This window comes from Arthrobacter sp. N1, assembly GCF_048288285.1.
GTDB lineage: Bacteria > Actinomycetota > Actinomycetes > Actinomycetales > Micrococcaceae > Arthrobacter_D.
Window position 1 is genome coordinate 2,558,530 of sequence record NZ_CP102608.1, and the last position, 56,559, is coordinate 2,615,088.

Consider the following 56,559-nt stretch of genomic DNA (forward strand, 5'->3'; position numbering starts at 1 on the left):
GCGAGTCCCGGCGGCCGGCCGGTGGTCTGGGCCTTGCCACGGTCACCACGGACGGCGTGGTCCTCGACACCTGGTTCCCCGCACCCTGGCTGGGAGAGGCGCCCTCGGACGGAACCATCGGCGGAGCGGCAGGCGCGACCGGGTCCGGTCTCCGCGACACCCTCGAGGCACTGGCAAGGGCCGGCGTCGACACAGCCCGGGGAGTCTCCCAGCGCGTCGTCGAGATCACCATCGAGCTGGACGACGCACCGGCCGGCACCGAGGACGCCTACCTGCGGCTGCATCTTCTCTCGCACCGGCTGGTCCAGCCCAACACCGTGAACCTCGACGGTGTCTTCGGTCTCCTCGCCAATGTCGTCTGGACGAACCACGGCCCCGCCGCCGCCGAGGGCTTCGAGACGGTGCGGGCCGCCATGCGCGCCCGTGGACCCGTCGCCGTGTACGGGGTGGACAAGTTCCCCCGCATGGTGGACTACGTGGTGCCGGCCGGTGTGCGGATCGCCGACGCGGACCGCGTGCGCCTCGGCGCGCACCTCGCGGAGGGCACCACGGTCATGCACGAGGGGTTCGTGAACTTCAACGCCGGGACCCTCGGCCACTCCATGGTCGAGGGCCGGATCTCGGCCGGCGTCGTCGTCGGTGACGGTTCGGACATCGGCGGGGGTGCCTCGATCATGGGCACCCTCTCGGGCGGCGGCACGGAACGCATCACCATCGGCGAGCGCTGCCTGCTCGGCGCCGAGGCCGGAGTCGGCATCTCGCTCGGCGACGACTGCGTGGTCGAGGCCGGCCTCTACCTGACGGCCGGCACCAAGGTCACGCTGCAGGACGGGAGCGTCGTGAAGGCGAAGAACCTCTCCGGCGAGCCCGGCATCCTGTTCCGTCGCAATTCCACGACCGGAGCCGTGGAGGCGCAGCCGCGGACGGGTGAGGGCATCGCGCTCAACCCGGCACTGCATGCCAACTGACCCGTGACCCCCCGATCTCCGTCCGCAGCCGTCAGGCGGCGTCGACGGCGCGTCCGGACGGCGGCGATGCTCACGGTGCTCGGTGTCGTCGTCGTGGGCGGCGCCGGGCTGGCGGTGACCCAGCTGGACCGGAGTGAGGTCCTGGTCCGTGAGCGGTGCAGCGCCACGGTGGGCGCCGACACCTTCGAGCTCACTCCGACGCAGGCCGGGAATGCCGCCCTCATCTCGGGGATCGCGGTGCAGCGCGGGCTGCCCGCCCGCGCTGCGTCGATCGCGATCGCGACCGCCATCCAGGAGTCGGGCCTGGAGAACATCGACTACGGCGACGACGCCGGGCCGGATTCCCGGGGGCTGTTCCAGCAGCGTCCGTCCCAGGGGTGGGGTACCGAGGAGCAGATCATGAGGCCCGCCTACGCCACCGGCGCGTTCTACGACGCACTCGTGCAGGTCCCGGGCTACGAGGACCTGCCCATCACCGAGGCCGCGCAGACCGTGCAGCGCTCGGCCTTCCCGGAGGCCTACGCCGACCACGAGCCCGAGGGCCGCGCGTTCGCCTCGGCCCTGACGGGCAACTCACCCGCCGCACTGGACTGCACGCTCCGCGACCCGGCGACGACGGGTGATGTCCTCGCGGTCTCCGCCGCCGCTGACGAGGCCTTCGGGCCGCTGGGCGGCACCGCCGACGGCACCCTCCTGAGGCTGGACGTCTCCGGCGACCTCGGGTGGGCGGCCGCACAGTGGGCCGTCGCGAATGCCTCGACCCTCCACATCACCTCGGTCTCCCACTCGGGCCTGGAGTGGGACCGGGCCGAGGGCGGCTGGAGCACGGTCGGGACGGAGCCGGGGATCGTGACCATCACCGTCGCGGGCGCCACTCCCTGAGTCACGGGCAGGTCAGGCCAGCATCCTGATCACGGGCTCCACGTAACTGCGGAAGGACTGTTCGTCGTCGAACAGTTCCTGGCACATGAGGAGCTTGTCCGGTTCCACCCACCAGGCGCGGCGCACCCCCAGGGGCAGCTCGATCACCTGGAGCGTGAACCGCCGCGCCGCCCGGCCCAGTTCGAGTTCGCGCTCCTGGATCATGCGGGACAGCAGGTACTCGATGCTCTCGGCCCCGCGTGAGCCGGCGTGCAGGGCGTACTCCGCGCACCGCTCCTCGGCCCAGTCGGTCGCCGCCCCGACACGGGCCCGCAGGAGGGCCTTCAGCGCCTCCATGCCGTCGAGCGCCTCGAAGCGCGGCGGGACCGGGAGGACGGCGTCACTGATGCGGTGCGACAGGAGGCTGTGCCACCACGCCTCCCACTCGACACGCAGTGTGGCCGACCCCCCGAAGGGTTCCACCAGGCGCCGGAGGTCCACCGGGCGGACCGCAGGAGTGACCGGCGGCAGCGCCGGCCTCCCGAGCCCCCGGAAGTCCGCGCAGTCCCTCAGGTAGAGCGCCACGAGCAGCACCTCCGAGGTGTCCACGGTGAAGTACGTGCTGTAGCCGGGGTCGGGGTACGACATGGGCCTCCTTCGGACCGGTCATGCTGGTCCTACAGTAGCCTCCGGATCCACGACGCTCCAGAGGTGCAGGGACCGCCGGGGACGCCGTCATCCCGCGGGCCCGAGTGAGCGCCCGCCTAGGATGGGAGCATGAAGATCCTCGTTACCGGTGGCAGTGGCTACATCGGCTCGCACACCGTCCTGACCCTGCTCGAGAACGGCCACGACGTCGTCGTCGTCGACAACCTGCTGAACTCCACCGAGACCTCCCTGCAGCGAGTCGCCACCCTCGCCGGCCGTTCCCCGGTGTTCCACCACGCCGACCTCCTCGACGAGGCCCGGCTCCGCGCGATCTTCGCGGAGGAGCAGGTCGACGCCGTGATCCACTTCGCGGGACTGAAGGCGGTCGGCGAGTCGGTGGAGAAGCCGCTGTACTACTACCACAACAACGTGGGCGGGACGCTGAACCTCCTGCGCGTCATGGACGACGCCGGAGTGCGCACGCTCGTGTTCAGCTCCTCCGCCACGGTCTACGGGGCGTCCGAGGAAGTACCGCTCACGGAGAAGCTCCCGCTCGACGCCGTCAACCCCTACGGACGCACCAAGGAGCAGATCGAGGACATCCTCAGCGACCTCGGGGCGGCGGATGCCCGCTGGAACATCGCCCTGCTGCGCTACTTCAACCCGGTGGGCGCGCACTCCTCCGGCACGATCGGCGAGGACCCCACCGGCATCCCGAACAATCTCCTCCCGTTCGTGGCGCAGGTGGCCGTGGGGCGCCGCGAGAAGGTCCTGGTGTTCGGCAACGACTACCCGACGCCGGACGGCACGGGGGTCCGCGACTACATCCACGTCGTCGACCTCGCCGCCGGCCACCTCGCCGCGCTGGACTACCTCGTGGCCCACGGCGGCGTGCACACCTGGAACCTCGGCACCGGCAACGGGTCCTCGGTCCTCGAGGTCCTCGCCGCCTTCTCGGCAGCCGTGGGCCGCGAGATCCCGTACGAGTTCGCCCCCCGCCGCCCCGGGGACGCCGCCGTCAGCTACGCGGACCCCTCCTCGGCCCTCGCCGACCTCGGCTGGTCCGCCGCCCGCACGCTCGCCGAGATGTGCGAGGACCACTGGCGCTGGCAGCGGAACAACCCGCAAGGCTACGCGACCACGCACCAGAACGCCTGACGCCCCGGTACCACGACGACGGCCGCCCACCTCGCGAGGTGGGCGGCCGTCGTCGTACGGTCCGTACTGCGGTGCTAGTTGGCCGGGTAGTGGCGCTCGCCCTCACCCGTGTAGAGCTGGCGCGGACGGCCGATCTTCGTCTGCGGATCCTGCATCATCTCGCGCCACTGGGCGATCCACCCGGGCAGGCGGCCGATGGCGAACAGGACGGTGAACATCTTCTCCGGGAATCCCATGGCCTTGTAGATGAGGCCCGTGTAGAAGTCCACGTTCGGGTACAGCTTGCGCTCGATGAAGTAGTCGTCCGCCAGCGCCTTCTCCTCGAGCCTCATCGCGATGTCCAGCAGCTCGTCGTTCCCGCCGAGCTTGCTGAGGATGTCGTGCGCCGTGGCCTTGACGATCTTCGCGCGCGGATCGTAGTTCTTGTAGACGCGGTGCCCGAAGCCCATGAGCTTCACGCCGTCTTCCTTGTTCTTGACCTTCTCCATGAAGTCCTCGGGCTGCATGCCCTTGGCCTGGATGTCGCGCAGCATGTTGAGCACGGCCTCGTTGGCCCCGCCGTGCAGCGGGCCGAACAGGGCGTTGATCCCCGCAGAGACGGACGCGAACATGTTCGCGTTGGAGCTTCCGACGAGGCGGACGGTCGACGTCGAGCAGTTCTGCTCGTGGTCGGCGTGCAGGATGAGCAGCAGGTCCAGTGCCTTGACCATCATCGGATCGAGATCGTACGGCTCGGCGGGCAGGCCGAAGGAGAGCCGCAGGAAGTTCTCGACGAGGTTCATCGAGTTGTCCGGGTACAGCATCGGCTGTCCGATGGACTTCTTGTGGGCGTAGGCGGCGATGACGGGCAGCTTCGCCATCAGGCGGAACGTCGAGAGCTCCACCTGTTCGTCGTCGAACGGATCGAGGGAGTCCTGGTAGAACGTGGACAGCGCCGAGACGGCGGAGGACAGCACGGGCATCGGGTGCGCGTCGCGGGGAAAGCCGCCGAAGAAGCCCTTGAGCTCCTCGTGCAGCAGCGTGTGGCGGCGGATCCGGCCGTCGAACGCGCCGAGTTCCTCGGGCGTGGGCAGGTTGCCGTAGATGAGGAGGTAGGACACCTCGAGGAAGCTGGAGTTCTTCGCGAGCTCCTCGATCGGGTAGCCGCGGTACCGCAGGATCCCTGCGTCGCCGTCGATGTACGTGATCGCGGAGCTGGTGGCCGCGGTGTTCATGAAACCGGGGTCGAAGGTGACCTGGCCGGTCTGCTTGAGCAGCTTCGACACGTCGTAGCCGTTGTTGCCCTCGACAGCGGGCACCAGCGGCAGGCTGAGCTCTCCTCCGTCGTAGTGCAGGGAGGCAGCTTTCTGCTCTGTCATTGATTCTCCTTCAGGAGCTGGAGCGGGGGTGTCGCCACGATCATCGCTGCGCAGGAGGACACGCGTCGTTCCGGCGATCGCATATTCAGCTGAAACGCTACCGTCCGGCAGCCCTCCACCACTAATCCTGCTGGCCTTCGTTGTGGAACAGCAACGGCACGCGTCCTCAGCGGAGAGTGTCCGCCAGCCGGGCGGCGGCCGCATCGACCCGCTCGTCTGTGCCCGTCAGGGCGACCCTGACGAAGCCGTTCCCCGCGTCCCCGTAGAACACGCCGGGACCCGCGAGGATCCCGAGCCCGGCCAGCATGCCGATGGTGTCCCAGGTCCCCTGCCCGTTGGTCACCCAGAGATACAGGCCCGCCACCGAACCCGAGACGGTGAAGCCCGCGCGCTCCAGGGCGGGGACGAGCACCCCCCGACGACGGCGGTAGAGGTCCTTCTGCGCGGCGACGTGGGCATCGTCCGCCAGGGCTGTGCGCATGGCCTCCTGCACCGGATACGGCACGATCATGCCGGCGTGCTTGCGCGAGTTGACGAGGTTGGCGACGATCGCCGGGTCGCCGGCCGTGAAGGCGGCCCGATACCCGGCGACATTCGACTGCTTGCTCAGCGAGTACACCGCGAGGAGGTTCGCGTGCGAGCCGCCGGAGACCCGCGGGTCGAGCACGCTCGGGACCGGTTCCCCGCCGTCGGCGGGATCCCACGCACCCCAGCCCAGTTCGCCGTAGCACTCGTCCGAGGCGACGACGGCACCGAGCGCACGGGCGTCGTCGACGACCGTCTTCAGCGCTGGGACGTCCAGCACCTCTCCGGTCGGATTGCCGGGCGAGTTGATCCACACGAGCCGGACGCGTGCGCGGACGTCGTCGGGGAGCTCGTCGAGGGAGTCGGCCGCGACCGGGGTGGCGCCGGCGAGGTGGGCCCCGACGTCGTACGTGGGATAGGCGACCGTGGGACGCACCACGACGTCACCGGCCCGCAGGCCCAGCAGCAGGGGCAGCCACGCCACGAGCTCCTTGGAACCGACAGTTGGCAGGATGTCCTGCGGATCGAGGTCGGTCACTCCCCTGCGGCGCGCGAACCAGTCGCTGATGGCCTCACGGAGTGCCTGCGTCCCGTGGGTCGTCGGGTAGCCGTGAGCGTCCGCCGCCGAGGCCAGGGCGTCCTGGATGAGGCCGGGCGTGGGATCCACGGGGGTGCCGATCGACAGGTCGACGATGCCGTCGGGGTGCCGTGCGGCGATCTCCCGGTAGGGCGCCATGGCGTCCCACGGGTAGTCCGGCAGCTGTAGGCCGAACGGTCTCGGCTCCCCGGCCACCACCTAGGCGGGCTGGTTCTGGGGCGGGAGCGCCGCGATGATCGGGTGGTCGAACCCGGCGTTGCCGACCTTCGCCGCTCCGCCGGGCGACCCGAGCGCCGCACCGGCCGGAGCGGGCACGTCGAAGAACTCGACATTGGCCTTGTAGTACTCGGCCCACTGCTCGGGGGTGTCGTCCTCGTAGTAGATGGCCTCCACCGGGCACACGGGTTCACACGCACCGCAGTCCACGCACTCGTCGGGGTGGATGTAGAGCGACCGCTCGCCCTCATAGATGCAGTCGACAGGGCATTCCTCGATACAGGCCTTGTCCTTGACATCCACGCATGGCTGCGCGATTACGTAGGTCACTTCCCACGCCTTTCCTGGTGACTGGGGTCGGCTGACGCACCCTGGGGTACGGCTTCCAGCTTAACGCAAGGCCCCGCCCCGCCCGGACCGGATCCACGGAGATCGCTGGTCCACCCGCCGGCACGTCGGAGGTGCAGTGCGCCTACGCTTGACGCGTGCAGAACCCCGCCGACCTCCTCGCCTCGCTCCCCCTCAGCACGAGGGTGGTGGTGCGCCGCCGCGACGGGGACGGGTTCTCGGACTCCCTCGGGGACCTGGTGGCGCTCGATCCCGGCTCGTGCACGGTGCGGACGCGGCGGGGGGACGTCGTCGTCCCGCTCGCCGACATCACCGCCGCGCGGGCCGTGCCACCTCCGCCCCCTCGGCGGGCGCCGAGGCGCTGACCACGCGCCGACCGGGTGCTGGTGGGGTGTTGGTGGGGTGCTGGTCGGGCGCTGGCCGGAGGCGGTGTGGCGGCACGTCATCACCCGTCACAGTGATTGGGACCTATCAATCAATGACCCGGGTGCCCGTACAATCGGGGGATGACTGTCGACGAGGATCTCCAGGCCCGAGGGCGGGCACTCAGCTCACCGGTCAGGATCCGCATCCTGCGCCTGTGCCTCCACAAGGCGAGGACCAACAAGGAGATCGCAGAGATCCTGGAGCTGAATCCGGCAACGGCCCTCCATCATGTCCGGACCCTGCTGTCCACGGGCTTCCTCGCCGCGGACGACGCCAGAACGGGCAACCGCGGTGCGAAGGAGATCCCCTACCGCGCCACCGGCCTCTCCTGGAACAGCCGCATCCCCAATGCCGCGCCCGTCCTCGTCGAGACGTTCCTGCAGGAGATCGAGGGCCTGCAGCCCGCCGACATCGACGTCTGGCGGATGGGCATCAAGCTCAACGACTCCCACCGCGCCGAGATGATGGGACGCATCCGCGAGGTCTTCGAGGACTATGCGCGGCGCGAACCGGACCCAGACGGCACAGCCACGTCGATCATGCTCGCGCACCATCTGGACCGCACCGCGGACTGAGGATCGGACACCGTCCCGTCAGGTCCTCCGGCGCGCGGACCCGACCGGCCTCAGCACGATGCTCCCCACCACGACGGCGCCGAGCGTCACGACCAGCACACCGAAGAGCCACAGGTTGCCGGCCAGTGCCGTCCCAGGGGCCGACTCCGAGGCGCCGGTGAGAATCAGGGTCTTCGGGGACGTCGAGATCAGGGCCACGACGCCGTAGGCCACGGCCCCCGCGACGGCCGTCTGGATCACGGTGCGTGCCCACAGTCCGCTGAGCAGGAAGAGGCTCGCGGCGAGGACCAGGGCCCCGAGCGCGCCGATCGGGATCGCGGCGGAGCCGACGTACAGGAGCTGCCCGTGCAGCAGGGTACCGAAGACCGCCGCCACGACTCCCGCAGCCACACTCCCGAGGATCGACGGGATACGGCCGGGAGGAGCGCCGCTCGCGGCGTCGGACGCCTCCCGGGACGGTCCCGCGGGCGCGACGCCCGCGGTCGACCGACCGGGACCATCCCCGAACGGGAACGACGAACGCCGGCCCTCCCCTGCTGGGGAGGTGCCGGCGTCGTCAGGGACCATGGTGCGCGGGGACAGCCGTGATCAGGCGCGGGCGCGTGAACGCGATGCGCGCATGCGCTCGTTGGCGTCCAGGATGACCTTGCGGATCCGGATGGACTCCGGCGTGACCTCCACGCACTCGTCCTCGCGGGCGAACTCGAGCGACTCCTCCAGCGTGAGGTTCCGCGGCGGCGTCAGGTTCTCGAAGGTGTCCGAGGAAGCCGCACGCATGTTGGTGAGCTTCTTCTCCTTCGTGATGTTGACCTCCATGTCGTCGGCGCGTGAGTTCTCGCCGACGATCATGCCCTCGTACACCTCGGAGGTGGGCTGGACGAAGAAGGAGCCGCGCTCCTGCAGGTTGATCATCGCGAACGGGGTCACGACACCGGCGCGGTCGGCGATCATCGACCCGTTGGTGCGGTACTCGATGTCACCGGCCCATGGCTCGTAGCCCTCGGAGATGGACGCGGCGATACCGGCGCCGCGCGTGTCCGTGAGGAAGCGGGTGCGGAAGCCGATCAGGCCTCGTGCGGGCACGATGAACTCCATACGGACCCAGCCGGTACCGTGGTTCGCCATGTTGGTCATGCGTCCCTTGCGGGCGGCCATGAGCTGCGTGACGCCGCCGAGGTACTCCTCGGGGACGTCGATGGTCATGTGCTCCATCGGCTCGTGGATCTTGCCGTCGATGGTCCTGGTGACCACCTGCGGCTTGCCGACCGTGAGCTCGAAGCCTTCGCGGCGCATCTGCTCCACGAGGATGGCCAGCGCGAGCTCGCCGCGGCCCTGGACCTCCCAGGCGTCGGGGCGGGCGGTGGGGAGCACGCGGAGCGAGACGTTGCCGATGAGCTCCTTGTCGAGGCGGTCCTTGACCTGGCGCGCGGTGACCTTTGCACCCTTGACCTTGCCGGCCAGCGGCGAGGTGTTGATCCCGATGGTGACGGAGATCGCGGGGTCGTCGACCGTGATGAGCGGCAGCGGCTGGGGATTGTCGACGTCCGTCAGGGTCTCGCCGATGGTGATGCCCTCGATACCGGCGACGGCGACGATCTCGCCGGGTCCCGCGGAGTCGGTGGGGACACGGTCGAGGGCCTTCGTGGCGAGCAGCTCGGTGATCTTGACGGTCTTGAGCTCACCGTTCTGACGGGCCCAGGCGACCTGCTGGCCCTTACGGAGCGTGCCGTTGAAGATGCGGAGCAGAGCGAGGCGGCCGAGGAACGGCGAGGCGTCGAGGTTGGTGACGTGCGCCTGGAGGACACCGTCCGGGTTGTAGCGGGGCGCGGGGATGTGGTCGATGATCGTCTGGAACAGCGGTTCCAGGTTGTCGTTGGACGGCGCGCTGCCGTTCGCCGGCTGCTCGATCGACGCGGCACCCACGCGGGCCGCCGCGTAGACGACCGGCACGTTCAGGATGAGGTCGAGGTCCAGGTCGGGCACCTCGTCGGCGAGGTCGGAGGCGAGTCCGAGGAGCAGGTCCATCGACTCACTGACGACCTCCTCGATGCGGGAGTCCGGCCGGTCCGTCTTGTTGACCAGGAGGATGACGGGAAGCTTGGCCGCGAGGGCCTTGCGGAGCACGAAGCGCGTCTGGGGCAGCGGGCCCTCGGACGCATCGACGAGCAGGACGACGCCGTCGACCATGGACAGCCCGCGCTCCACCTCGCCGCCGAAGTCGGCGTGGCCCGGGGTGTCGATGACGTTGATGGTGATGGTCTCGCCCTTGGCCGCGGGGCCGTCGTAGAACACCGTGGTGTTCTTCGCGAGGATGGTGATGCCCTTCTCGCGCTCGAGGTCGCCCGAGTCCATGACGCGGTCGGCCACGTCGCCGTGGGCCGCGAACGAATTGGTCTGCTTCAGCATGGCGTCGACCAGGGTGGTTTTTCCGTGGTCAACGTGGGCCACGATGGCTACGTTGCGGAGATCGCTGCGGACAGCGGTGTTGCCTGTGGTTTCAGACATGCGTGATTACTCAATTCGGTATCTACTGCGGGGAAATTGACGGCGGCTGCACTGCACGCCCTCTTACCAGTCTAGGCGCTGGGGAAAAACAGACCTAATGCGGCCTGTCAACGGCTGTCCGGATCGGTACCGGCACAGAACGACGGCGGCCCTCCGGGTGGAGGACCGCCGTCGTCGTGGTGCTGCGGCCGGCTCGGGCCGCGCCGCGCGATGCGCGGTGGGACTAGGCGACCTCGGGCGGCAGCTCGAGGGCAGCACCCGGGATCGCTGCGAGGAGCGCCTGGGTGTACGCGGTCGTCGGGTTGTCGAACACCTGGTCGGTGGTGCCCTGCTCCACGAGCTTCCCCTTCTCCATCACGGCCACGTGGTCGGCGATCTGCCGGACCACGGCGAGGTCGTGCGTGATGAAGAGGTAGCTGAGCCCGAGCTCGGACTGCAGGTCGGCGAGCAGGTTCAGGATCTGCGCCTGCACGAGCACGTCGAGTGCCGAGACGGCCTCGTCGCAGATGACGACCTCCGGGTCGAGGGCCAGCGCACGCGCGATCGCCACGCGCTGGCGCTGCCCGCCCGAGAGCTCGTTCGGGAAGCGCTGCATCATCGCGGACGGCAGGGCCACCTGGTCGAGGAGCTCCCGGACCTTCTTCTCGCGCGTCTTCGCCGTACCGACACCGTGGACCCGCAGGGGCTCCTCGATGGTCCGGTAGATGTTGTACATCGGATCGAGCGAGCCGTAGGGGTCCTGGAAGATCGGCTGCACGCGGCGGCGGAAGTCGAACATCTCCTTGCGCCCGAGCGTCGTGATGTCCACGCCGTCGAACCGGATGCTGCCCGACGTCGCCCCCTCCAGGCCGAGGACCATCTTCGCGACGGTCGACTTCCCGGATCCGGACTCGCCGACGACGGCCGTGGTGGTGCCGCGGGCGATCGAGAAGGACACTTTGTCCACCGCGGTGAAGTCGGTCGACGTGCCCCAGCTGCCGCGGATCTTGAAGACCTTCGTCAGGTCCTCGACCTCGATCACCCGGTCGAGCGCGACGGTTGCCGTGACCGAGGGTGCCAGCAGGTCCTGCGTCCGGACACCGGCCTTCTTCGCCGACTCGATCCGGCGGGAGGCGATCGACGGCGCCGAGGCCACCAGCTTCTGCGTGTAGGGGTGGCGCGGGTTGGTGAGCAGCTCGAGCGCGGGCCCGGCCTCCACGACCTGACCCTTGTACATGACGATCACCTTGTGGGCGCGCTCGGCCGCGAGGCCGAGGTCATGGGTGATGAGCAGCACCGCGGTGCCGAGCTCCTCCGTCATGGTGTCGAGGTGGTCGAGGATCTGCCGCTGCACCGTCACGTCCAGGGCCGACGTCGGCTCGTCCGCGATGAGCAGGCGCGGCCTGCAGGAGAGCCCGATGGCGATCAGGGCGCGCTGGCGCATCCCGCCGGAGAACTCGTGCGGGTACTGGTTGGCGCGCGATGCGGCGTCGGGCAGGCCCGCCTCCGCGAGTACCTTCGCGACGTCCTGCGGCCCGCTCGGCAGGCCGTTGGCCTTCAGCGTCTCGCGCACCTGGAAGCCGATCTTCCAGACCGGATTGAGGTTGGACATCGGGTCCTGCGGCACCATGCCGATGGACGAACCCCGGAGCTCGACGATCCGCTTCTCCGAGGCGTGGGTGATGTCCTCGCCGTCGAAGATGATGCTGCCGTTGGACACGCGTCCGTTGGCGGGCAGGAGGCCGATCGCGGCCAGCGCCGTCGTCGACTTCCCGGACCCGGACTCCCCGACGATCGCGACGGTCTCGCCGGGCATGACGGTCAGGTGCGCGTTGCGCACCGCCGGTACGTCCCCGTTCGACGTCGAGAAGGTGATGGCCAGGTCCCGGAGCTCGAGGAGCGGCTGGGGCGTGGCGGTCTGGTGACCTGTGCTGTGGCTCATCGCTTGCGCGCCTTCGGGTCGAGAGCGTCACGCAGGGCGTCGCCCAGCATGATGAAGCTCAGAACGGTGATGGACAGGGCGAGGCCCGGCCAGAAGATGGCCATGGGGTTGCTCCGCAGCGAGGGCTTCGCCGAGAAGATGTCATTCCCCCAGGACATGACGTCCGGCGGGAGCCCGATCCCGAGGAAGGACAGCGTGGACTCCGCGACGATGAACGTCCCGAGCGAGATGGTCGCGATGACGATGACCGGTGCCAGGGCGTTCGGGATGACGTGCTTGACGAGGGCACCGAGCGGCGACACCCCGAGCGAGCGCGCCGCGGTCACGAAGTCGGCGTTGCGTACCTCGATCACGGCGGCCCTCGTGATGCGGGCGATCTGGGGCCAGCCGAACGTGACGAGGATGACGACGAGCGTCCAGACGTTGCGGTTCTGCTGGAAGACCGGCAGCTGCACGACGACGATCGCACCGAGGATGAGCGGGAGAGCGAAGAAGATGTCGCCGATGCGGGCGAGGATCGCGTCGACCCAGCCACCGAAGAAGCCGGCGAGGGCGCCGATGAGGCCACCGATCAGGACCACGCCGAGGGTGGCGAACAGCCCGACCGTGAGGGACGACTGCGTGCCGTAGACGACGCGGGAGAGGATGTCGCAGCCCTGGACCGTGAAGCCGAGCGGGTGTCCCGCGACGGGCCCGCCGTCGGAGTTCTCGAGCAGGCAGTTCTCGTTGGGCGGTTCGTTGGTGAAGACACCGGGGAAGAGTGCCACGAAGATGACGGCGAGGATCAGGACGGCGCTGATGATGAACAGCGGCTGCTTGCGCAGGCTGCGCCAGGCCTCCCCCCAGAGACTGCGGGGGGCGGCGTCGGACACCGTACTGTCCGTCGCGCGGACCGGCGTCTCGTCGACGTTCGCGACGAAGTGCTCGATCGGGTAGGCGGAGGTCTTGGTGCGGACCACGGGCGCCGGGCCCTGCGTGCCGGGTGAGGTGTGTGTTGGTTCAGGCATATCGAATCCTTGGGTCCAGCCACGCGTACAGGAGATCCACCAGCAGGTTCGCCAGGCAGAAGATGAGGATGAGGAACGTGACGATCGAGACGACCATCGGCCCGTCCCCGTTGAGCACGGCACGGTAGAGGGTGTTGCCGACGCCGTTGACGTTGAAGATGCCCTCGGTGACGATCGCGCCTCCCATGAGGGCGCCGAGGTCGGCGCCGAGGAAGGTCACCACCGGGATCAGCGAGTTGCGGAGGACATGGACGACGACGACGCGGCGGCGGCTGAGGCCCTTGGCCGTTGCCGTGCGCACGTAGTCCGCGTTGACGTTCTCGATGATGCTCGTGCGGGTGAGGCGGAGGACGTAGGCGAAGGACACGAGCCCGAGCACCACCGCCGGCAGGAGCAGCTCCGTGAAGGTGGCGTCGCCGCTCACGGTCGGATTGGTCCACTGCAGCTTCACGCCGATCAGGAACTGCATGAGGAAGCCGAGCACGAAGATGGGGACCGCGATCACGATCAGGGAGAGGACGAGGACGGAGGAGTCGAAGATCTTCCCCTTGCGGAGACCGGCGATGAGGCCGAAGACGATCCCGAACACGGCCTCGATGACGAGGGCCATGATGGCGAGCTTCGCAGTGGTCGGGAAGACCTCCGCGATGATGGTCGCGATCGGCCGGCCGGAGAAGTTCGTCCCGAGATCGAAGGTCAGGACGCCCTTGAGGTAGAGCAGGTACTGGATCCAGAACGGCTGGTCGAGGTTGTACTGCTCGCGCAGGCCGGCCACGACGGCGGGGGTGCAGCCGCGCTCGCCGCAGATCGCGGCGGTGGCGTCACCGGGGAGGCTGAAGACCAGGAAGTACACCAGCAGGGTGGCACCGAGGAAAACGGGGATCAGCTGGAGGAAACGTCGGACGATGTACCAGACCATCAGCGCCGACCTCCCGATGCCGACGGCGTCCGCACGGGACGCAGGTGGGGGTTGCTCATGAGGTGTTGGACCTTTTCGTTGGAGCACGGAAAAGGGGCCTGCCCGCAGGCGGGCAGGCCCCCTCGTCCGTTAGGGGTTACTTGCCGGTGATGGCGTAGTAGAGCGGAACACCGTTCCAGCCGAACTCGACGTTGTCCACGTTGCTGCTCCAGCCGCCCTGGGCGACCTGGTACCACAGCGGGATGGCCGGGAGATCCTCGAGGAGGTCCTCCTGCGCCGCGTTCATCGCCTCGTTGCCCTCTTCGACAGTGCTGGCGGCGAGACCGTCGGTCAGCTGCTGGTCGAACTCGGGGTTGCTGTAGCGGGCGTCGTTGGAGCCGGCACCCGTGGCGTAGATGGGCCCGAGGAAGTTGTACAGCGACGGGTAGTCGGCCTGCCAGCCGGCGCGCAGTGCACCGGTGAGGGTCTCCTCCGTGGCTTCGGTGCGCGCTTCCTTGAACGTCGCGTACGGCTTGCCCGCGACCTCGATGCCGAGGTTGTTCTTGATGTTGTTCACCACGGCCTCGACCCAGGTCTTGTGGTCGCCCTTGTCGGCGTTGTAGCCGATGGTCAGGGGCTGCGACTCGTCGTAGGGCGCGATCTTCTCGGCGTCCTCCCAGAGCTTCTTGGCCTGCTCGGGGTTGTACTCGAGGTTCTCGCTCCCCGGCAGTTCGTCGCTGTAGCCCTCGAGCACGGGGGCGGTGAAGTCCTTGGCGGGCTCGCGGCCACCGTTGAAGATGACCTCGGTGATCTCGTCGCGGTTGATCGACATCGACAGCGCCTGGCGGCGGAGCTTGCCGGCCTCACCCTCCCAGTTCGGGAGGTAGTACGGGATCGCAATCGTCTGGTTGCCCGCGTACGGCGACTCGATCGAGCGCTCGCCGAGGTCGTTCTTGAAGTTCTTGATGTCGCTCGTGGGGATCGTCTTCAGGACATCCAGGTTGTCCGAGATGAGGTCCTGGTACGCCGTCGTGTCGTTCTGGTAGATCTTGAACGTCACGCCGCCGTTCTGCGCTTCCTGCGGGCCCTCGTACTCGTCATTGGGGACGAGTTCGATCTGCTGGTTGTGCTGCCAGGCACCCTCGGCGGCGAACTTGTACGGGCCGTTGCCGATCGGGTTCTCGCCGAACGCCGCGGGGTCCTCGAGGGCGGCGGCGGGCAGCGGGAAGAACGCGCTGTAGCCGAGGCGCAGCGGCCAGTCGGACTCGGGCTGCGAGAGCTTGACGGTGAAGGTGCGGTCGTCGACGACGGTGAGCCCGCTCATGGTCTCCACGGTGGAGCCCTCGGCGCTGGCTTCCTCGTACCCTTCGATGCTCTCGAAGAAGTAGCTGGAGAGCTGCGCGTTCTTGGCGGCGGCTCCGTAGTTCCAGGCATCCACGAAGGAGCTCGCGGTGACGGGATCGCCGTTGGTGAAGGTCTTCCCCTCCTTGAGCGTGATCGTGTAGTTCTGGGCGTCCTCGGTCTCGATGGACTCGGCCATCTCGTTCTCCGGCTTACCGTCGGCGTCGTAGCTGACCAGCCCGGCGAAGATGAGGTCGAGGATGGCGCCGCCACCCACCTCGTTGGTGCTGGTGGGGATCAGCGGGTTCTGGGGCTCGGATCCGTCCACCACGATGACGGCATCGGTGGTGCCTTCGCTCGTGCCGGATTCATTGCTTCCGCCGCCGCATGCACTCAGCGACAGCGCGGCGATGGCCGCGACACTGAGCATCTTGGAAGTGCGCGTGAAACGCATTCCGCCTCCTAGGTATTGGGTTCTTCCGGCGCTGATGTGGCCGGTCTAGTGGCTCCGCAGAGAGCGAGAGCCAACTCACACCGAAAAATCATATGCCCGTTTCGTTGCTTCCCTGAACATCTGGGGAGGCTGGGCGCTGAACCGGGTCCCGACAGGAGGCGGCATCCGGGTCTTTCCGCAGGCCAGCGGTACCGGCGCGTGCTGGTCACGCTTGAATAACGACTGGCGGGATTCGGCCTCGAATACTGTACAGCGCCCTGTGGGACCACGGCGGCGACCGCCGGCCGGCCACCCCGGGCCCGGCACGCGAAAGCCCGCCCTGAGGCATCAGGACGGCCTTCCGCGAGCACCCGGCGATCCCCTGCTGGAGCGCGCGCTGTCAGTCGCTCGTCGCCATGAGTTTCGCCCGGAGTTCGCGGCGCTCCCGCTGCTTGGCCGGATCCGGCAGCGGTACGGCGGCCAGGAGGCGCTGGGTGTACGGATCCTGCGGTCTGCGCAGGATCTGGTCACGGCTGCCCTGCTCGACGATCCGCCCGCGCTTCATGACGCAGATGTAGTCGGCGAGGACGTCCACCACGGCGAGGTCGTGGGTGACGAACAGGCAGGCGAAACCGAGTTCGCGCTGCAGGTTCTGGAACAGTTCCAGCACCTTCGCCTGCACCGACACGTCCAGGGCCGACGTCGGCTCGTCCGCGACCATGAGCTTCGGCCGGAGCGAGAGCGCCCGGGCGATACCCACGCGCTGCTTCTGCCCTCCCGAGAGCTCGTGGGGGTACCGGTTCCGATAGGAGCGAGGGAGCTCCACCTGGTCCAGCAGCGTCTCGATGCGCTTCTGCAGGGCACCGCCCTTCGCCTCGCCGGCGAGGAACATGGGCTCGCCGATGCTCTCGCCGATGGGCAGCCGCGGGTTCAGGGACGACGACGGGTCCTGGAAGACCATGCCGACGTGCCGTCGCACGGCGCCCAGCTCCTTCGACGACGGACGGAAGCCCGAGATGTCGGTGCCCACGACCTTCAGGGAACCCGCTGCGACGGGCAGCAGTCCCACAGCCGCCCGCCCGATGGTCGTCTTGCCCGAGCCGGACTCGCCCACCAGTCCGATGACCTGTCCGGGATACACCGTGAGGTTCGCCCCCTCGACCGCCCGGAAGGCAGGCACGCGGCCCTGTTTCGGGTACTCGATGGCGACATCGACCAGTTCGAGCACGGGCTCGGCCGACGGCGCGGTGACCCGCACCTCGTCGTCGAGCTGCGCGAGGACCTCGTTCTCCCGCCGCTCGAGTTCGGCGTGGTCCACCGACTGGAGTTCGGTGTGCGTCGCCGCCGCCAGCGCCGCGGTGATGTCGACGTCGTCGTTCCCGTCGCCCTGCCCGAGGTGCGGCACGGCAGCCAGCAGCGCCTTGGTGTACTCGTGCTGCGGATTGTTGAAGATCTGCTCCGCCGTGCCGGTCTCGACGATGCGCCCCTTGCGCATCACCGCGATCCGGTCCGCGAGGTCGGCCACCACACCCATGTCGTGCGTGATGAGCACGATGGCGCTGTTGAGCTGGTTCCGCAGGTTCCTCATGAGGTCGAGGATCTCGGCCTGCACGGTGACGTCGAGGGCCGTGGTGGGCTCGTCGGCGATCAGCAGCTTGGGGTCGCAGGAGAGGGACTGCGCGATCATGGCACGCTGCCGCTGCCCGCCGGAGAGCTGGTGGGGGTACGAGCGGAAGGCCTTGTCGGGATCGGGCAGTTCCACCATCTGCAGGAGGCGCAGGGCGCGCTGCCTGGCCTCGTCCGGCGAGATCTCGTTGTGCAGCCGCAGGGTCTCGACGATCTGGAAGCCGACGGTGTAGACGGGATTGAGCGCCGTCATCGGCTCCTGGAAGATGACCGCCACGTCGTTGCCGCGGATCTGCCGCAGCTTCGCAGGGGACATCGTGAGGACGGACTTGCCGTTGAGCAGCACCTCCCCCGTCACGCGGCTGTTGGAGGGCAGGAGGCCGAGGAGCGACATCGAGCTCGCGCTCTTGCCGGAGCCCGACTCGCCCACGATCGCCAGGACCTCACCCGCGTTGACCTCGTAGTTCAGGTCGATGGCGGCGGGTACCCACTGCTTGTCGACGCCGAAGTCCACGCAGAGGTTGCGGACCTCGAGCACGGGCCCCTGCGCTGCCGGGCCGCCCGCTCCGGCTTCTGGCGTACCGCCGATGACCTGTGTACTCATGAGGGGTTCTCCTTCGTGGCGGAGCCCGCGCCGGTGGGCCGGGGCTCCTCGATTGCCGCGGGCGGCGTCGGTGCTGGGACCATGGAGCCATGGACAGCTCGAGTGTGGCCGGAGCCACCGTCTTCAAGGCGCGGACCAGCAGGTGGTTCACGGGTCTCGCCGTACTGGTGACCGCAGGGGGCCTCGCCTCCGTCGTGGCGACGGACGGCCCGGCCGGCCTGCTGACCGCGTGGCCGCTCCTCGGCATCGCCTACGGGGGGTGGTGGCTGTTCTGGTATCCGGCGGTCCTCGTCGCCGAGGACGCCGTCACGCTCCGCAACCCCCTGGTCACGGTGCGCGTCCCGTGGAACGCCCTGGTCGACGTCGATACCAGGTACGCCCTCAAACTGGTCACGCCGTCGCGCGGGTACACCGCCTGGGCAGCTCCCGCTCCCGGCGTGTGGGGCACGCACTCCGGCAAGGTGGAGCACCTGACGAACCTCCCGTCGACGAGCTACGGACCCGGTGGGTCGGTGCGACCCGGCGACCTGAAGAACACCGACTCCGGCCACGCGGCGTATCTCGTCCGCTCGCACTGGCAGGACCTGGTCGAGACCGGCCGGCTCGACGTGGACCGGCAGGAGAAGGTTCAGCGCAGCTGGAACCTGGCCCCCCTCGCGGTGGGCGTCCTCCTGGTCGTCGCGACGGCCCTGACGCCCGGCGTCGTCTCCTAGGAGGGACCTCACGCCGCGGGCTTCCCTGCGTCCTTCGCCCGGCCGGCGTTGAACTTCTTCTGCCGCGGGTCGAAGGCGTCCCGCAGGCCGTCGCCGATGAAGTTGATGCACAGGCAGATCAGCACGATGAACAGTCCCGGGAACCAGAACAGCCACGGCCTGGTCTGGAAGGCCTCCTGGTTCTGGCTGATGATGAGTCCGAGGGACACGTCCGGCGCCTTGACGCCGAACCCGATGTAGCTCAGGGCGGTCTCGAGCAGGATGGCCGAGGACATGAGCAGGGTCGTGTTGACGATGATCACGCCGACGGCGTTCGGCAGGATGTGCTTGAAGATGATGCGCGTGTTGGACGCGCCGGCGATCTTGGCCGCGTCCACGAACTCGCGCTCACGCAGCGTCAGGAACTCGCCGCGCACCAGGCGGGCGAGCCCCGTCCAGAGCACCAGGCCGAGGAACAGGCCGAGGAGCCAGATCTGCGCCCCCGACCCCACGTATCGGTTCACGGCCTGGCCGAGCGTCGCTGCGGCGAGGACCACGGGGATGATGATGATGATGTCCGTGAAGCGCATCAGCACGGCCTCGGTCCAGCCGCGGAAGTACCCGGAGCAGGCGCCGACGATCACGCCGACGAGTCCCGCGAGTGCGCCGATGATGAACATGATGATGATGGAGTTCTGCGTCCCGCGCATCGTCATGGCGAAGTAGTCCCGGCCGATCGAGTCCTGCCCGAACGGATGGTCCCCCCAGCTGAACGGGCCGGTGACGGTGGGCGCCCCACCGTTGAGCAGGGGCAGGAACTCGGTGTGGTTGTACTTCCACCAGCCCGGGATGCCCGCGAAGCCCACGGAGGTGAACGCCATGAGGAAGATGACGGCGAAGGCGACGAGGCTGATGATCGCCGCGGTGTTGTCGAAGAACTTCCGGCGGACGATCTGGCCCTGCGACAGGCCCTTGGCCTCCGGTTCGGGTGCGGGATGCGTGGGGCCGGTGACGGTGGCCGCTTCGCCGCTCGGGAGGTCCGAGGGAGTCTGGATGCTCATGCTTTCACCCTTACGCGAGGATCGAGGAACGAGTAGACGATATCGGCGACCAGGTTGAAGACGAGTGCGAGGATGCCCGCCACGAGGAAGAAGCCCATGATGGGATCGGGATCGGTCCGCTGCAGCGCCTGGACGAACAGCTGGCCCATGCCGGCGAAGGCGAAGACCTGCTCGGTGATGATGGCGCCGCCGATCAGGGCGCCGATGTCGAAGGCGACGAGGGTGGCGAGGGGGATGAGCGCGTTGCGGAAGGCGTGCCGCATGACGACGGTCCGCTCGCTGAGGCCCTTCGCGCGCCCGGTCCGGATGTAGTCCATGTTCATGATCTCGAGCATCGAGGCCCTGGAGTACCTGCTGTAGCTGGCGAGGGACGCGAGCAGGAGCGCGAGCGTCGGCAGGAGGAGGTGGGTGAAGGTGTCGAGGCCGTTGATCCAGAAGGTCCCGTCGAGGCCCGGGGTCTCCGCGCCGACCGTGGCGATCGGGCGGCCCCGCACGCGTGAGTTGCTGACGTAGGAGGGCCACGTGACCATGAAGCGATCCACCACGATCAGCAGGCCCATCAGGACGCCCGTGAGGGCGGCCGCGCGCATGCTCTGTCCCCGGTCGTAGCCGCCCATCGCGAATCCGACGCCCATGCCGACGAGCACGGTGATGACCGCGAGGATGATGATCATCCAGATGGTCGCGGCGTTGAGGATCGGGTTCACCACGTAGTAGGCCACGAGCCCCACCGCGACCATGATCAGCGAGGAGACGAGCGCCTTGCGGTTACGCAGCCCCGCCGTCAGCAGCACGATCCCGAACGCGATGCCGACTCCGGTCACCAGGATGACGATCGGGCCGAGGCCCGGCGTCGAGAACCAGTCGACGAGGTCCAGGACGAAGAGCAGGGCGGCGGCGACGACGGCGCCGAGGAGGAAGGCGATGCCCTTCCGCTTCCAGGACCGGCTGGCGAACAGGGCCCAGATGAGGCCGCTCGCAATCGCGACGACGACGATGGTGCTGACCGGTATGTCGGGGTCGGCGAGGAAGTTGTTGAAGCCGATGGCGCCGAACTCCTTCAGGAGCACCGCGAGCCAGAAGATCGGCAGGGAGAAGAACAGGAAGGACATGAAGGTGACGCCGTAGTCGAGGCCGCTGTACTGCCGCAGTGCGGTGATGATGCCCAGCGAGATGCCGATGATGATGGCGAGGACGGTGGCGGTGCTGACGAGGGTGATGGTGTTGCCCATCGCGCGGGCGAGCGAGGTCGTGACGGACTCCCCCTGGATGCTGGCTCCCAGGTCACAGGTCGCCGCGAAGGGGACCAGGCACTTCACGGCCCCGGACAGCCAGCCGAAGTAGCGCAGCGGCGCAGGGGTGTTGAGGTCGAGAAGCTCCGTGCGGGCCTGGATCAGCTGCTCCCTGTTGGGCGCGTTACTGGCCCTGAGGTCCTCCAGCGGGTCCCCCGAGAGGGCGGTGAGCTGGTAGACGACGAAGGACGCGCCTAACAGGATGAGGACGGCGGTCACGAGACGCCGGACGATGTAGGTCACCATGTGTTTCAAAGCCTCAATGTCGGATGCGGATGGGGTCTACCCGCGCTTTGGCGAAAGTGTAGTGCAGGGCCCCGGGGTACGGAATGTGGCGTTTCCCAATCAGTCCGCCCGCCCGGGACCAGCGGCGTCGGCCCTTCCGCAACGCCGGCGGACCGCGGCGGACGGCACGAAAAAAGACGCCGGGACGGGCGAGTTCCCCTGTCCCGGCGCCTCTCTACGAGCGTGCCTGATGCAGCGGTGAGGCTACTGGACGACCTGCCAGTCCCAGAAGTTCCACCAGACGCCTGTCTGGTTCGGCATGTACTCGATGCCGGTGACGTTGTCGCTGTACGCGTCCACGCCAGGAACCTGGAACAGGGGCAGTCCGTACTTCGAATCCCAGATGAACTTGTCGATCTGCACCTGCAGGGCGTCCTGCTCGTCGGGATCCGTGGTCACGATCAGCTCGTCCATCAGCTCATCGGCCTCCGGGCTGGAGAAGCCGTTGAAGTTCGAGCCGTTGCCGGACTTGAAGATCTGCGGGACGCCGGACACGCCGACACCCGAGTTGATCCAGCCGAAGATCGTGGCGTCGTACGTGCCGTTGCCGAGCGCGGCCCCCCAGTCGGAGGACCCCAGTCCACCGTCGACGATCTTGAACCCGGCCTGGGCGGCCGACTCCGCGATCAGCGTGTACGAGTTGAGGCGGTTCGGGTTGTCGCGGTTGTACATGATCCGGACCTCGGGGGTGGCGCCGTCGAGCAGCTCCTTGGCACCCTCGATGTCGACCTCGCCGTAGGCCTCGGAACCGTTGTTGGACGAGGACTCCTCATAGGGAGCCTGGTCGGTCAGGAACAGCTGCGAATCGAGCGGCTGCGCATCCGGGTTGATCTTCTTCACGATCGTGTCGACGATCTGCTGGCGCGGAACCGTCTTCATGAAGGCCTCACGCACGGCCTCGTCCTCGAAGACACCGCTGAAGTTCAGGTCGAGGTGGTCATAGGAGAGCTGGTTGCCCTGCTCCACCGTGACGCCTTCGAGCCCTTCGAGCTGCTCGACCGTGTCCGCGGATGCCTGAGGCGCGATGATGTCGACCTCGCCGTTCTGCAGGGCCTGGACCTGCGCCGGAGCCTCGCCGATGTAGCGGACCGTGATCTCGTCCACCTTGGCTTCCGGGCCCCAGCTGTAGTCCTCGTTGCGGGTCAGCGTCATCGACTGGTCCGGCGTGATGGCCGAGGCGATGAACGGGCCGTTCGAGAGGAACAGAGACTCGTCGGTCGGCAGTGACTTCGTGTCGAAGCCGGTGTTCCAGAAGTCGGCGAGGGCCTGCACCTCGGGACGCTCGACCGGGCTCTCGGGGTCGCCCTTGGACTCGGTCTCGATGAGCTCGATCAGTGCGTCCTCGTCGGCCAGGCCGCCCTTCTCGGCCAGCACGTGCGCGGGAGTGGAGATGCCGCCCTCGGTCATGAGGCCGAACGCCACCTCGTAGTCCGCGAAGGGCTCCGAGTAGTTCAGGGTGATGGACCGTCCGTCGTCGCCGATCTCCGGCAGTTCGGTGAGGGCGAGTCCGCCGGTGTCGCCCGCGTAGTCGAAGTAGGTCGCCCCGGAGACGATCTCGCCGGCGTCGTCGGTGGTGGCGTCGTTGAAGTAGCCGGACCCGATGGCCCAGGAGAGCAGGAGGTCTCCGCCGTCGACCGGTTCGCCATCGGACCAGTTGACGCCCTCGTTGACCGTGTACTTCACGCTCAGGGGATCCTCGGAGAGGACCTCCATGGTGCCGAAGTCCTCGTTCTTCTCCACCTCGAGGTCATTGTTGATGTAGACGAAGCCGGAGTGGGTCGCGTAGGCGATCTTGCCGTTGATGTCCACGTTGCCCTCGGAGCTGTTCGAATTGAACGAGCTGAAGGCATTCACTTCTACGACGCGGATGTTTCCGCCCGTTGCTTCGCCCTCGGCGCTCTCCTCGGGAGTCTCTGTTCCCGTGTTCGCAGCGCAGGCACTCAATGCGAGCGCCGCGACAGCAGCAACCCCCAAAGCCTTGGAAGTACGTCCGAAACGCATTCCGCCTCCTATTTCTCAGTGTGGTTCCAGCTTCACGCGGTGTTGCATGACAGCCGACACGCGACCCCCAGGGGGTGATGTCACTCACATGAGCGACAGCCTAGGGGCACATTGTTACCAGCAGGTATCCATCGGACTGGGCACTCCCCTGTTGTTATCGAGCTGCAACCAAATGTTCACAGTCCTTCTCCAGCATCTTTTCAGCGCCGCGTGGGCCGGGCCGGGCTCCCCCGCCGGTGGCGACCGTACCCGCGGTCCGGCGCTCCGCCGCGGGTCTGTACAGTCCGACGTCGTCGCCCGCCCGCGGCTTGAACGCTCGCGCGGCGGGTGTTTTGCTTAGGACACCGCGGCGGCGCCGGCAGGCCGGCGGACAACGGATCGCCGCCCCGGCGGGGCGGGCGACCAGACGGATGAGGAGCACCATGGCCTGGCTGTTCGTCGACCAGCATGCAGCGGTGTGGGACGACGACGCCAACGTGCAGGCAGCCATCGGCGCCCTGAAGGCGCGGCTCGACCAGCACAGGGAGGTGCACCTCTCCATCCAGAGCAAGGGATTGAAGGGGCCCGTCTTCGTCATCACCAGGGAGACGGTGCTCAGCTCGCCCGAGCTCAACAACCGGTTCAATGCGGATCTCTTCGCGGAGCTCACCACCCCGACCGCGCGCAACAGCCCCACCATCCACTGGTTCTCCGACGGCCGGGGTTTCGTCTCGGAGACCAACAGCCGGATGTGGTGAGGGCCGGACCGGAGCGTCGCCGGCAGCAGGAGTGTCCGTCGAGAAGGAGCACACATGCCAGAGCAGTTCCTCGCCCCCAGGTACCTCAGCTTCGCCGGCGTCCTCGACGATGCCGCACGGCAGCAGCTGATCGAGACGGCGTCCATGCCCTTCGTGTACCCGCACCTGGCCAGCGTGCCCGACGCGCACCTCGGCAAGGGATGCGCCTCGGGTACCGTCCTTCCCACCGAGCGGACCATCATCCCCGCCGCAGCCGGCGTCGACATCGATTGCGGCATGATCGCCGTCCGCACCCTGGACAGCGCGCACGACCTCCCACGGAACCTGCGTGCCCTGCGCGAGTGCTCGTCCGCGTCGATCACACCCTCCGCCAGATCCTCGACGTGAAAGGCGACTGACCGGGTACCGGGTTGACGCTCGACGGACCGATCAGGACGTCGCCTCAGCAGGACCCCCCGGCGTGAGCGGACATCGGGTGTCACCGGCGACGTCTAGGATCAGGTGCCTGAGCCGGGGCCGCGCTCCAGGTGGGCCGGCAAGAAAAAGGAAGAGGTGCGCGGACGCGTGGATGAGTTCGGAGCCTCAGGGACGACGATCGGCCGGCCGGCTCCGGCTGCTGCCCGCACCGAGCTCATGCCGTCAGGATTCGCCTCGCCCGCACAGGACTGGTTCGAGGACAGGATCGACCTCAACAGGCATCTCATCCCGGACATCACCAGCACCTACATCGTGCGGGTGTCCGGGCACGCGATGGAGGGTGCCGGCATCTCCGACGGCGACGAACTGATCGTCGACCGGGCCCTGCAGCCCAGGGACCGGTCCGTGGTCATCGCCGTCCTCGACGGGGAGTTCGTCATCCGGAGGCTGCGAGTCGCGAGCCGTGATCCCGGCTCAGGTGCCGGGGCGGTCACCCTCGTCGCGGCCAGTGCCGTCTACCCGGACATCCCTGTTCCGGATCCTGAGGATCTCGTCATCTGGGGCGTCGCGACCAGGTGCCTGCACCGTGTCTGACCCGGAGTCACGGATCCGGGCTTCGACGCCCACGAGGTCGAGTGTGGCCCTGGTCGACGTCAACAACTTCTACGTCTCCTCCGAGCGGGCTTTCGACCCGTCGCTCGAGGGGAAACCGCTGGTCGTGCTGTCGAACAACGACGGCTGCGTGATCACCCGCAGCGCAGAGGCAAAAGCTCTGGGTATCCCGATGGGGGCTCCGTGGTTCCAGATCGCGGAGCAGGCGAAGGCCTGGGGGCTGCAGGCCCGGTCGAGCAACTACGAGCTGTACGGGGACATGAGCGCCCGCGTCATGGAAGTCCTCGGCCGGCACACGACCGACCTCGAGATCTACAGCATCGACGAAGCGTTCCTGACCTTCCGCGGTGCTCACCTCGAGCAACGCACCACCGGCAGGACCATCAAACAGACGGTGCAGAGGAACACCGGGCTCCCGGTCTGCGTGGGCATCGCGCCCACGAAAACACTCGCGAAGCTCGCCAACCGCTGGGCCAAGGGGAACACGCGGCTCGACGGTGTCTGCCACTGGGAGCTCATCCCGGCCGGGCAGCGTGAGGCGCTCCTGCTCAGGCTGAAGGTCACCGACATCTGGGGTGTCGGCGCCAGGAGCGCTGCACGCCTGAACGCGCTCGGCATCGACTCGGCGTGGGACCTGACGCAGGCCGATCCGGTGATGATCCGGAAGAAGTTCTCGGTGGTGCTGATGCGCACCGTGCTGGAACTGCAGGGCACGCCCTGCATCACGTCCAACGAGTCCACAGGCAACGAGCAGGTCATGTTCTCCCGGTCCTTCGCTCATCCGGTCAGCACTCCGGAGGCCATGCGGCAGGCGTTGAGCGTCTACGCCCAGGGAGCTGCGTCACGCCTGGCACGCAAAGACCTCCAGGGCAGAGTGCTCACCGCGTTCGCCGGTACCTCACCCTTCAGCACCGGCACCAGGAGCTCGCCCAGCATCTGCATTCCCTTGCCTGTGCACACCGCTGATCCGCTCGAACTCACACGGGCTGCGCACAGGCTGCTGCCCGTCATCGGAGAAGGCGTCTCCTACATCCGCGCCGGCGTCATCATCACCGACCTCCAGCCCGTCGGGACACAGGACTCGCTCCTAAACCTCGAGCTGGGGTCGGGCGACGACGCGGACCCGGAGGGCGGGAGAGCCGGTGCGAAAGACACCGGCCCGCTGCTCCACGAGATCAGCCAGAGATTCGGGCGCTCCTCCATCGGTCTCGGTCACGCCGGCCTCAGGGCAGGCTCGGAGTGGACGATGAAGCGCGACATGCTCTCGCCGCACTACACGACGAAGTGGGCGGACCTCCCGGTCGTCAAAGCCTGATCGGGCTTCCGTCGGGCGACAAACCACCCACGGGATGTCGGGACACGAGAGCTACACGTTGAACCGGAACTCCACTACGTCGCCGTCGGACATGACGTACTCCTTGCCCTCGATGCGCACCTTGCCCCGGGACTTGGCCTCGCTCATCGAACCGGCATCGATGAGGTCGTCGAAGGAGACGACCTCGGCCTTGATGAAGCCTCGCTGGAAGTCGGAGTGGATGACACCGGCGGCCTCGGGCGCCGTTGCGCCCTTCTTGATGGTCCAGGCGCGGCTCTCCTTGGGGCCCGCCGTCAGGTAGGTCTGGAGACCGAGGGTGTGGAACCCGACCCGCGCGAGCTGGTCGAGGCCGGATTCCTCCTGGCCGTTCATCTCGAGCATCTCGCGGGCCTCGGCCTCGTCGAGTTCCACGAGGTCCGCTTCGAGCTTGGCGTCGAGGAAGATGGCGTCGGCGGGAGCGACGAGCTGACTGAGCTCGGCCTGGCGGTGCGCGCTGCCGAGGACGGCGTCGTCGACGTTGAACACGTAGATGAAGGGCTTGGCCGTCAGCAGGCTGAGCTCGCGGAGGTGCTCCATCTCCAGCTTGTCGCCCGCGACGGAGGAGAAGATCGTGTCGCCGCGCTCGAGCACGGCCTGCGCCGCCTGCATCGCGGCCAGCTGGGCGGCCTCGCGCTTCTTGATCTTCACTTCCTTCTCGACGCGCGGGATCGCCTTCTCGAGCGTCTGCAGGTCGGCGAGGATGAGCTCGGTGTTGATGGTCTCCATGTCCGAGCGCGGATCCACCTTGCCGTCCACGTGGATGACATCGGGATCGTCGAACACGCGGATCACCTGGGCGATCGCCTCGGCCTCGCGGATGTTGGCGAGGAACTGGTTGCCGAGGCCCTCGCCCTCGGACGCGCCCTTCACGATGCCCGCGATGTCCACGAAGGACACCGTCGCGGGGAGGAGCTGCTTCGAGCTGAAGACCTCGGCGAGCTTGGCAAGACGCGGATCGGGAAGGCTGACCACCCCGACATTCGGCTCGATGGTAGCGAACGGGTAGTTCGCAGCCAGCACGTTGTTGCGCGTCAGCGCGTTGAAGAGGGTTGATTTGCCGACGTTGGGCAGTCCGACGATGCCGATAGTAAGAGCCACGGGAGACAAGTCTACCGGGCCTCGACGGACCCTCCTCCGGTGTGGTGGGCCTGAATGTCGGAGGTTCCTGCGACAGTGTGGGCATGAGCACCACCGCCCTCCTTCTCGTCCTCCTCGCCTTCGTCCTCGGCTGCGCCGTGGGCGCCTTCCTCGTCGCCCACACTCAGCGCCCCCGTGCCGAGGAGCTCCGGACCGAGCTCGACGACGCCGCTGCCCGCCTCGGCAGGACGACGACGGACCTGGCGGCCGCGTCGGCGCAGCGGGACCTCTTGCAGCAGCACAACCGTGAGCTGTCAGGGAAGACCTCGACGGACCAGGAGGTGCTGCGGGCCCTGGCCCCTGTCGCGGAGAAGCTCTCCCAGGTCCAGCGGCAGGTCGGCCTGCTGGAGCGCGACCGCGTGGAGCAGTACGGACAGCTCGCCCGGCAGCTCGAGGAAGCCCGGGCGGTCGACGCGCGGCTGCTCTCGACGACGCATTCGCTGGCGGGAGCACTGCGCAGCACCAGCGCCCGCGGGCAGTGGGGCGAGGTGCAGCTGCGCCGGGTCGTGGAGGCTGCCGGGATGCTCTCCCGCGTCGACTTCATGGAGCAGGTCTCCTTCGACGGGGGCGAGGGCGGGGACCGCGCGCGGCCGGACATGGTGGTGCAGCTGCCCGGTGACAAGCAACTGGTGATCGATGCGAAGGTGCCACTGAGCGCCTTCCTCACCGCCCAGGAACTTGACGGCAGGTCCGACGACTGGGCAGAGGCGGATGCCGCAGCCCTCGAGGCACGCCGCTCCGAGCTGCTGCGCCAGCACGGGAAGGCGCTGCGCGCGCACGTCGATGCGCTGGCGAAGAAGAAGTACTGGGAAGGCGCCGCGAACTCCCCCGAGCTGGTCATCTGCTTCATCCCCGTCGAGTCGGTCCTGTCCGAGGCGCTGCGTGCCGATCCCGAACTGCTCGACTATGCCTTCTCGCGGAACGTGGCCCTGGCCTCCCCTGTCTCCCTGCTCGGGATCCTCAAGGGCGCCGCGTTCAGCTGGCGACAGGCTGTTCTCACGGACAATGCCCGGGAACTCTTCGATCTGTCGAAGCAGCTCTACGAACGGCTCGGGACGATGGGCGGCCACGTGACGCGTCTCGGCGCATCGCTCAAGACCTCGGTGGAGCGCTACAACTCCTTCGTCGGCGCGCTCGAATCGAGGGTCCTGCCGACTGCACGGCGCATCGGCGCTTTCGACTCGGCCACCCTCGATGCGGTGGACGCTGCGGCCGACGGGGCGCACGACGGACCGGACGGCCCACAGGGTGCCGGGGTGAGCCTGCTCGGTACCGCCCGCGCGCAGCGGGCCGGCAGCAGCGCTGCGGGATCGGCCCAGCCTGCTGCGACCATCGACGCGACGCCCCGGTCCCTGACGGCCCACGAGCTGCTCGAGGGTACCGCGGGTTGACGTGCCGGCCGGTACACGGAGAGTACTGACGGATCCGACGCCGATCGGGTCTGCCCTGGCGGCCGATGCGGTGCGACGGCGGTGGGACGCGTCGAAGCCTAGTTGAGCGAGCCGCGATCAGGCCGGGGACCGCGACCGCCGCGGCCCTGCGAGGGATCGCCCATCGCCTTGAGGGCGGCGCGGATCTCCTTGGGCAGCGAGAAGATGATGTCCTCCTCGGCCGTGACGACCTCCTCGACGTCCCCGTAGCCGTAGTCGGCGAGGAGCCGGAGGACGTCCTGGACGAGGTTCTCGGGAACGGAGGCACCCGAGGAGATGCCCACCGTCGCGACACCCTCGAACCAGGACTCGTCCACCTCGTTCGCGAAGTCGACCCGGTGCGACGCCTTGGCCCCGTACTCGAGCGCGACCTCCACCAGGCGGACCGAGTTCGAGGAGTTGGCCGAACCGACCACGATCACCAGGTCCGACTCCGGGGCGATCTTCTTGATGGCGGCCTGGCGATTCGACGTCGCGTAGCAGATGTCATCGCTGGGCGGATCCTGCAGCGTGGGGAACCGCTCCTTGAGGAGGTTGACGGTCAACATGGTCTCGTCGACGCTCAAGGTCGTCTGCGAGAGCCAGATGAGCCGTTCCGGGTCGCGGACCTGGACCTTGTCGACGTCCTCCGGTCCGTTGACGATCTGGATGTGCTCTGGTGCCTCACCGGCGGTGCCCTCCACCTCCTCGTGGCCTTCGTGGCCGATCAGGAGGATGTCGAAGTCGTCGCGGGCGAAGCGCTGCGCCTCCTTGTGCACCTTCGTGACGAGGGGGCAGGTGGCGTCGATCGTGCGCAGTCCGCGATCCTCCGCCGATTGCACGACGGCGGGCGAGACACCATGCGCCGAGAAGACCACCAGGGCGCCCTCGGGAACCTCGTCCGTCTCGTCGACGAACACCGCGCCCTTCGCCTCGAGAGTGGAGACGACGTGCAGGTTGTGAACGATCTGCTTGCGCACGTACACCGGAGGGCCGTAGTGCTCGAGGGCCTTCTCGACGGCGATCACGGCGCGGTCGACGCCGGCACAGTACCCGCGCGGCGCTGCGAGCAGCACCTTCTTCGGTCCCGCCACCGGCGCGCCCGCGGCGACGTCCTCCGGGGAGCGGCGTCGGCGCGGGATGGTGGGCATGGGGACCTGAACGGTGGTACTGGTCATGCCCTGATTCTACCGGGTCGGGGACAGACGCCCGGCTGATCCGCGTGCGGCTCCGCTGTGAGCTAAGCCCTACCCCGGCGCCCGACAGCGAGCTGGAGGGCGACTCCGAGCACGAGGGCCACGAGGCCCCCAAGGAGCACGGGAACGCTGGACACCGCGATGTCTGCACCGGCGCGTTCGGCGAGACCCCGGACGAAGACGTCGGCGATCGCGCTCGTCCCGGGGGCCCGGTCGAGGGCGGCCGGGACCCACTCACGGGCGAGCAGTCCCAGCCCTCCGATGCCCAGCACTCCGAGTCCGAGCAACGCCAGGGTGGTACCCCGCCGCCGGGCGGCCAGCAGCGCCAGCACGGCGAGGATGCCCGCACCGGCGAGATACATCGCCCAGGACTGCACGACGTCGGCGACCCCGCTCAGCAGCCCGCCGCGCTCGATCGATCCGATGTCGATCGTGGTGTCCTCCGGGAGCGGGACGTCCACGCCGAGGCCGCCTCCGATGCCATCGGCCACCAGGTGCACGACGGGTCCGAGATCGAGTGTCAGGACGGCCGGGCCGGGGTCGGGCGCCTGGGCGAAGGTGAAGGCATGGGACAGGCGGAGCGTCTCCGACCAGGCTGCCGGATAGCCGGATGCCTCCATGACGGCGCCGGCCGCGTTGCGGACGAGGGGCTCGACGAAGGAATCGAGCCGGTCCGGCAGACCCGTGCTACCCGTCACCTCCTCGACGAGCGAGTCCGACAGCGCAGCCTGGAAGTCGGCGTCCTCCGCGAGGGGGGCAGCGAGCGCGACGAACCCCGATTCCTGCACGAGGTTCTCGTCGATCCAGGCCGAGGCCAGTCCGATCGCTGCCGCGCAGAGCGCGAGGAGGGCCAGCAGGGCAGAGAGGAGGGTCCGCATGAAGTCCTTAGGCTCGAGGTCCGACCCATGATTATGCCTGTTCACCGCAGCGGTGGCCCAGCGGGACCGGCCGGTGGCGGTAGCCTCGAAACGCACATAGACGCCGGCCGAGCGACGTCCCGGGGGTCGCAGGTGATACAGATGATAGCTGCCGCTCTCCGACCGGGAACGGCGCGCCGGACCACCAGGAGGACAGGACACCGATGACGAGCGAGCACGTGCGGGCACCCGCACCCTCGGCCGGCGCAGCTTCCACGGTGCCCGCGACGGCGGCGGAGACCTCCCCTGATGCGCCATGGCCCCTGCATCTGCTGTCGGAGAAGCTGAAGGCCCATATCGAGCGTGCGCCGGCTGCGTGGGTCGAGGGCCAGGTCATCGAACTCAACCGCCGTGCGAGCATGTGCTACATCACCCTCCGCGACGTCGATTCCGAGGTGTCCCTCTCCCTCTCCGTCTACGGGACCGTCATGGACCGTGTGTCCTCCCCGCTCGAGCGCGGCTCGCGCGTCGTCGCACGGCTCCGGCCGGACTTCTGGGTGAAGACGGGCCGCCTCTCGATGCAGACGATCGATATCAGACCGGTGGGCATCGGTGACCTCCTCGCACGCATCGAACGCCTGCGCCAGGCGCTGGCGGCGGAAGGGCTCTTCTCCCCGGCGCGCAAGAAGCCGCTGCCGCTGCTCCCGCACCGGATCGGCCTCATCACGGGGCGCGGTTCGGATGCCATGAAGGATGTGATGCGCAACGCCGCGCTCAGGTGGCCCGCGGTCGAGTTCGAGGTCAGGGAGGTGGCGGTCCAGGGCGTCAGCAGCGTCGCGCAGGTCTCCGCCGCGCTGGCCCAGCTCGACGCCGATCCGCGCGTCGACGTCATCATCATCGCCCGCGGTGGCGGAGCGCTCGAGGACCTGCTGCCCTTCAGCGACGAGTCCCTCGTCCGCGCGGTCGCGAAGGCTTCGACGCCCGTCGTCAGCGCCATCGGTCATGAGGCGGACCGCCCCCTGCTCGACGAGGTCGCCGACCTCCGGGCCTCCACACCCACCGACGCCGCGAAGCGTGTGGTGCCCGACGTGACCGAGGAACTCGGGCGCATCCGTCATGCGCGCGGAGCACTCGAGCGGTCGATCAGGGTCCTCGTGCAGCGCGAGGGCGAAAGCCTGGCGAATCTCCGGTCGCGGCCTTCGCTCGCGAAGCCGGAGGGAATGATCGATGTCCGGGAGGCCGACGTCGGGCGCCTCCGCTCCCGGGCACTGCGCTGCACCACGGCGGCCGTGGAACGCGAGGCCGACGCAGTCCTCCACCTCCGCGAACGGGTCAGGTCCCTGTCTCCCCAGAAGACGCTCGACCGCGGCTACGCCGTCGTGCAAACTGCGGCCGGACACGTGGTGACCGACCCCTCGGAGGTCACCGCCGGCGACACCCTGCGGGTCAGGGTGGCGGGTGGCCGCTTCGGTGCGACGGCGACCGACGAGGCGGAGGGTGCAGCGGCTGGAGCGACGGACCGCAGAGCGTCCGGCGGTCCGCCCTGACCCCGCTCCGCCACGAAGGCCACGAAGGCCACGTAGACCAGCACGACCTGCCACCCGGCGCACGGTGGGTGGGACCAGGACCCCGACCACTGCACGGCGACACGACGAGGAACCCCAGATGACAGAGAGCACGACGTCGGCCCCCGACCCCGCAGCGGTGGACACGCTGTCCTACGAGCAGGCACGGGAGGAACTCGTGGCAGTCGTGGCCAGGCTCGAGGCGGGCGGCGTGAGCCTCGAGGAGTCCCTGGCCCTGTGGGAGCGCGGGGAGGCACTCGCCGACCGCTGCGAATCCTGGCTCGAAGGAGCGAAGGTCCGCCTGGCAGCTGCCAGGGACAGGGCCGAGGGACAGTAGCGCCCGCATCAGCGATCCTGCCGATCCGATCGATCAGATGACCACGAGGCCGGACGGCGACGTGGTCGCGGCGACCTACGACCTCGTCGCGCAACGCTGGAGTACAGCTCAGCCCGTGCCCGGTCCACGGCGCTGACGGGCGCGGTGACGGGTGCGTCCGTCCGGTCCATGCCCGGCCCAGAATCCGCCTCCTGAAACCCGCCTCCCGGATCCGTGTACCAGCGCGGGACGGCATGCGGTCCGATCCGGTCCATGGACGCGGTCGGGTGCGCGGTCGGGTGCGCCGGGATCCGGCGGGCCGGCTAGGTGCTGTGCGGCGCGTCCGGATCGGTCGGGGCGCGCTGACGGCGTTCCTCGATCAGCTCCTTGCTGCGGACCAGCCGCAGCAGTGTCACCAGCACGAGGCCGCCCAGCATGTTGAACAGCAGGGTGTACCCGAACCAGCCGAGCCACTGGCCGTAGGTGATGTCGGCGCCCGAATGGATGGCGCCGAAGATCAGCAGGGAATCCAGGATGGAGTGGAAGAGCTGGAGCCCGGCCAGCAGGAAGCCGCCGATCATCGTGGCGACGATCCGGGCGACGTCGTCGTCGGTGCCCTGCTGCATCCGGCTCATGAGGGTGATGGTGCTGCCACCGAGGACTGCGAGCGCCACGGTCTGCAGGGAGAAGGGCGCGTCGACGTAGTGGTGCGCGCTCTCCGAGACCGTCTCCGACCACTGCGGGAACGCCTGCATGATGATCCAGACGAACACCCAGCCGCCCGCGAGGTTCGCGACGAGGGTGCCGCCCCAGAGCTTGGCGAGCTGGACGACGCTGCCCTCCTTCGCGACGACGGCGGCCACCGGAAGGAGGAAGTTCTCCGTGAACAGCTCGCTGTGCGCGAGGAGGAGGGCCACGAGGCCGATACCGAACGCGAGTCCAGCGAGCAGCTCGTTGCCAGTCTCGTGGAGTACCGCGAGGTAGGCCATGATGCCGAGCCCGATCTCGAAGCCACCGAAGACCCCGGTCACGAGGATGTTCCTCATGGTGCGGTGGAGACGCTCCGCGCCCTCGATCACCGTGTTGTCGAAGGACTCCTTGAGTTCGTCCTCGACGGGCGCATCCGACTCACCGAGTTCGCGCCGGCGTTCCTCGCTCATGGTGCCCGTCCGTCCTTCGTCGCCCCGCTCCCGGAGGAAAGTCCCGCCCGGTAGTCAGCAGTCAGGTGGCGGCGAGGCGCTGCTTCTCGGCCTCGACGTCGAACGTGGCGCGGGGCCAGCTCAACTGCATGTCCTCGAGCGTAGCGGTCAGCAGCCGCTGCACCGCGAGCCGGGCGTACCACTTGCGTTCTGCGGGAACCACGAACCAGGGGGCCTCAGGAGTGCTCGTGCGCTCGACCGCGCGTTGGTAGGCCTCCTGGTACTGGTCCCAGTACCCGCGCTCGTCGACGTCGCCCGGGTTGTACTTCCAGTACTTGTCCTTGCGCTCGAGGCGCTCGGCGAGCCGGGCCTTCTGCTCGTCCCTGCCGATGTGCAGCATGACCTTCAGCACGCGCGTCCCGGACGCCGCCACCTCCGCCTCGAACCGGCGGATGGCCCCGTACCGCTTCTCGATCTCCTCCGCGGGGGACAACCCCCGCACCCGATGGATGAGCACGTCCTCGTAGTGCGACCTGTCGAAGACGCCGATCATGCCGGGCCGCGGGAGCTGGTGCCGGATACGCCACAGGAAGGAGTGCTTGCGCTCCTCCTCGCTCGGCGCCTTGAACGCATGGTGCTGGACGCCCTGCGGATCGACGAGCCCGACGACATGGCGCACGATCCCGCCCTTGCCCGAGGTGTCCATCCCCTGCAGGACGAGCAGCACGGCGATCTCGCTGCCGGCCCGGCTCTCGGCGAACAGCTTCTCCTGCAGGGACGAGAGGACCTCCCCGCCGTCCGCGAGCGCCGCGGCACCCTTCTTCTTCCCGCCGTCGAACCCGGGGGTCGAGTGCGGGTCGACGGCGGCGAGGGAGAAGTCCGGCCCCGCGAGGAGGAGCCTGCGCATCTCGTCGGCGGTATCTGCTGGTGGCACCATGGGTCCTCCTGGGATGGGGCGGGACAGGCTGCCCGCCTGCCGGCTGTCAGGGCTTATAGGTGGAGAGGAAGTCGGCGAGCCGGCCGATCGCGTCCTCGATGACTTCCACGCTCGGGAGCGTCACCATGCGGAAGTGGTCCGTGTTCACCCAGTTGAACGCACTGCCGTGGGAGACGAGGATCTTCTGCTGCTTGAGGAGATCGAGGGCGAACTTCTCGTCGTCCTTGATCGGATACACCTCGGGGTCGAGCTTCGGGAACAGGTAGAGCGCCCCCTGCGCCACCTCGCAGCTGACGCCGGGGATCGCGTTGAGCAGCTGCGCCGCCTTGTCGCGCTGCTGCTTGAGGCGTCCGCCGGGCAGGATCAGGTCATTGATGCTCTGGTACCCGCCGAGGGCCGTCTGGATCGCATGCTGCGCGGGGACGTTCGCGCACAGGCGCATGTTGGCGAGCAGGTTGATGCCCTCGATGTAGTTCGCGGCGTCACGCTTGGGACCGGAGATCGCCATCCAGCCGCTGCGGAAGCCGGCGATCCGGTAGGCCTTGGAGAGACCGCTGAAGGTCAGGCACAGGACGTCGTCGCCCGCCACGGACGCGGCGTTGACGTGCACCGCGTCGTCGTACAGGATCTTCTCGTAGATCTCGTCGGCGAACAGGATCAGCCCGTGCTCGCGGGCGAGGCGCACGATCCCCTCGAGGACGGGCCGGGGGTAGACGGCACCCGTCGGATTGTTCGGATTGATCAGCACGATCCCCCGCGTGTCCGGGGTGATCTTCGAGGCCATGTCCTCGAGGTCGGGCCACCAGTGGTTGTCCTCGTCGCAGAGGTAGTGGACCGGGGTGCCTCCCGCCAGCGCCACCGAGGCCGTCCACAGCGGGTAGTCCGGGGTGGGGATCAGCACCTCGTCGCCCGCGTTGAGCAGGGCCTGCATGGACAGCGTGATGAGTTCGCTGACGCCGTTGCCGAGGTAGACGTCATCGACGTCGATGGAGTTGATGCCGCGGCCCTGGTAGTACTGGACGACGGCGGTGCGCGCCGAGAAGATGCCGCGGGAATCGCTGTAGCCCTGCGCCTTGGGCAGGTTGCGGATCATGTCCACGAGGATGGCGTCAGGCGCCTCGAACCCGAAGGGCGCCGGGTTGCCGATGTTGAGCTTGAGGATGCGGTGGCCCTGGGCCTCCATGGTCATGGCGTGCTCGAGCAGCGGCCCCCTGATGTCGTAGAGGACGTTCCGGAGCTTTTCCGACTGCTTGTAGGTGGCCATTGGATCAGGATGCCACAGCAGGGGCCCGGGACGCGGCATGGCGATGCGCGTCCCGGGCCCCTGCTGTCCACGGGCAGGAAGCTCCCGGGCTAGCCGGCGAGACCCTTGTCGGCCAGCCAGTCGGCGGCGGCGTCAGCTGGGCTGCGCTTCTCCTCGCCGCTGACCTCGCGGTTCAGGGACAGCAGGTCCTCGGTGGTCAGCTGCGCCGACACCTCGTTGAGGACGTCCTGTGCCTCCTCGCTCACCGTCCCGGTGTTGATGAGCGGGAGGACCTGCTGGGCGATGAAGTTGTTCTCGGGATCCTCGAGCACCACGAGGTCGTTGTCCTCGATGGACGGCGTCGTCGTGTAGATGTCGGCCACCTGGACATCGTCGTTGAGGAGCGCCTGGAGCGTCAGCTCACCGCCGCCGTCGTTCAGCGCTTCGAAGCTGCCCGGCTCGCAGCCGTACTTCTCCTTCAGGCCCGGCAGACCGTACGAGCGCTCCTGGAAGGTGCTCGGCGCACCGAGGGTGATCTCGCCGCAGACCTCGGCGAGGTCGGCGATGGACTCCAGCCCGTACTCCTCGGCCGTGGCCGCCGTGACGACGAGCGCATCCTTGTCCTCGGCCTCGCTGGGTTCGAGGACACCGAGGTCCGCATCCGGGGACTTGGCCGCGAGGGCGTCGGGAAGGGCCGCCATGATCTCCTCGGCCGAGGCGGCCGTCGCCTCGGTGTCGGCGAGCAGCAGGAGGTTCCCGCTGTACTCCGGGATGACGTTGATGGAGCCGTCCTCCATGGCCTGGTAGTAGATCTCGCGCGAACCGATGTTCGGCTTGGTGGTCGCTTCGACGCCGGCGGCGTTCAGCGCACCTGCGTAGAGCTCCGCGATGATCTGGCTCTCCGGGAAATCAGCTGAGCCGACAACGATGGACCCTTCGGGCCCTGCGCTCTCTGTCTCCCCCTGGGGGTCGCTGTTGGCACCGCAGGCAGTCAACGCCAGCATGGCCGTCAGGCCGCCGGCCAGTCCCATCATGGCACGCCGAGCGGCGCGCGGGTGTGACAGGTTCTTCATGTTGTTCCTCCTTGTGCACTGGCTACGGCCTCTTGCCGGCCAGATTCCTTCAGCGGTCCCGCGGGCGGCTGCTGGGCCCGCAGCCCCGGCGAGATCGCAAACTTTTGGATGAGGGCCATCAGGCCGTCGACGGCGATCGCGAGAACCGCGATGATCACGGCTCCCCCGAAGAGTCGGCCGTTGTCGTTGATCTGTGTCCCTTCCACGAGGAACACCCCCAGGCCGTCCGCCTTCGCGTAGGCGACCACCGTCGCGGTCGCGACCACCTGCAGGATCCCGGCGCGGACGCCGCCGATCATCACCTGGAGACCGTTGGGCACCTCCACCCGGAAGAGGATCTGCCGCTCGGTCAGACCCATGCTGCGGGCGGCGTCGACCACGGTGCGGTTCACCGAGGAGATCCCGGCATACACGCCGCTGAGCACCGGTGGCACGGCCAGCAGCACGAGGGCCCAGACCGAGGGCAGCACCCCCCGGTAGAAGAGCAGGGCGAAGAGGAACACCATGCCGAGGGTGGGGAGCGCCCGGAGGATGCCGATGCCCGAGACGATCAGCACCCGGCCACGGCCGGTGTGCCCGACGAACAGGCCGAGCGGGATGGCGATGGCGCAGGCGATCAGCATGGTCAGGCCCACGTAGCCCAGGTGCTCCAGGACGCGCATCGGGATCCCGCGGGCGCCGCTCCAGTTCACGGGGTCGGACAGCCACTCGCCCATCTGGACGAAGAGGTTGCTGCTCGAGTAGTCCATCAGGCGGCCACCGTCCTCGCCTCGAGGGCCGCAGCCCGGGCGGTGCGGGCCGGGGTGGCGCGCGTCCACGGTGTGAGGACCCGCTCCAGCAGCACGAGCAGGAGATCGAGCACCAGGGCGAGCAACAGCGTCACGAGGATCCCGACGGCGATCTGCTCGGGATAGTTGCGCGTGAGGCCGTCGGTGAAGAGGCGGCCGAGGCTCGGCACCCCGATCAGCGCGCCCACGCTCACCATCGAGATGTTGGTGACCGAGATGACCCTCACGCCCGCGATGAGGACCGGCACGGACAGGGGCAGGTCGACGGTCAGGAACCGGCGCAGGGGCGTGTAGCCCATCGCGACGGCGGCCTGCCGGACGCCGTCGTCGATCGAGTTCAGCGCGTCGACCGTGGAGCGCATGAGCAGCGCGACCGCGTAGATGGTCAGGGCGACGACGACGTTCACCATGCTGAGGATGCTCGTGCCGAGCACGAGGGGCAGGAAGACGAACATCGCCAGCGACGGGATGGTGTACAGGAGCGACGACGCCGTCAGCATGACGGCACCCGCCGGACGGTTGAGGCGGGCGATCTGCGCGAGGGGCACGGCGATGAGGACCCCGAACACGATCGGCAGGATCGACTGGACGAGGTGGTTCCCGGTGAGCTCACGCAGCAGGGCCGCGTTGGCGGGGATGTACTCGACGATTCCCTGGACCCAGTCCATCCCTAAACCGCCGTGTTGTGGTCGGCGCGTCCGCGGTCGAGGCGGGCGCGCTCGATGAGCTCGAAGACCTCCGCGGCCCGGACGACACCGATCGCGCGCCCGTCGTCGTCGACCGCCACCCCGAGGCCCGACGGCGACGAGAGGGCGGCGTCCAGCGCTCGGCGGAGCGTGTCGCCGCGGGTGTAGAGCGATCCTCCCGGCACGGCGTCGGCCTGCGTGGCGATGCTGCCGCGGGTGGCCTGCGGGACCCAGCCGTGGGGGCGTCCGTCGGCGTCGACGAGGAGCGTCCACGCCGACCGCACCGACACCGTCGGATCCGCGAGCTGATCCACCTCGATGGTCTCGATCGGATGCACCGTGACGTGGTCCCCCTGCTGGAAGGAGAGGTGCCGGAATCCGCGGTCCCGCCCCACGAAGCCGGCGACGAAGTCGTCGACGGGCGCTCGGAGGATCTCCTCGGGCGCAGCGAACTGCGCGAGGCGGCCCCCGACGGCGAAGACGGCGACCTTGTCGCCGAGGATCGTCGCCTCGTCGATGTCGTGGGTCACGAAGACGATGGTCTTGGCCAGGTCCCGCTGCAGGCGCAGCAGCTCCTCCTGCAGCTCCGCACGGACCACGGGATCCACGGCGCTGAACGGCTCGTCCATGAGCAGCACGGGAGGGTCAGCGGCGAGGGCGCGCGCCACGCCGACGCGCTGCTGCTGGCCGCCGGAGAGCTGCCCGGGGTAGCGGCGCCCGAGCTCCGACGCGAGGCCGACGACGTCGAGCAGTTCCGTCGCGCGCGCCCGCGCTTCCGCCCGGGGCACCCCGTTCAGGCGGGGGACGGTCGCGATGTTGTCGATGACCGAGCGGTGCGGCATCAGACCGGAGGACTGCATGACGTAGCCCATGGAGCGGCGGAGTTCGGCGGCCTTCTGCAGGGCGACGTCCTGCCCGTCGAGGAGGATGGTGCCCGACGTGGGCTCGACCATGCGGTTGATCATGCGCAGCGACGTGGTCTTGCCGCAGCCGGACGGTCCCACGAAGACCGTGATCCTGCCCCGGTCGATGTCCATGCTCAGGTCGTCGACGGCGGGTCGGCCGCCGTCGTAGGTCTTGGTGATGCCGTTGAACCGGATCATGGGGAGCGGGCCGGACGATTGCTCTAGGGATGTCATGGCAGCTGTGCCTTTCCGGGCAGGAGCTTCTCGGCCGGGCTGCGCCCGCGGGTCCGCACGAGGTACGGGTCCGGCTTGCCGTCTGGATGGTCACTGGGCGGGGCGCGCAGCGGTCAGTTCAAGCTGTCGGAAGTTCTGAGTCTAACCCTGACTTCGGAGCGGACAAGACCGCATATGGGTCACGGGTCCATCACGTCGGCACCCGCGCCACGGCGGGCCCGGCGGCCCGATGACGGGTTTGCGGGCGGTCCGTCGGCTGCCGCGGGTCAGCGCCCGGCCCGGCCGCCGTCCGCGACGAGGAACTGCACGCCCATCACGGGGTCCCGGTCGAGGAAGACGACGTCATCGATGCCGCGGTCGGAGAACCGGTGCCGGAGGCGCGCCTGGAGGTCGGGCTGGTGCATCGCGAGCCCGCCCCCGAGGACGACGGGACCCGGCAGCCCGATGACGTCGACGACGTCGAGCACGAGCTGCGTGAGGTCCTCCGCCGCGCGGTCGATGATGCCACCGGCCTCCGTGTGACCGGTCCGTGCGGCGTCGAACACGGCACGCGACTGCGCAGCCCAGTAGGTCCGCCCGGCACCCGAATGGAACAGCCCGATGAGTTCGGTGGGCGTGGCGACCCCGTTGAGTGCGAGGACCGCGGCATCGAGGTCGTCGGGCTGCTGACCGGCGTCGTGGCGGTGCAGGGTCCGCCGCACGGCCTCGCGGGCCACCCAGTAGCCGCCGCCCTCGTCCCCGAGGAGATATCCCCAGCCCCCCGAGCGGGCTTCCCGGCCGTCCCCGTCGACGCCCCAGGCGACGGAGCCCGTGCCGGCGATGACGGCGATGCCGGTCCTGGCACCGCCGGCCGCCAGGATGAGCCGCGTGTCGTGCACGACGTGGATGGCGGCGCCGGGGGCGTGCGGACGGATCAGCCCACGCAGCCGTTCGGCGTCCTCCGCGGTGTCCACTCCCCCGGAGCCTGCGACGACCTGCGCCACGTCCGCGCCTCCGGCCGGCGTGAGCTCCAGGAACAGCTCCGCCAGGTTCCGCGCGGCATCGTCGGGCGTCACGTTCTGCACGTTGGCGCTGCCCGCTCGTGCCTCGCCGACGAGCACGCCGTCGGCCCAGAGCGCTCCGTGGGTCTTGGAGCCGCCGATGTCCAGTCCCACGACCAGGGACGTGGTCGGCTCCGCCGAAGGGCCGGCCTCCCCCGGGCCCGACGACTGGGGGGTGGAGGGGGCGTTGGGGATGTCAAGCATGGCTACAGCCTACAAAGCCGCGGTGGGGTGCCCCGTCGCCCCGGCAGGCTGCCGACCCGTCCCGGGCACCGGTCGCTCCCGGACCGTAAGGGTCAGCGGGGTCGCCGCAGGCGTACCGCGAGGGACACCACAGCGAGGACGGCGCAGACCGCGGCCACCAGCACCGCGAACACCGTCACGGACGCTGTGAGCCCCCAGCTGCCCGCTGCGGCGCCGAGCCCGAGCACGGGGACAGCGCTGCCCAGGTAGGTGATGACGTACACGGCACTGATGGTCTGCGCGTGGTGCGCCGGGTCGACGCGGACGGACACCTCGTTGAACACCACCCGGAAGGCCATGCCCTGTCCGAATCCGGCGACCACGCAGGCCCCGACCAGCAGCGGGAGGCTGCCGGTCGACTGGGCCGCAGGGAGCAGGCCGACACCGAGCGCCATCCCGGCGAGTCCCACCGGGACGACGAAGCGTCCGCGCGGCGACAGCAGCTGGCTGACGGCCGAGGACCCGAGCACGAGCGCCGCGAGGAGCCCGATCAGTGGGCGCGACTGCGTGCCGGCGATGTCCGCGAACCAGGTGGGAGCCAGGCTGAGGGTGAATCCGAAGACCGCGAAACTGAGGAAGCCGACGCTCGAGGCCGTCCAGAACGCCCGCCGGGCCTCTGCCGACACCGCCGGTCGGCGCGGCCGGAGTACCGCGAGCGGATTGTCCCCGGCGGCCGGTTTCACGGCCGGGCGCGCACGCAGCAGCACGAGGGGGATGAGCAGCGTGGCCAGGACCCCGAGGTAGATCACGAAGGGCGTCCGGGTCGGTGCGGGCAGGAGGGAGAGCAGGCCGCCGATCACCGGACCCGCGGCCACTCCCCCGGCGGAGGCCATCAGGGTGAAGCGCGACGCCCAGTCGGGCCGGGAGGGCAGCAGATCGCGCAGGGCCGCCGCACTGGCACCGGTGGCGAGGGCGACGGCCGCACCCTGGAGCACCCGACCGGCAGCGAGCATGGGCAGCGAGGTCGCGGCCGCGAACAGCGCGGCTCCCAGCAGCCCGAGGACGACGGCCACGACGAGCGCCGCCCGCCGGCCGATGTGGTCCGACCAGTGGCCCGCGAGGACGAGACCGGTGATCAGCGCGAGGACATAGGAGGCGAAGGCCACGGTGACGGCGAAGGGTGTCAGGCCGAGGTCCGCCTGGATGAGCGGATAGATCGGCGTGGCGAGGTTCGCGCCGATGAGGAGGGTGGAGATCACCGTCACGGCGAGCCCTAGGCGGACCGCCAGCGAGGCATCCCAGCTGCGGCGCTCGACCGTCGCCGGTCTCATCCGCAGCTCGTTGATGACGCTCATCCCACCACTTCTCCTCGCGCACACGCGCCCAGCGTAGGCGCCTCCCGGGGCAGCGGTCTGCCCGGACTTCTATAGGATGAGGTCCACTGCACTCCCTGTGACGTCGCTGCATCGGTTTTTGAGCGGCGTGCGCAACGGGGACGCCGGCGACTGACGGGAAGTGAGCTACATGAGCAAGCTGGACACCCTCGATCTGCGCCTGCTGCTCGAGCTGGTCCGTGACCCCAGGGCGCAGGTCAGCGAGCTGAGCGACCTGCTCGGGGTGGCCCGGAACACGGCCCAGGCCCGCATGCGCCGGCTGCTGCGCGCGGGGGCGCTCCGCCCCGGGGGCCGGGAGCTCGATCTCGAGGCGCTCGGCTACGACGTCGTCGCCTTCATCACCATCGAGGTCGCGCACCGCGAGCTCGACGGTGTGATCGCCGGGTTGAGGACCCTCCACCAAGTACTCGAGGTGCACGAGATCTCCGGTCGCGGCGACGTCTGGTGCCGCGTCGCAGCCACCGACACCCACCAGCTGCAGGTGGCGCTGCGCTCCGTCCTGCGGATCAAGGGCGTCATCCGCACCGAGACGGTGCTCGCCCTGCACGAGCACATCCCCTACCGCACCGAACCCCTTCTCGAGCGGCTGGTACAGCAGCCGCCCAGCGCCTGACGCGCGCTTCCCCGACCGTCGCGACGCACCCGCGCCGCCGCCCACCCCTCCAGGAGCTCCGATGACCCTCCCCCGCCACGACACGCTCGTGACCTACCCCTCCGGCGCCGTCGACTCGACGGCGCGCGTGCTGCACGTCGAGATGCGCGACGACGGCCGGCGGGTGGTCCTGCTCGACACCACGGCCTTCCATCCCGTCGACTCCGCCTGGCCTGACCAGGGACCGGACCGCGGCGTGCTGGCGGGCGCCGGGAGCGTGTGGGAGGTGAGCGACTGCGTGGTCGGAGCCACCGACGGCACCACCCTCCATCTCGGCGCCGAGTCGCCGGTCCGGAAGGGGACCGAGCGCTGGGCGTTCGTCGTCGTGCATGTCCTGGCCTCGGAGTCGACACCCGCGGAGGGTGACGACGTCGTGGTGCGCGTCGACGCCACGCACCGTGCCGCCGTGTCCGCGGGCCATACGGGCTGCCACCTGGCGTCCCTCGCCCTGAACCGGGCCCTCGCCGGCCGGTGGAAGAAGGACGTCACCGTGGATGCCCTCGGCGCCCCGAACTTCGACGCCCTCGCGATCGACACCACCGTGATCGGCGCGTTCGGTTCCCGGGACCGCTACCGGCTGGGCAAGTCGCTCCGGCGGAAGGGCTTCGGCGTCGAGGACCTCGACCCGGCGGCGATCGCGGCGACCGTCAACGAGACGCTCGCCGCGTGGACGGCGACACGCGCTCCCATCAGTATCCGCAGCGACGGCGGCGGCCTGACCGATCGCCGCTACTGGGTGTGCGACCTGCCGGGCGAGCGCGCCGAGATCCCTTGCGGCGGCACGCACCTCACGTCCCTGGCCGGCATCGGCGTCTCCGTCCGACTGGACCTCGAGGAGGCGGACGGGACACCGGTCCTGCAGATGGACACCAAGGTCACCCGGGCGCAGGCCTGACCGGGCAGCCCTCGTCCCGTCGGCCGACGGGCCCCTGCCGCCGACGGGATGCAGGGACGGCTCCTGCGGGCGTCAGGTCGTCCCGCCGCGGCGCCGCGCTCCCAGGTCCTCTGCCTCGGAGAGGAAGCGTTCCGCCACCGCCAAGCGCGATCCGGCCTCGCCCAGCCCCTCGTCCGGCACGGGGTACCTCCCGGAGGGCGTACCTGTCCCGATCCCCGCTCCGGTCCCTGCTTCCGTGCCCGCTGCCGTCCCCGCGCCCTCCTCGGCCACCGGCACGGCCCGTCGCCGTGCGCCGGCGACCAGCGTGAGGCTGACCGCCGCGGCTCGGCTGCGCAGGGCTGCCGGGTCGACGTGGCGCTCGAAGGCATCGGTGAAACGCAGCAGTGCCTCCGGGACCTCCGTGTAGCCCTCGTGGAGTCCCGGCAGGACGGCCAGGTGTCCGAGGAAGCACGCGAGGTCGTCGACGAGCCGACCTGGCCCCAGCGCGTCGACGTCGAGCAGCCCCGACACGAGACCGTCGCGGATCAGCAGGTTCCCCTCGTAGAAGTCCCCGTGCGTGGGAACCAGCGGGCCCGCCGCGGTGGACCGGACGGCGCCATCGATGCCGGCGGCGACCCTCCGGATTCGGTCCGCCTCCGAGGGGAGGGCGGCCACGGCGCCTTCGGCGTAGTCGAGCACCCTCGCGGACCACGGTGCGCGGACAGGCAGGGACATCACCGCTGCCGGCAGCGACGTGAGGACCCGGACCAGCGCGTGCGGGTCCACCTCTGCGGCTCCGTCGGTCATCAGGAGATCGGCGAGCGGCCTGCCCGTCGCCGGACGCATCGCGATGACGTCCTGGACGGGCTCACCGTCGAGCACAGGAGCCGGTACCCCCGCCTCCTGCAGGAGCCGGTGGCGCTCCGCCAGGGGTGCTGCGGCGTTGCGCCGGAGTGCCTTGAGGTACCGGCGGTCCTCTCCGTTCTGCACGTGGACGACGGCACGGCGGAGGGGCCGGTAGCTGCGGAGGTCGAGCACGGTGTCGCGTGGGTCGTGGCTGCTGCCGAACGCCAGCGTGGTGGCCCGTCCGACGTCGAGTGCGAGCGGCAGTCCCGGCACACGGGGATCGGCCGGATGGATCCATGCGAAGAGCGTGTCCGCGTCGCGCCGGTGGATCACCCGGACCTCCTCACCCGGCTCCCGGAGGGTGCAGGAGGTGATGCAGGCGTACCCCGGGGCCGGCGTCGGGCGGGGACCGCCGCGGTGGCCGGGGGCGACAGACGCGACGACCTCGATCGGGAACACACCCGTCACCCCGGCGCCGGGTCGGTGATGGAGGGATCCCGGCTGCCACGAACGAAGGTCCCAGCCACGGTCCGCCAGGAGGTCACGCAGGATGTCTCCCGGCACCTCGGAACCCAGGAGCACCAGCGTCTCCTGCTCGCGGGTGATCCGCACATCGCGGGCCCTCACGCGCCGGCCGCGATCCGGCTAACGCAGGCACGGGCCGCGGAGGCGACCACCCGCTGGTCCCGGCACCGGTCAGGCGCGCCGTCGCTGCAGCACGTCATCGAGGTTGATCCGTCCGGTGGCCGGTGCACGATCCGCGGAAGGGTCCGGGGCCTCGGCGGACCGGGCCGCCGCTTCGGCCGCCTTGATCGGCGTCCTCGACGACGGCTTCGGCGCCTCGGGAAGGTCGAGCGGCGCGGGCGCCTGGCGCTCGACCTTGGCCGCGTCCACGTAGGTGGGGCGGGGCAGTTCAACCGGAGCCCACGCGGCACCCGTCGTGCGCTCGTTCTCCGGGAGAACGGAGCCCTCGGCCTCCTCGGCCTCCGGCCGGATGTCGACGACGGTCGACCCGTGCGCGACGGCGAGGGCGGCGGTCCGCAGCTCCATCGCCGTCAGGACGCGGACCTGCGTCTCGTCGGCGTCGAACAGGGCGGTCGGACGTCGCGGAGCGGGAACGACGGACGCCGCAGGTGCCGTCACGGCAGCATCGGGGCGGACGGGAGCCATGGCCTCGGCGAAAGCACGGTCCACCCGCGCACGCCGACTGCGGAGGGCGAGTGTCCTCAGGGTCACGACGGCGGCCGCGGCCACTGCGACGCCGATCAGGGGCGTCGCCACGGGAACGAGACCGAGCACCGTCAGCACGAGCGTGACGGGGACGGACAGGAGTGCGAGTGCGCCGACCAGGGCCACGCAGAGGCGGCCCCAGTGGACGGAGCCGAGTCCCACGCGGGCCGACCGGGCGGCGCCGTCGGAGTCCGCGAAGGCACCCGTGGTGGTTCCTGCGGTGGTTCCTGCGAAGTCGGCCTGGGGCGCTCCCTGGCCGCGGTGCCGGTCATCCTGAAACGCGCTCATCGTCATCACGGTCTTCCTGGAACGTGTCGTCCCGGCGTTCGTCACGGGGAGGGGGTGTGCAGCGAGGTCCGGCACAGCCCTCCGGAGGAGGAAGGGCGCCACCCAGACGAGCCAGAGACCGACGATCGCGACGAGCACCAACGAGCTATCCAGGGAGAAGACCACACTCAGAACGGTAGGAGCTTTCGGGTCCTCCGTGCAGCATTGGGACCGGTGTGTCGGGCCCTAATATGCTGCCCGGGGAATTCGACGGCGCCCTACTGGCCCCGGGACCGCAGGGTTTCCAGCCACGGCATCAGCAGTCCCCGCGGGACCTCCTCCTCCGTCAGCGCGAAGCTCCGGTGATCGGCCCACTCCCCGGCGATGTGCAGGTAGCGCGGGCGGAGCCCCTCATCGCGGAATCCCAGCTTCTCGACGACCCTCAGGCTGGCGCGGTTCTCCGGGCGGATGTTGATCTCCATACGGTGCAGGCCCAGGTCCCTGAAACAGAAGTCGGTGGCGAGAGCCACCGCCGTCGGAGCCAGCCCCCGGCCGGCGCGGGCGGAATCCACCCAGTACCCCAGCGTCGCCGACATGGCCGAACCCCACGTGATGCCTGAGACCGTCAGCTGTCCGACGAGCCGCGCATCGCGCGAGCCGGGCTCCTGCTCGGTGATGAGGAACGGCAGGGAGGAACCAGCCCGGGCCTGCGCGGTCAGGGACCGCACCATCTGGTGGTAGGTGGGGAGGAACCCCTCCGGGTCCGGATTCGACGCCTCCCACGGCGCCAGCCAGCGCGCGTTGCGATGGCGCAGCGCCGTCCAGGTTGCCTTGTCCCGATGGCGGATGGGCCTCAGGACCAGGGACCCGGTCCTGAGCGTCACAGGCCAGCCGAGCGCCGACCACATGGCGTGCTAGTCCGAGATGCTCGAGCTGAAGTCCTTGATCCAGGCGCGGAGATCGGGGCCGAGGTCCTCGCGCTCGGAGGCCAGCGTCACCACGGCCTTCAGGTAGCTGAGCTTGTCCCCGGTGTCGTAGCGGCGACCGCGGAAGACCACTCCGTACACGCCTGACCCTTCGCCCTCGGCAGCGGCGAGGGTCTGCAGGGCGTCGGTCAACTGGATCTCGTCCCCGCGTCCCGGGGCCGTCGTCTCGAGGACGTCGAAGACGCGCGGGTGCAGCACGTAACGGCCGATCACGGCCAGGTTGGACGGCGCATCCTCCACCGCCGGCTTCTCGACGAGCTGGTTCACCCGGACGTAGTCCTCGCCGTCGATACCCGTGATGTCGGCGCAGCCGTACGCGCTGATCTGCTCGGGATCCACCTCGATCAGGGCGATGACCGATCCACCCGTCTTCGCCTGCACCTCGATCATGGTCTCGAGGAGGGCGTCACGCTCGTCGATCAGGTCGTCACCGAGGAGGACGGCGAAGGGCTCGTCCCCCACGTGCAGCTTGGCACGGAGCACCGCATGGCCGAGACCCTTCGGGTCACCCTGCCGGAGGTAGTGGATGTCACCGAGCTCGGACGGACGGCGGACGGCGGCCAGCTTCTCGTGGTCCCCCTTGGCCTCGAGTGTCTGCTCGATGAAGGGGACGCGGTCGAAGTGGTCCTCGAGCGCCCGCTTGTTCCGCCCCGTGATCATCAGGACGTCGGAGAGGCCGGCGTCGACAGCCTCCTGGACCACGTACTGGATGGCGGGCTTGTCCACGACGGGAAGCATTTCCTTCGGCATCGCCTTGGTTGCAGGAAGGAAGCGGGTCCCCAGGCCGGCCGCAGGGATAACGGCCTTCGTCACGCGTGATCGCAAAGTCATGGCACCACACTACATAACAGGCGGCCGATCGCCGGGTGGATGAGCACAATGGTGGAATGACGCTTCTCCCAGGTGCTACGGGCAAGGCCAGGCTGCGCTCCGCGCTCCGGACCGCACGGGCCGCCCTCGAGCCCGGCGACCGGCGCGCACAGTCCGTGGACCTCGCGCGCGTGGTGGCGGATCACGCCGACGGGCTGCTGCACGGTGCCGGGTCCCGTCCCGGACCGCGCCCCCTGGTCACGGCCTACCTCGCCGCCGACCCCGAACCCGACACCGCTCCCCTCCTCGCCGAGCTCCGGGCCCGTGGGATCGACGTCGTCCTGCCCGTCTGCGATCCCGGCTACCGCCTGTCCTGGGTGCTGTGGTCCCCTGACATCGCAGTGGAGCGCTCGGTCCGCGCTCCGGTGCTGGAGCCCGTCGGGCCGCGACGCGCCTTCGGGGATCTCGCCGGCGTCGGACTGATCCTCGTTCCGGCCCTCGGCGTCGACCGCTCCGGGCACCGCGTCGGACAGGGCGGCGGCCACTACGATCGCTTCCTGGCCGAGGTGCCGTCAGCCGTCCCGCGGTGGGGTGTCGTCTACCGCTCGGAGGTGCTGGCCGACGGCGTCATCCCGGTCGAGCCCCATGACCAGCGGCTCGACGGGATCTTCACCGCGGACGGGCCGCTGTACGTCCGGCAGTCGGGTGCAGCGGTGTAGACTGGCACTCGCCCCCGGAGAGTGCCAGCGACAGTCGCACCGAGCCATCCGGGGACCACGACGCTCGCCAGGAGGAACTCCATGCCCATGTACGCCTACGCCTGCAAGGACTGCGGCCACGCCTTCGACATCCAGCAGTCGTTCACGGACGACTCACTGACGGTCTGCCCTGCCTGCGGCGGAGCGCTCCGCAAGAAGTTCAACAGCGTGGGCGTGGTCTTCAAGGGGTCGGGCTTCTACCGCAACGACTCCCGCTCGACCGCGACGAGCACGGACGCCGGGACGACGGCGGCACCGTCCTCCTCGACGTCCTCCACCCCGGACTCGTCCGCTTCGACCTCCTCGTCCTCGTCCTCGTCCTCGAAGGCGACGCAGACCGCGAAGCCGGCGGCCTCCTCGTCCGGCAACGGGACCGCAGCGGCCTCCTGACCTGACGCACCGGCACCGCGGCATCGACCGGCCGCGTGTCCGTACCACCTGCTCTCCCCGGCTTCCCGTCACGCGCGCGCACCGCCCGGCATGGCGGGCCTGCCTGCACGATGTCCGCACGGTGCCTGCACAACCTCCGCATCGGCGCGCAGCCTCCGTTGCCCACATAGCCCGGCACGCACCACCGCCTCGGGACCATCCCGCCTACGGTCGGTACATGGACCGCTCCGGCCGCCCCCAGGGCCCACCCCTCCGCTATCGCCTCCGCAGGAGCGTGCACCGACACAAGAGGCTCTTCGCGGCGCTGCTGTTCTGTGCGGCGGCAGGCGTGGCCGTGGAAGCGGCGGTGGGTCAGGACTACCCGACGACGGCGGTGGTCACGGCAACGCGGGATCTCGCCGTCGGCACGGTCCTCACGGATGCGGACATCGCCGTCGTCCGCCTGCCCGAGGAAGCACTCGCCGTCGGCGCTGCCACCACCACCACGCAGGTCCTGGGTCGACAGGTCGCCGCGCCGGTGTCACTGGGTGCGCCGGTGTCCCGGACGTCGCTGATCGGCGAGGGACTCCTCACCGGCACCCCGCCCGGGACGGTCGCGGTGCCCCTCCGACCGGCCGATCCCGCCGTGGTGCGACTCCTCGCGCCGGGGCAACTGGTCGACGTCATCCTGCGGACGGGTGACGGGTACGAGTCCGCCGCTGGATCGACGGTCCTCGCGCGATCCGTCGCCGTGCTCTGGACGGACGCGGGCGGCGACGTCGGCGGCTGGCCCGGAGCGGGCGACGAGGCCGGACTCGTCGTGGTGGCGGCATCTCCCCAGACCGCTCTCGACCTCGCCGGCTCGTCGAGCGCCGGCGACGTCCATCTGGTGCTGACGGCTCCATGACCGGGTGGACGCCGTCGCCCCTGGACCACGCCCGATGCCGCCTTGCCTCAGCCCCAGTGCGGCGGGCGCTGCTCCTTCAACCACTCGTCGTGGTCACCCTCGGCGTCACCCCAGGACCGCGCGTCATCCTCCGCCGCGAGCTTCGGCAGGACGTCGGCGGAGGTCTCCGTCTCGTCACCCGCGCGTCCCACCGCGGTACCGCGGGCCGGGTGCTGCTCGTCCTGTCGCATCCTCGCGGTGTCCTTCCGTGTTCCGGGCTGGTCGGACGCGTCCCGCGGCGGCAGTCCGATGACCGACGCTGCCCGCTCGGCGCATCCGTCCGGATCGGTGAAGACCTCGATGGTCCACAGCGGCAGGTAGCGCCAGCCCATGCGCTCGAGGACCTGCGGACGCAGCCTGCTGCGCTCGCGCACGGACATCGCGCCGTAGCGCTCCGTCCCGTCGGACTCGATGGCCAGCGGCGCGGGCCGCTCGTCCTGCATGCTCGCCGCACTGCCGTCGGCGGCGATGTCCGCGGGCCGCACGGCGACGATGTCGAGGACACCGGCGTAGTGGTCCCAGACGTGAGCCCCGCGGTGCCGGAGGCGGTCCACCAGATCGGCCACCAGCGGATCCTCGTTGCTCTGCGATGCAGCCGTCCCCTGATGCCCGCCGTCACCGAGCTCGCGCTGCAGGAGTTCGAAGAAGTCCAGGGCCCCCGCGGTGAGCCGCTCGGGATCCAGGTCCGCCGGCTGGAAGCAGGTCAGGACGTGCTGGCGTCGCCGGGCGCGGGTCATCGCCATGACGAAGTTGCGCCGCCCGTCGGGAGCGGACAGGGGACCGAAGGAATGCAGGGCGCGGCCGTGGGGGGTGCGCCCGAAGCCCAGCGAGAAGATGATGTCGTCCCGCACCAGTCCCCCTGCCCGCTCGACGGGAACCACGCGAAACGCTTCCCTGCCCGGCGTGAAGAACTCCGCCGCCCAGGGGAACTCCGCCATCTGCAGGCGGATGGCCTCCCCCACGCGTGCCGCATGCCGGGCACTCGCCGTGACGACGGCGAGCGAGAAGCTGGGGCGGTGGCGGATGTGCTCGAAGACCAGTTCCACCACGCGGTTCACCTCGACGGCCACGCTCTCCACGCCGTCGTGCTCCGAACTCGGCATGCCGGTGCCGTTGGGCAGGTACTCGACCATCAGTCCGCGCCCCTCGCCGGTGACCTCGGACGCCTGCGGGAGGCGGGAGAGTTTCCCGTCGTAGAAGGCCTCGCTGAGGTAGGTGTCGAGGCTGCGATCGATCCCGCGGTAGATCTCCGTCAGACCCCGGACGGGCAGGACGCCGCGGAGCGCATCGAAGGCACTGGGCAGGGGCTCGAGCGCGGACGCCCGATCGGCCGACTGCACCTCGATGCTGAACCGGCTGGGCCCTGCGAGGCGGTCGTCGCCGAACACCACGACCTGGCGGGACCGTGCGACGCAGGGCACCGCGCTCTGCAGCGACATCGACTCACCATCGAGGACGACGGCGAGATCGAACCCGTAGCCCTCGGGCACCGCGCCGCGGATGGTGAGTGGACTCACGGCCCACACCGGCAGCAGGGCCGCGACCAGATCCCGGTGCAGGCCCGCGAAGGCCTCGAGGGTCAGGGTGCTGTCCTTGAGTTCCTGCCGGAGGCGGCCGGCGTCCTCCGGATGGTCCTCGACCGCGGCTCGCCACCGCTGGGCGAGCGTCCACCGGATGCGCGCCGGTCCCGAGGCGATGTGCGCGTTGTCCGCCAGGCGGAACTCGGCCTCCAGTGTGCGGAGGGACGCACCGTCGGACATGGCCAGGTAGTCGTCGCCACTGATCATGGCTTCCAGGGCGGACTGCCACCAGGCCAGCTCGAGCTCGGAGCCCACACGGTCCATGCCGATCTCCCGCTCCGCCAGGTCGTCGAGCAGATCGGCCAGGCCCTGCTCGCGCATCTCGTCGAGGAGCAGCGTCCGTTCCGGCAGCGTCTCGAGGGTCTGCCGGTCCGCAGCGAGGTCGCCGAGGATCACTTCCACCCCGTCGAGGTCCAGTCCTGCCAGATCGGGTCGGCGCGCCGTGTGGCGGAGGATGCCGGTCAGTTCCGCGAGCCGCGTCTCGACAGCACGATAGAAAGCGTGGATCTCCGCCAGTCCCGTGGGGACGGATGGGTGACGCTCGGTGAGGGCGTATCGTGTCCACAGCGTGCGCTGCTGCTGGACCTCGAGCAGGGAGGTGTGGAGGTCCGAGATGTGCACGCCGGGCCGGATGTACTCCTTGGCCACGCGCCGGAGCCGGGACCGCGTCATGGAGCTCATCTCGATCTCCCGCTCCTTGCGCCAGGAGGAGGGCGCCGTCGCGGAGATGAGGTCCGTGACGGGTCGGTCGAAGATGTCCGGGGTGAACTTGTCCAGGCTCTCGCGGACGGCGACGAGCAGTTCGAGCTGCTCACCCCACTCCCGCACCGTTCCGCCCAGCGTGATGTGCGAGTGCTCTGCGACGCGCTGCACCTTCCCACGCAGCTCGGGGAGTTCGGTCGAGAGCTGCTCGGCGAGCCCGTGCGCGTGCTCGGTCTCCTTCCGGTTGAGCAGCTGCGCCCCGTACCAGGGACTCTCCGTCGAGGCCTTGCTGAAACTCCCGAGTTCCGCTGCCCGTCGAAGGCGTTCCGTGAGTTCCTGCCGGTTGGCGATCGAGTCGAGGACGCTGCGCTTGAGCCGGACGGTCGTCGACGGCGCCGGGTCGAGCGCCGTCAATCCCGCGAGGGACTGCATGGCTTGATAGGGCGAGCAACCCCAGCGGCTGCGCACGTTGTGCAGGCTCCGGACGTGCTCCGTCAGCTGGTGCCGGTGCCCGGTCAGGGTGGCGTGCAGACTCTCGAGCTGCGGTTCGACCGCCTTCTCGTTGCGGACCAGGGCGCGGATCACCGCTTCGCGCAGCTGCGCGGGACCCGTCTGGCTGCCCACCTGCAGGACCAGGGAGCCGAGGTCCAGCCCGTCCAGGTCCTGCACGAACTCGTTGAGGGTCCCACGGCGCTCGGCCGCGACGACCACCCGCCGACCGGAGGCCGCGGCACGCACCGCGACGTTGAGGGCGGTCTGCGTCTGGCCTGTCCCGGGAGGGGTGGCGACCGCCAGGCTGACCTCGGCGTCCACGAGGTCCAGAACGTCCTGCTGGGCCCGATCTGCATCGAGCACCAGCAGTTCCTGCCCGGGATCGCGCGCGTCGGGGCCGGGGAACGCGAGGTCGTCGGCCGCACCCATCAGGGCGGACACGGCGGCCTCGTCACCGCGGGCCGCTCCCACGAGAGCCGAGAGCACAGGGTGGTCCGGGTGGAGGGCGGGATCTCCCTTGACGCCGGCGAGGTCGGCGAAGGTGGACACCAGGACGCGGTGCTCCACGGACATGCCGCGCACGCCGTCGGCGAGGATGCGCATGCGCTCCAGGACCGGGTGCGGATCGAACCGTGCGGTCCCGTAGGCGAGGCGGGCGATGGCTCCCGGATCGACGTCGAGTCCCTGCTGGTTCCGGAGGTGCCGGACGAGCGCGGGATTCATCCGGGCCTGCTCGGTGATCTGCAGCTCGTAGTCGTCCTGCGAGGGGTGCACCGTCAACGACACGGCGGTGAGCAGGACGGGGGCGTTGAGCGTCTCCGAACGCCCGGACCCGTCGACGGAGCGCCACGACGCCGTGCCGGCGGCGAGGTAGCCGACGTCGATGCCGCGCTCGGTCCCGAGCTCGAAGATCTTCGCCCGCAGAGCCCGCGCCGCCGCCTTGGCCGCGCTGTACTGCACGGGATCACGCAGGAGGGTGGACAGGCGCGTGCGCCGCCCGGCGAGGAGCTGGGCGAGTCCGGAGGGATGCGCGTGCGTGAGGTCGATACTCGTTCCGGCGGACGGCCGGAAGTGGAGCAGCGTATCGCCGACGGCCTGCGGGCCCAGGCCCTCCAGCCATGGCACCAGGAAATCCTGCAAGGACGTGTCGGCGGACGGTTCCCCGGCGACACCCGATGTGCTTTTGGCGGCGTGCGACAATGCTCCCGCCGCGTCCTGCTGGCGATCCGACGGCGTACGTGCCACGTCCCGCTGGTCCTGCTCCGGCACGGCGGCCTTCTTCCCTGCATTGTCACGAGCTGATCTCGACCAGATGGGCATGTCTTCCAAGCTATCCGAAAAGCGGACGGACCCCGCGGATAGCAACGCGGCCCGAACGGACGGGAGTGGGGCCGGCCCCATCCCCCGGTCCGCTTACTCCCATTCGATGGTTCCCGGCGGCTTGCTCGTCACGTCGAGCACCACGCGGTTGACGCCGTCCACCTCGTTGGTGATGCGGTTGGAGATGCGCGCGAGGAGGTCGTACGGCAGGCGCGACCAGTCCGCGGTCATCGCGTCCTCGCTCGATACGGGGCGCAGCACGATCGGGTGCCCGTACGTCCGTCCGTCGCCCTGGACGCCCACGCTGCGGACATCGGCCAGGAGGACCACCGGCATCTGCCAGACCTCGTTGTCGAGTCCGGCTGCCGTGAGCTCGGCGCGCGCGATGGCGTCGGCCTTGCGCAGGAGGGCGAGACGCTCCTCCGTGACGTCGCCGACGATCCTGATCCCGAGACCCGGGCCGGGGAACGGCTGTCGTCCGACGATCTCCGCCGGCAGTCCCAGCTGGGCACCGACGGCCCGCACCTCGTCCTTGAAAAGCGTGCGCAGGGGCTCCACGAGTTCGAACTGCAGGTCCTCTGGCAGCCCGCCCACGTTGTGGTGGCTCTTGATGTTCGCTGCACCCTCGCCGCCACCGGATTCGACGACGTCGGGATAAAGGGTGCCCTGCACGAGGAACCGGATGGGCTCGCCCTCCGCCTCGGCCTCCCGCATGATCGCGCGCTCGGCTTCCTCGAAGGCACGGATGAATTCACGCCCGATGATCTTGCGCTTGGTCTCCGGGTCCGAGACGCCGGCGAGCGCTTCGAGGAAGCGCTTCTGCTCGTTGGCGACGTGGAGCTTGACCCCCGTGGCCGCGACGAAGTCGCGCTCGACCTGCTCCGCCTCACCCTCACGCAGGAGCCCGTGGTCCACGAAGACGCAGGTGAGCTGATCGCCGACCGCGCGCTGCACGAGTGCCGCGGCCACGGCCGAATCCACCCCACCGGACAGGCCGCAGATCACCCGCGCATCCCCGATCTGCTCACGGATGCGCTCCACCTGCTCCTCCAGGATGTTGCGCGTGGTCCAGTTCGGATCCAGGCGCGCACCACGGAAGAGGAAGTTCTCGATGACTGCCTGGCCGTGCTGCGAGTGCTTGACCTCCGGGTGCCACTGCACGCCGTACAGCCCCTTGGCCTCGTTGGCGAAGGCGGCGACGGGGGCGCCGGCCGTGCTCGCGAGGACCTCGAAGCCCTCGGGAGCCTCCTGCACGCTGTCGCCATGGCTCATCCAGGCGTTCTGGTGCTCGGGCGTCCCCTCGAGGATGGAGCGGGACACTCCGTCGGAGGTGATGTCCGTCGCGCCGTATTCCCTCAGCCCGGTCTTCGCGACGGTGCCACCGAGGACGCTGGCCATGGCCTGGAACCCGTAGCAGATACCGAGCACGGGCACACCGGCCTCGAACAGGTCCGCCTCGACCCTGGGCGCCCCGTCGGCGTACACGCTGGAGGGACCGCCGGAGAGGATGATGGCCGAGGGGTTCTTCGCGAGGATCTCCTGCGTGCTCAGGGTGTGCGGCACGATCTCGGAGTAGACGTCCGCCTCACGGACACGCCGGGCGATCAGCTGGGCGTACTGCGCTCCGTAGTCCACGACGAGGACAGGGCGGTGTTCGGAGCCGTTCTCGGGGGTAGTCACCCGTCAACAATAGTCTGCGCACTTCCCTGCCGCACATCAGTGGCCGCGCCGGCCACGGGAGCTACGGACCGTCCCTGCGGTCGTCACGGCGGGGACGACGCGAACCTACGGGCGCCCGTCGGAGGATCAGTAGCGCGGCGCAGCCTCGGGGTGCTCCGCGAGGTCCTTCTCCGCCTGGGCATGGATCCGCTTCTCCACGACGAAGGACAGCAGGGGGACCACACCGCCGAGCGCGATGAGGATGAAGCGGCTGAAGGGCCAGCGCATGAACTGCCACAGGCGGAAGTCCGCGATGAGGTAGACCACGTACAGCCAGCCGTGCACGATCAGGACGGCCGTCGAGAGATTGAACCCGCCCGCGGTCTCGGCGACGACCTCGGGCAGGAACTGCAGCGGAGCCCCGCCCCCGGCGACGATCTCCGTGCCGTACCCGTACTTCGCCACCATCTCGACGACCACGAGGAGCAGCATCACGCCG

At 69.4% G+C, this 56,559-nt stretch carries 51 protein-coding genes (2 of these 51 cut by a window edge); 18 read left to right on the top strand and 33 right to left on the bottom strand.

The genetic code is table 11. The features are described from left to right. Together dapD and NVV32_RS11845 are read left to right on the top strand one after the other, a co-directional pair. On the top strand, positions 1-968 hold the 3' portion of the coding sequence (gene dapD / locus NVV32_RS11840; protein WP_422390292.1) for a 2,3,4,5-tetrahydropyridine-2,6-dicarboxylate N-succinyltransferase. Its footprint begins 34 nt before the window's first position; only the last 968 of its 1,002 coding nucleotides appear in the window; the start codon falls outside the window, past its left edge; the stop codon is at positions 966-968. Positions 969-1,034: 66 nt separating this feature from the next. Further along, complete coding sequence (locus NVV32_RS11845; protein ID WP_422392040.1) at positions 1,035-1,850, top strand: hypothetical protein; 816 nt, start codon at positions 1,035-1,037, stop codon at positions 1,848-1,850. Positions 1,851-1,862: 12 nt separating this feature from the next. Here NVV32_RS11845 and NVV32_RS11850 read toward each other — a convergent pair whose 3' ends face one another. Beyond that, positions 1,863-2,477: a hypothetical protein gene (locus tag NVV32_RS11850; RefSeq protein WP_422390293.1), complete on the bottom strand. Its 615-nt coding sequence runs from the start codon at positions 2,475-2,477 to the stop codon at positions 1,863-1,865. Between the two features lie 129 nt (positions 2,478-2,606). On the opposite strand from NVV32_RS11850, the gene galE reads away from it, so the two are divergent. Beyond that, positions 2,607-3,635, top strand: a complete 1,029-nt coding sequence (gene galE / locus NVV32_RS11855) for a UDP-glucose 4-epimerase GalE (RefSeq protein ID WP_422390294.1) — start codon at positions 2,607-2,609, stop codon at positions 3,633-3,635. 74 nt (positions 3,636-3,709) lie between these two features. Here galE and NVV32_RS11860 read toward each other — a convergent pair whose 3' ends face one another. The 3 genes from NVV32_RS11860 to fdxA all read right to left on the bottom strand — a co-directional run bounded on the left by NVV32_RS11860 (position 3,710) and on the right by fdxA (position 6,662). Further along, a complete protein-coding gene (locus NVV32_RS11860; protein ID WP_422390295.1) occupies positions 3,710-4,993 on the bottom strand; it encodes a citrate synthase in 1,284 nt (427 codons plus the stop codon). A 166-nt stretch (positions 4,994-5,159) separates the two neighbouring features. Further along, on the bottom strand, positions 5,160-6,254 hold the full coding sequence (dapC, locus tag NVV32_RS11865) for a succinyldiaminopimelate transaminase (RefSeq protein WP_235498677.1): 1,095 nt from the start codon (positions 6,252-6,254) through the stop codon (positions 5,160-5,162). Between the two features lie 60 nt (positions 6,255-6,314). Continuing rightward, positions 6,315-6,662 carry a ferredoxin gene (fdxA, locus tag NVV32_RS11870; RefSeq protein WP_055768541.1) on the bottom strand — a complete coding sequence of 116 codons (348 nt, stop codon included), beginning with the start codon at positions 6,660-6,662 and terminating at the stop codon, positions 6,315-6,317. A 155-nt stretch (positions 6,663-6,817) separates the two neighbouring features. Between fdxA and NVV32_RS11875 the strand changes: the two genes are divergently transcribed. Together NVV32_RS11875 and NVV32_RS11880 are read left to right on the top strand one after the other, a co-directional pair. Then, entirely contained in the window at positions 6,818-7,045 is a 228-nt protein-coding gene (locus NVV32_RS11875; RefSeq protein ID WP_055768538.1) for a hypothetical protein, read from the top strand. A gap of 141 nt (positions 7,046-7,186) precedes the next feature. Beyond that, positions 7,187-7,681 carry an ArsR/SmtB family transcription factor gene (locus NVV32_RS11880; protein WP_055768535.1) on the top strand — a complete coding sequence of 165 codons (495 nt, stop codon included), beginning with the start codon at positions 7,187-7,189 and terminating at the stop codon, positions 7,679-7,681. A gap of 18 nt (positions 7,682-7,699) precedes the next feature. Here the strand turns inward: NVV32_RS11880 and NVV32_RS11885 are convergent, their stop codons facing one another. The 7 genes from NVV32_RS11885 to NVV32_RS11915 all read right to left on the bottom strand — a co-directional run bounded on the left by NVV32_RS11885 (position 7,700) and on the right by NVV32_RS11915 (position 18,016). After that, positions 7,700-8,248 (bottom strand): hypothetical protein, encoded by a 549-nt coding sequence (locus tag NVV32_RS11885; RefSeq protein WP_422390296.1) that lies wholly within the window; start codon positions 8,246-8,248, stop codon positions 7,700-7,702. A gap of 21 nt (positions 8,249-8,269) precedes the next feature. After that, a complete protein-coding gene (gene typA, locus NVV32_RS11890; RefSeq protein ID WP_055768529.1) occupies positions 8,270-10,186 on the bottom strand; it encodes a translational GTPase TypA in 1,917 nt (638 codons plus the stop codon). 223 nt (positions 10,187-10,409) lie between these two features. After that, positions 10,410-12,107, bottom strand: coding sequence for an ABC transporter ATP-binding protein (locus tag NVV32_RS11895; RefSeq protein ID WP_422390297.1), 1,698 nt, complete (start codon positions 12,105-12,107; stop codon positions 10,410-10,412). Continuing rightward, positions 12,104-13,114 carry an ABC transporter permease gene (locus tag NVV32_RS11900; RefSeq protein WP_082471290.1) on the bottom strand — a complete coding sequence of 337 codons (1,011 nt, stop codon included), beginning with the start codon at positions 13,112-13,114 and terminating at the stop codon, positions 12,104-12,106. The genes NVV32_RS11895 and NVV32_RS11900 overlap by 4 nt, the downstream gene beginning before the upstream one ends. After that, positions 13,107-14,033: an ABC transporter permease gene (locus NVV32_RS11905; protein ID WP_055768523.1), complete on the bottom strand. Its 927-nt coding sequence runs from the start codon at positions 14,031-14,033 to the stop codon at positions 13,107-13,109. Before NVV32_RS11905 ends, NVV32_RS11900 begins: the two co-directional genes overlap by 8 nt. Before the next feature lie 136 nt (positions 14,034-14,169). Further along, entirely contained in the window at positions 14,170-15,807 is a 1,638-nt protein-coding gene (locus NVV32_RS11910; protein WP_055768521.1) for a peptide ABC transporter substrate-binding protein, read from the bottom strand. 379 nt (positions 15,808-16,186) lie between these two features. Beyond that, positions 16,187-18,016 carry an ABC transporter ATP-binding protein gene (locus tag NVV32_RS11915; RefSeq protein ID WP_422390298.1) on the bottom strand — a complete coding sequence of 610 codons (1,830 nt, stop codon included), beginning with the start codon at positions 18,014-18,016 and terminating at the stop codon, positions 16,187-16,189. An 89-nt stretch (positions 18,017-18,105) separates the two neighbouring features. Between NVV32_RS11915 and NVV32_RS11920 the strand changes: the two genes are divergently transcribed. Next, positions 18,106-18,729 (top strand): PH domain-containing protein, encoded by a 624-nt coding sequence (locus NVV32_RS11920; RefSeq protein ID WP_422390299.1) that lies wholly within the window; start codon positions 18,106-18,108, stop codon positions 18,727-18,729. Positions 18,730-18,737: 8 nt separating this feature from the next. On the opposite strand, the gene NVV32_RS11925 is transcribed toward NVV32_RS11920, so the two are convergent. The 3 genes from NVV32_RS11925 to NVV32_RS11935 form a co-directional block, all read right to left on the bottom strand. Then, positions 18,738-19,769, bottom strand: coding sequence for an ABC transporter permease (locus NVV32_RS11925; RefSeq protein ID WP_082471289.1), 1,032 nt, complete (start codon positions 19,767-19,769; stop codon positions 18,738-18,740). Continuing rightward, on the bottom strand, positions 19,766-21,307 hold the full coding sequence (locus NVV32_RS11930; protein ID WP_055768515.1) for an ABC transporter permease: 1,542 nt from the start codon (positions 21,305-21,307) through the stop codon (positions 19,766-19,768). The genes NVV32_RS11925 and NVV32_RS11930 overlap by 4 nt, the downstream gene beginning before the upstream one ends. Before the next feature lie 243 nt (positions 21,308-21,550). Continuing rightward, positions 21,551-23,347 (bottom strand): ABC transporter family substrate-binding protein, encoded by a 1,797-nt coding sequence (locus tag NVV32_RS11935; protein ID WP_422390300.1) that lies wholly within the window; start codon positions 23,345-23,347, stop codon positions 21,551-21,553. Between the two features lie 422 nt (positions 23,348-23,769). Between NVV32_RS11935 and NVV32_RS11940 the strand changes: the two genes are divergently transcribed. From NVV32_RS11940 to NVV32_RS11955, 4 genes are all read left to right on the top strand, one after another. Then, positions 23,770-24,084: a hypothetical protein gene (locus NVV32_RS11940; RefSeq protein ID WP_055768512.1), complete on the top strand. Its 315-nt coding sequence runs from the start codon at positions 23,770-23,772 to the stop codon at positions 24,082-24,084. A 54-nt stretch (positions 24,085-24,138) separates the two neighbouring features. Continuing rightward, positions 24,139-24,471 (top strand): RtcB family protein, encoded by a 333-nt coding sequence (locus NVV32_RS11945; RefSeq protein ID WP_055768509.1) that lies wholly within the window; start codon positions 24,139-24,141, stop codon positions 24,469-24,471. Positions 24,472-24,717: 246 nt separating this feature from the next. Continuing rightward, complete coding sequence (locus NVV32_RS11950; protein WP_055769309.1) at positions 24,718-25,095, top strand: LexA family protein; 378 nt, start codon at positions 24,718-24,720, stop codon at positions 25,093-25,095. Beyond that, complete coding sequence (locus NVV32_RS11955) at positions 25,088-26,428, top strand: Y-family DNA polymerase (RefSeq protein ID WP_422390301.1); 1,341 nt, start codon at positions 25,088-25,090, stop codon at positions 26,426-26,428. The genes NVV32_RS11950 and NVV32_RS11955 overlap by 8 nt, the downstream gene beginning before the upstream one ends. Positions 26,429-26,479: 51 nt before the next feature. Here the strand turns inward: NVV32_RS11955 and ychF are convergent, their stop codons facing one another. Beyond that, on the bottom strand, positions 26,480-27,565 hold the full coding sequence (gene ychF / locus NVV32_RS11960; protein WP_055768505.1) for a redox-regulated ATPase YchF: 1,086 nt from the start codon (positions 27,563-27,565) through the stop codon (positions 26,480-26,482). 83 nt (positions 27,566-27,648) lie between these two features. Between ychF and rmuC the strand changes: the two genes are divergently transcribed. Beyond that, positions 27,649-28,995 carry a DNA recombination protein RmuC gene (gene rmuC / locus NVV32_RS11965; protein ID WP_422390302.1) on the top strand — a complete coding sequence of 449 codons (1,347 nt, stop codon included), beginning with the start codon at positions 27,649-27,651 and terminating at the stop codon, positions 28,993-28,995. 98 nt (positions 28,996-29,093) lie between these two features. Here rmuC and NVV32_RS11970 read toward each other — a convergent pair whose 3' ends face one another. Next, the gene (locus NVV32_RS11970) at positions 29,094-30,191 is read right to left on the bottom strand and encodes a 4-hydroxy-3-methylbut-2-enyl diphosphate reductase (protein ID WP_422390303.1); all 1,098 of its coding nucleotides are present in this window, start codon (positions 30,189-30,191) and stop codon (positions 29,094-29,096) included. Between the two features lie 62 nt (positions 30,192-30,253). Next, complete coding sequence (locus NVV32_RS11975; RefSeq protein ID WP_422390304.1) at positions 30,254-31,087, bottom strand: hypothetical protein; 834 nt, start codon at positions 31,085-31,087, stop codon at positions 30,254-30,256. Positions 31,088-31,290: 203 nt separating this feature from the next. Between NVV32_RS11975 and xseA the strand changes: the two genes are divergently transcribed. Together xseA and NVV32_RS11985 are read left to right on the top strand one after the other, a co-directional pair. Next, positions 31,291-32,613 carry an exodeoxyribonuclease VII large subunit gene (xseA, locus tag NVV32_RS11980; protein ID WP_422390305.1) on the top strand — a complete coding sequence of 441 codons (1,323 nt, stop codon included), beginning with the start codon at positions 31,291-31,293 and terminating at the stop codon, positions 32,611-32,613. A 118-nt stretch (positions 32,614-32,731) separates the two neighbouring features. Beyond that, positions 32,732-32,968, top strand: coding sequence for an exodeoxyribonuclease VII small subunit (locus NVV32_RS11985; protein ID WP_055768492.1), 237 nt, complete (start codon positions 32,732-32,734; stop codon positions 32,966-32,968). A 302-nt stretch (positions 32,969-33,270) separates the two neighbouring features. On the opposite strand, the gene NVV32_RS11990 is transcribed toward NVV32_RS11985, so the two are convergent. The 9 genes from NVV32_RS11990 to NVV32_RS12030 all read right to left on the bottom strand — a co-directional run bounded on the left by NVV32_RS11990 (position 33,271) and on the right by NVV32_RS12030 (position 42,530). Then, positions 33,271-34,107 carry a formate/nitrite transporter family protein gene (locus tag NVV32_RS11990; protein ID WP_422390306.1) on the bottom strand — a complete coding sequence of 279 codons (837 nt, stop codon included), beginning with the start codon at positions 34,105-34,107 and terminating at the stop codon, positions 33,271-33,273. A gap of 61 nt (positions 34,108-34,168) precedes the next feature. Beyond that, positions 34,169-35,023 carry a PPK2 family polyphosphate kinase gene (locus NVV32_RS11995; RefSeq protein ID WP_414826607.1) on the bottom strand — a complete coding sequence of 285 codons (855 nt, stop codon included), beginning with the start codon at positions 35,021-35,023 and terminating at the stop codon, positions 34,169-34,171. A 46-nt stretch (positions 35,024-35,069) separates the two neighbouring features. Continuing rightward, positions 35,070-36,287, bottom strand: coding sequence for a pyridoxal phosphate-dependent aminotransferase (locus NVV32_RS12000; protein ID WP_422390307.1), 1,218 nt, complete (start codon positions 36,285-36,287; stop codon positions 35,070-35,072). Between the two features lie 89 nt (positions 36,288-36,376). Further along, positions 36,377-37,339 carry an ABC transporter substrate-binding protein gene (locus NVV32_RS12005; RefSeq protein ID WP_055768484.1) on the bottom strand — a complete coding sequence of 321 codons (963 nt, stop codon included), beginning with the start codon at positions 37,337-37,339 and terminating at the stop codon, positions 36,377-36,379. Next, entirely contained in the window at positions 37,336-38,088 is a 753-nt protein-coding gene (locus NVV32_RS12010; protein ID WP_422390308.1) for an ABC transporter permease, read from the bottom strand. Before NVV32_RS12010 ends, NVV32_RS12005 begins: the two co-directional genes overlap by 4 nt. Then, positions 38,088-38,795 carry an ABC transporter permease gene (locus NVV32_RS12015; protein ID WP_422390309.1) on the bottom strand — a complete coding sequence of 236 codons (708 nt, stop codon included), beginning with the start codon at positions 38,793-38,795 and terminating at the stop codon, positions 38,088-38,090. Before NVV32_RS12015 ends, NVV32_RS12010 begins: the two co-directional genes overlap by 1 nt. A 2-nt stretch (positions 38,796-38,797) precedes the next feature. Beyond that, entirely contained in the window at positions 38,798-39,916 is a 1,119-nt protein-coding gene (locus tag NVV32_RS12020; RefSeq protein WP_055768481.1) for an ABC transporter ATP-binding protein, read from the bottom strand. Between the two features lie 302 nt (positions 39,917-40,218). Then, a complete protein-coding gene (locus tag NVV32_RS12025; protein WP_422390310.1) occupies positions 40,219-41,196 on the bottom strand; it encodes an N-acetylglucosamine kinase in 978 nt (325 codons plus the stop codon). A gap of 92 nt (positions 41,197-41,288) precedes the next feature. Next, positions 41,289-42,530: an MFS transporter gene (locus NVV32_RS12030; protein ID WP_055768478.1), complete on the bottom strand. Its 1,242-nt coding sequence runs from the start codon at positions 42,528-42,530 to the stop codon at positions 41,289-41,291. A 169-nt stretch (positions 42,531-42,699) separates the two neighbouring features. Between NVV32_RS12030 and NVV32_RS12035 the strand changes: the two genes are divergently transcribed. After that, positions 42,700-43,182 carry an Lrp/AsnC family transcriptional regulator gene (locus NVV32_RS12035; protein ID WP_200914776.1) on the top strand — a complete coding sequence of 161 codons (483 nt, stop codon included), beginning with the start codon at positions 42,700-42,702 and terminating at the stop codon, positions 43,180-43,182. A 61-nt stretch (positions 43,183-43,243) separates the two neighbouring features. After that, positions 43,244-44,116, top strand: coding sequence for a metal-dependent hydrolase (locus tag NVV32_RS12040; RefSeq protein WP_422390311.1), 873 nt, complete (start codon positions 43,244-43,246; stop codon positions 44,114-44,116). A 72-nt stretch (positions 44,117-44,188) separates the two neighbouring features. Here NVV32_RS12040 and NVV32_RS12045 read toward each other — a convergent pair whose 3' ends face one another. The 4 genes from NVV32_RS12045 to galU form a co-directional block, all read right to left on the bottom strand. After that, a complete protein-coding gene (locus NVV32_RS12045; RefSeq protein WP_422390312.1) occupies positions 44,189-45,553 on the bottom strand; it encodes a phosphotransferase in 1,365 nt (454 codons plus the stop codon). A gap of 84 nt (positions 45,554-45,637) precedes the next feature. Beyond that, positions 45,638-46,624 (bottom strand): hypothetical protein, encoded by a 987-nt coding sequence (locus NVV32_RS12050; protein WP_422390313.1) that lies wholly within the window; start codon positions 46,622-46,624, stop codon positions 45,638-45,640. A 92-nt stretch (positions 46,625-46,716) separates the two neighbouring features. Next, positions 46,717-47,346, bottom strand: a complete 630-nt coding sequence (locus NVV32_RS12055; protein ID WP_055768463.1) for a GNAT family N-acetyltransferase — start codon at positions 47,344-47,346, stop codon at positions 46,717-46,719. A 6-nt stretch (positions 47,347-47,352) separates the two neighbouring features. Continuing rightward, positions 47,353-48,255 carry a UTP--glucose-1-phosphate uridylyltransferase GalU gene (gene galU, locus NVV32_RS12060; RefSeq protein ID WP_422390314.1) on the bottom strand — a complete coding sequence of 301 codons (903 nt, stop codon included), beginning with the start codon at positions 48,253-48,255 and terminating at the stop codon, positions 47,353-47,355. A gap of 56 nt (positions 48,256-48,311) precedes the next feature. On the opposite strand from galU, the gene NVV32_RS12065 reads away from it, so the two are divergent. The 3 genes from NVV32_RS12065 to NVV32_RS12075 all read left to right on the top strand — a co-directional run bounded on the left by NVV32_RS12065 (position 48,312) and on the right by NVV32_RS12075 (position 50,268). Beyond that, positions 48,312-48,953, top strand: coding sequence for a 5-formyltetrahydrofolate cyclo-ligase (locus NVV32_RS12065; RefSeq protein ID WP_422390315.1), 642 nt, complete (start codon positions 48,312-48,314; stop codon positions 48,951-48,953). Between the two features lie 81 nt (positions 48,954-49,034). Beyond that, the gene (locus NVV32_RS12070; protein WP_422390316.1) at positions 49,035-49,382 is read left to right on the top strand and encodes an FmdB family zinc ribbon protein; all 348 of its coding nucleotides are present in this window, start codon (positions 49,035-49,037) and stop codon (positions 49,380-49,382) included. 274 nt (positions 49,383-49,656) lie between these two features. Beyond that, positions 49,657-50,268 (top strand): RcpC/CpaB family pilus assembly protein, encoded by a 612-nt coding sequence (locus NVV32_RS12075; RefSeq protein ID WP_235498676.1) that lies wholly within the window; start codon positions 49,657-49,659, stop codon positions 50,266-50,268. 47 nt (positions 50,269-50,315) lie between these two features. Here the strand turns inward: NVV32_RS12075 and NVV32_RS12080 are convergent, their stop codons facing one another. From NVV32_RS12080 to NVV32_RS12090, 3 genes are all read right to left on the bottom strand, one after another. Next, on the bottom strand, positions 50,316-54,401 hold the full coding sequence (locus NVV32_RS12080; protein ID WP_422390317.1) for a DUF4011 domain-containing protein: 4,086 nt from the start codon (positions 54,399-54,401) through the stop codon (positions 50,316-50,318). A 93-nt stretch (positions 54,402-54,494) separates the two neighbouring features. After that, complete coding sequence (gene guaA / locus NVV32_RS12085) at positions 54,495-56,081, bottom strand: glutamine-hydrolyzing GMP synthase (RefSeq protein WP_422390318.1); 1,587 nt, start codon at positions 56,079-56,081, stop codon at positions 54,495-54,497. A 126-nt stretch (positions 56,082-56,207) separates the two neighbouring features. After that, positions 56,208-56,559 carry the 3' portion of a DUF3817 domain-containing protein gene (locus NVV32_RS12090; protein WP_055768444.1) on the bottom strand. 137 nt of this gene lie beyond the right edge of the window, so 352 of the gene's 489 nt are visible here — the last part of the coding sequence; the start codon falls outside the window, past its right edge; it ends in the stop codon at positions 56,208-56,210.

Excerpts from the sequence above, each read along its gene's own strand:
- NVV32_RS11845 (WP_422392040.1), top strand. The coding sequence starts at position 1,035 with ATGCTCACGGTGCTCGGTGTCGTCGTCGTGGGCGGCGCCGGGCTGGCG.
- NVV32_RS11850 (WP_422390293.1), bottom strand. The coding sequence starts at position 2,477 with ATGTCGTACCCCGACCCCGGCTACAGCACGTACTTCACCGTGGACACC.
- galE (WP_422390294.1), top strand. The coding sequence starts at position 2,607 with ATGAAGATCCTCGTTACCGGTGGCAGTGGCTACATCGGCTCGCACACC.
- NVV32_RS11860 (WP_422390295.1), bottom strand. The coding sequence starts at position 4,993 with ATGACAGAGCAGAAAGCTGCCTCCCTGCACTACGACGGAGGAGAGCTC.
- dapC (WP_235498677.1), bottom strand. The coding sequence starts at position 6,254 with ATGGCGCCCTACCGGGAGATCGCCGCACGGCACCCCGACGGCATCGTC.
- NVV32_RS11880 (WP_055768535.1), top strand. The coding sequence starts at position 7,187 with ATGACTGTCGACGAGGATCTCCAGGCCCGAGGGCGGGCACTCAGCTCA.
- NVV32_RS11885 (WP_422390296.1), bottom strand. The coding sequence starts at position 8,248 with ATGGTCCCTGACGACGCCGGCACCTCCCCAGCAGGGGAGGGCCGGCGT.
- typA (WP_055768529.1), bottom strand. The coding sequence starts at position 10,186 with ATGTCTGAAACCACAGGCAACACCGCTGTCCGCAGCGATCTCCGCAAC.
- NVV32_RS11895 (WP_422390297.1), bottom strand. The coding sequence starts at position 12,107 with ATGAGCCACAGCACAGGTCACCAGACCGCCACGCCCCAGCCGCTCCTC.
- NVV32_RS11900 (WP_082471290.1), bottom strand. The coding sequence starts at position 13,114 with ATGCCTGAACCAACACACACCTCACCCGGCACGCAGGGCCCGGCGCCC.
- NVV32_RS11905 (WP_055768523.1), bottom strand. The coding sequence starts at position 14,033 with ATGGTCTGGTACATCGTCCGACGTTTCCTCCAGCTGATCCCCGTTTTC.
- NVV32_RS11910 (WP_055768521.1), bottom strand. The coding sequence starts at position 15,807 with ATGCGTTTCACGCGCACTTCCAAGATGCTCAGTGTCGCGGCCATCGCC.
- NVV32_RS11915 (WP_422390298.1), bottom strand. The coding sequence starts at position 18,016 with ATGAGTACACAGGTCATCGGCGGTACGCCAGAAGCCGGAGCGGGCGGC.
- NVV32_RS11920 (WP_422390299.1), top strand. The coding sequence starts at position 18,106 with ATGGACAGCTCGAGTGTGGCCGGAGCCACCGTCTTCAAGGCGCGGACC.
- NVV32_RS11925 (WP_082471289.1), bottom strand. The coding sequence starts at position 19,769 with ATGAGCATCCAGACTCCCTCGGACCTCCCGAGCGGCGAAGCGGCCACC.
- NVV32_RS11930 (WP_055768515.1), bottom strand. The coding sequence starts at position 21,307 with ATGGTGACCTACATCGTCCGGCGTCTCGTGACCGCCGTCCTCATCCTG.
- NVV32_RS11935 (WP_422390300.1), bottom strand. The coding sequence starts at position 23,347 with ATGCGTTTCGGACGTACTTCCAAGGCTTTGGGGGTTGCTGCTGTCGCG.
- NVV32_RS11940 (WP_055768512.1), top strand. The coding sequence starts at position 23,770 with ATGGCCTGGCTGTTCGTCGACCAGCATGCAGCGGTGTGGGACGACGAC.
- NVV32_RS11945 (WP_055768509.1), top strand. The coding sequence starts at position 24,139 with ATGCCAGAGCAGTTCCTCGCCCCCAGGTACCTCAGCTTCGCCGGCGTC.
- NVV32_RS11950 (WP_055769309.1), top strand. The coding sequence starts at position 24,718 with ATGCCGTCAGGATTCGCCTCGCCCGCACAGGACTGGTTCGAGGACAGG.
- rmuC (WP_422390302.1), top strand. The coding sequence starts at position 27,649 with ATGAGCACCACCGCCCTCCTTCTCGTCCTCCTCGCCTTCGTCCTCGGC.
- NVV32_RS11970 (WP_422390303.1), bottom strand. The coding sequence starts at position 30,191 with ATGACCAGTACCACCGTTCAGGTCCCCATGCCCACCATCCCGCGCCGA.
- NVV32_RS11975 (WP_422390304.1), bottom strand. The coding sequence starts at position 31,087 with ATGCGGACCCTCCTCTCTGCCCTGCTGGCCCTCCTCGCGCTCTGCGCG.
- xseA (WP_422390305.1), top strand. The coding sequence starts at position 31,291 with ATGACGAGCGAGCACGTGCGGGCACCCGCACCCTCGGCCGGCGCAGCT.
- NVV32_RS11985 (WP_055768492.1), top strand. The coding sequence starts at position 32,732 with ATGACAGAGAGCACGACGTCGGCCCCCGACCCCGCAGCGGTGGACACG.
- NVV32_RS11990 (WP_422390306.1), bottom strand. The coding sequence starts at position 34,107 with ATGAGCGAGGAACGCCGGCGCGAACTCGGTGAGTCGGATGCGCCCGTC.
- NVV32_RS11995 (WP_414826607.1), bottom strand. The coding sequence starts at position 35,023 with ATGGTGCCACCAGCAGATACCGCCGACGAGATGCGCAGGCTCCTCCTC.
- NVV32_RS12000 (WP_422390307.1), bottom strand. The coding sequence starts at position 36,287 with ATGGCCACCTACAAGCAGTCGGAAAAGCTCCGGAACGTCCTCTACGAC.
- NVV32_RS12005 (WP_055768484.1), bottom strand. The coding sequence starts at position 37,339 with ATGAAGAACCTGTCACACCCGCGCGCCGCTCGGCGTGCCATGATGGGA.
- NVV32_RS12010 (WP_422390308.1), bottom strand. The coding sequence starts at position 38,088 with ATGGACTACTCGAGCAGCAACCTCTTCGTCCAGATGGGCGAGTGGCTG.
- NVV32_RS12015 (WP_422390309.1), bottom strand. The coding sequence starts at position 38,795 with ATGGACTGGGTCCAGGGAATCGTCGAGTACATCCCCGCCAACGCGGCC.
- NVV32_RS12020 (WP_055768481.1), bottom strand. The coding sequence starts at position 39,916 with ATGATCCGGTTCAACGGCATCACCAAGACCTACGACGGCGGCCGACCC.
- NVV32_RS12025 (WP_422390310.1), bottom strand. The coding sequence starts at position 41,196 with ATGCTTGACATCCCCAACGCCCCCTCCACCCCCCAGTCGTCGGGCCCG.
- NVV32_RS12030 (WP_055768478.1), bottom strand. The coding sequence starts at position 42,530 with ATGAGCGTCATCAACGAGCTGCGGATGAGACCGGCGACGGTCGAGCGC.
- NVV32_RS12035 (WP_200914776.1), top strand. The coding sequence starts at position 42,700 with ATGAGCAAGCTGGACACCCTCGATCTGCGCCTGCTGCTCGAGCTGGTC.
- NVV32_RS12040 (WP_422390311.1), top strand. The coding sequence starts at position 43,244 with ATGACCCTCCCCCGCCACGACACGCTCGTGACCTACCCCTCCGGCGCC.
- NVV32_RS12055 (WP_055768463.1), bottom strand. The coding sequence starts at position 47,346 with ATGTGGTCGGCGCTCGGCTGGCCTGTGACGCTCAGGACCGGGTCCCTG.
- galU (WP_422390314.1), bottom strand. The coding sequence starts at position 48,255 with ATGACTTTGCGATCACGCGTGACGAAGGCCGTTATCCCTGCGGCCGGC.
- NVV32_RS12065 (WP_422390315.1), top strand. The coding sequence starts at position 48,312 with ATGACGCTTCTCCCAGGTGCTACGGGCAAGGCCAGGCTGCGCTCCGCG.
- NVV32_RS12070 (WP_422390316.1), top strand. The coding sequence starts at position 49,035 with ATGCCCATGTACGCCTACGCCTGCAAGGACTGCGGCCACGCCTTCGAC.
- NVV32_RS12080 (WP_422390317.1), bottom strand. The coding sequence starts at position 54,401 with ATGCCCATCTGGTCGAGATCAGCTCGTGACAATGCAGGGAAGAAGGCC.